Origin of the sequence: Dyella sp. RRB7 (genome assembly GCF_022761115.1) — a bacterium.
Lineage (GTDB): Bacteria > Pseudomonadota > Gammaproteobacteria > Xanthomonadales > Rhodanobacteraceae > Dyella.
This window is the reverse complement of sequence record NZ_JAKWJS010000001.1, coordinates 1,193,914-1,249,634: the sequence shown is the minus strand read 5'-3', so window position 1 is coordinate 1,249,634 and position 55,721 is coordinate 1,193,914. Positions and strand designations below refer to the sequence as shown.

Genomic DNA, 55,721 nt, shown 5'->3' with positions numbered 1-55,721 from the left:
ATCGCCGTACGGGCATCTGGCGCTGAAGCCGTCACCGCGCCGCTGGAAGCCTTTGTCGCCTGCGCCCACCAGATGCTGGATCCCAGCACCCCAGAGCCGGCGCGGCGTGCCATGGAGCCGCGCGTGCTGGCGCTGCTGCCGGCGTTGCGCGCGCTGGGCGTGTTCGAGCTGTTCGAACTGCGCGATCCGGCCCTGCGCGCCTGGCTGGAGGACGAGATGGCGGAGTGAGGAACAGTAACTTTGCTGCAACAAAATAGGCCAGGAATATATTTGCCTTGACAAATATACTTGGGGCAATAGAATGCACGTCCCATGAACCCCGCCGCCCCCTCCTCGCCGGCCCCGCCGGAAAGCCTCGGTGTCCTGATCGGACTGGTTCGCAGCGAGCTGGTCCGCGCCATAGAAGCCGAGCTGCAGGCGTCGGGCGTCGACCTGCGCTTCACCCAGTTCCTGATCCTCAAGCGACTGGCCATGCTCGGGCCGATGTCGGCCAGCGAGCTGGCGCGCGCGGTGGAGCTGGATGGCGGCGCGATGACGCGCCAGCTCGACCAGCTGGAAGGCCGGGGCCTGTTGCGCCGGCATCCGCACGAGCAGGACCGGCGAGCCTTGCGCATCGAGCTGACCGCGGCCGGCGACACGCTGTGGCGCCAGATGACGCCTTGCAACGACCGCGTGCTGGACGCGGCCCAGCGCGCCCTGGATCCGGTCGAACGCCAGCATTTGCACGATTACCTGGAGCGCGTGCTGCAAGCGCTCCGCGACAAGACCTGAACCCGTTTACTTTTTGGAAGCCAAGCCCATGCGTCTGCAACTCCTTGCGGCAGCCACCGGCCTCACTCTTGCGCTGGCAGGATGCGCCACCAGCGGTGGCCTGCATCCGGATGGCTCGCTGATCGACGCGCGCTCCCTCAAGAGCGAGCGCAGCCTGTCCAACCTCAAGGTCTCCCCGGCTGCCTGGCCCAGCAACGACTGGTGGACCGGCCTGGGTGACCCGCAGCTCAGCGCGCTGATCGCCGAAGCGCTGAAGGACAACCCCAATCTCGCCGTGGCTGATGCGCGTGCGCGCCAGGCCCAGGCAGAAGCAGGCACCGCCGATGCCGCACGCGGACCGACGGTGAACGCCGGCGCCAATGCCATCGGCCAGCGCCTGCCCCTCACCGCCGCGCCGCCGGATCTCGGCGGTGGCCACTACACCTGGTTCAAGGACGCCCGCGCCAGCTTCAGCTGGGGCCTGGACCTGTGGGGCGGCAAGCGTGCCGCGTGGGAAGCCGCGCTGGGCCAGCAGCGTGCCGCCGAAGTGGAATCGCAGGCGGCACGCATCGAATTGTCCACCAACGTGGCGCGTGCCTACGTGCAGCTCGGTTATGCCTTTACGCAGCTCGACGTGGCCAAGGCCGAGCGGGATCGCGCCAACGCCGCGCGCCAGCTGACCCAGCAGCGTGTCTCCGCCGGTCTCGACAACCAGCTGCAGCTCAAGCAGAGCGACACCGAAGTGGCCAACGCCGACCAGGAACTGGCGGCGGCCAACCGTGCCATCGACGCGGCCCGTTCGTCGCTGTCGGTGCTGCTGGGCAAGGGGCCCGACCGTGGCCTGGACATCACCCGTCCGCAGTCGCTGGAACCCGCTGCGCTGGCGGTGCCGGCCGACCTGCCGGTGGAGCTGATGGGCCATCGTGCCGACCTGGTCGCCGCGCGCTGGCGCGTCGAGGCGGCCGGCAAGCAGATCAAGGTCGCCAAGACCGAGTTCCTGCCCAACGTCAGCATCAGCGCCTTGGCCGGTTTTGCGGCGGCGGGCGGCACCAACCCGTTCCAGATGCCGGCGCGCTTCTACACCGTCGGCCCGTCGCTGAGCCTGCCGATCTTCGACGGTGGCCGCCTGCGCTCCAACCTGGCTGGCAAGGACGCGCAGTACGACGTCGCCGTGGCGCAGTACAACCAGACCCTGGTCAGCGCCGTGAACGAAGTGGCTGACGACTACGACGCCGTGCAGTCCGCGCAGGAGCAGGTCGCCGCGCAGCAGCGCGCGGTGGATGCCGCCACCCAGGCGTGGCAGTTGTCCGAACAGCGCTACAAGGCCGGCGTCGGCAGCTACCTCGAAGCGCTGATCGTGCGGCAGCAGCTGCTGCAGGCGCAGCAGCACATGGCCGCGCTGAAATCGCAGCAGGTCGACCTGTCGGTGCAACTCATCCAGGCCCTTGGCGGCGGTTTCCGCCCGCAGGCCGGCGCGGCCGACGTGGCCGTCCAATCTTCCTCTGAACATTCGCTCTGAAGGCTACCCCCACCATGTCTAGCCCAACTCCGCTCGCGGCCGACAACACGGCCGCTGTCCAACCCCCGAAGAGCCGCCGCGGTTTCCTGCTGCGCCTGCTCGCGGCCGTGCTGGTGCTCGTCGCCATCGGCTGGGGCCTGTGGTACTTCTTCGAAGGCCGCTGGTACGAAGGCACCGACGACGCCTACGTGAACGGCAACGTGGTGCAGATCACCCCGCAGGTGGCCGGCTCGGTGGTGACCATCGGTGCCGACGACGGCGACCTGGTCCATGCCGGCGACGTGCTGGTGAAGCTGGACCCGGCCGATGCCGAAGTCGCCCTGGCCCAGGCCAAGGCCAACCTCGGCAGCACCGTGCGCAGGGTGCGCGGCCTGTACAGCAACGTAAATGGCGCCCAGGCGGAAGTGGCATCGCGCAAGGTGGCGGTGGACAAGGCCCAGGCCGACTACAACCGCCGTCGCGACCTGGCCAAGTCCGGCGCCATCTCGGCGGAAGAGCTGTCGCATGCGTTGGATGCGCTGACTACCGCGCAGAGCGCGCTGACCACGGCCCAGCAGCAGTACCAGACCAGCAATGTGTTGGTCGACGACACCGTGGTCGCTTCGCATCCGGACGTCCAGACGGCCGCCGCGAAACTGCGTGCCGCCTACCTCGATGACGTGCGCACCTCGATCATTGCCCCGGTGGACGGTTTCGTGGCGAAGCGCTCGGTGCAGCTGGGCCAGCGCGTGGCGCCGGGTGCGCCGCTGATGGCGGTAGTACCGCTGCATGAAGTGTGGATCGACGCCAACTTCAAGGAAACCCAGCTGACCGACATGCGTATCGGCCAGCCGGTCGAGATCCGTTCCGACGTGTACGGCAGTGCCGTGACCTACAAGGGCAAGGTGCAGAGCCTGGGCGTGGGTACCGGCAGCGCGTTCTCGCTGCTGCCGGCGCAGAACGCCACCGGCAACTGGATCAAGATCGTGCAGCGCGTGCCGGTGCGCGTGTTCTTCACCGATCCCAAGCAGCTTGAGGAGCATCCGCTGCGCATCGGCCTGTCGACCACGGTGGAAGTGAACCTGCACGACCAGAGCGGTCTGCTGCTGGCCAAGCAGGCGCCGACCCAGCCGGCCTTCAGCACCGATGTGTATCAGCAGCAGCTGGCCAAGGCCGATGGCCTGATCGCCGAGATCATCCACGCCAACATGGCCAAGGCCGATACGAAGTAAGAACAACTCCCTCCCCTGCCTGCAGGGGAGGGCTGGGGAGGGGGCTCTGGCGCTTGATGCAAAGCCCCCTCCCAGCCTCCCCCTGCTTGCAGGGGAGGAGCCAACATCCAAGTCGCCCGGAAACTGACAGGCCAACATGAGCAACGAATTCCGTCCGCCCAACCTGGCGCTGACCACGGTCGGCCTGTCGTTGGCGACCTTCATGCAGGTGCTCGACACGACCATCGCCAATGTGTCGCTGCCGACGATCGCCGGCAACCTCGGCGTGAGCGTGAATCAAAGCACCTGGGTGATCACCTCCTTCGCGGTCAGCATGGCCATCGCGCTGCCGCTGACCGGCTTCCTCACCCGCCGCTTCGGCGAGGTGAAGCTGTTCATCTGGTCGACGCTGCTGTTCTCCATCGCCTCGTTCCTGTGCGGCATCGCGCAGAGCATGCCGATGCTGATCCTGTTCCGCGCCATCCAGGGTGCGGTGGCCGGCCCGATGTATCCGATCACGCAGAGCCTGCTGATCTCGATCTATCCACCGGCCAAACGCGGCATGGCCCTGGCCCTGCTGGCGATGGTGACGGTGGTGGCGCCGATTGCCGGCCCGATCCTGGGTGGCTGGATCACCGACAACTACTCGTGGCCGTGGATCTTCTTCATCAACGTGCCGATCGGCATCTTCGCCAGCATGGTGGTGGGCAACCAGATGAAGCTGCGCGTGGATACCACCTCGCGCCCGAAGGTGGACTACGTGGGCCTGATCACGCTGATCGTCGGCGTGGGCGCGCTGCAGATCGTGCTGGACAAGGGCAACGACGAGGACTGGTTCAACTCGTCGTTCATCGTGATCACCAGCATCGTCTCGGCCATTGCGCTGGCGATCTTCCTGATCTGGGAACTCACCGACAAGGATCCCATCGTCAACCTGCGCCTGCTGCGCCATCACAACTTCCGCATCGGCACGATTGCGCTGGTGCTGGCCTATGCGGCGTTCTTCGCCATCGGCCTGCTGGTGCCGCAGTGGTTGCAGCGGAATCTGGGCTATACGTCCACGTGGGCCGGTTTCGCCGCAGCGCCGCTGGGCATCCTGCCGGTGATGCTGACCTTCCTGGTCGGCAAGTACGCCGGTCGCACCGACATGCGCCTGCTGGCTTCGTGCGCGTTCCTGGTGATGGGCACCACCTGCTTCATGCGCTCGGATTTCTTCCTGCAGGTGGACTTCATGCACATCGCCGGCGTGCAGCTGTTCCAGGGCCTGGGCGTGGCGCTGTTCTTCATGCCGGTGACCACCATCCTGCTGTCGGACCTGAAGCCCAATGAGATCGCCGCGGGCGGCGGCCTGGCCACCTTCCTGCGTACGCTGGGGGCGAGCTTCTCCGCTTCGCTCACCACCTTCCTGTGGGACCACCGCGCCATCGTGCATCACGCGCACCTGAGCGAGCACATCACGCCGTACGACACTTCCGCGCAGACGGCCTTGCAGTCGGCGGGCGTCAGCACGGCATCCACCAATGCGATGCTGGACCAGATGATTACCCAGCAGGGTTATCAGATCTCGTTCAACGAGGTGTTCCACCTGCTCGGCTGGGTGTTCTTCAGCCTGATCGTGGTGGTGTGGATGGCGCGTCCGCCGTTCTCGGCCAAGGCGGGTCCCGGCGCCGATCACTGATCCTTGAGAGACATCCAACGAAAACGGCCCCGCGAGGGGCCGTTTTCGTTGCTGCCGTTGGCGGTCCGGATCTTAAGGATTGAAGGCCAGGCCCACCAGCGCCATGGTCTCGCCGCGGTTGGAGCCCTTGAAGCCGCCGTTGGAGACGTGGCGAACCTGAAAACTCCAGTGGTTGCCCTGCCAGCCCAACGAATTGACGAATTCGCCGCCGCTGCTCAATGCCAGCGTGCGCCCGGCCTGGGCAGCGACCTGGGTGGTCCAGTACAGGTGGTGGTACCAGTCGCCGGGGCTGCCGTAGTGGAAGCGGGCGCCACCGGCCAGCAACCAGACATCGTCGGATACGGCGTTGCCGTAGCGCTTCAGATTGCGCCCGTCGACGAAACCCAGCGAAGCGTCGGGTGACCAGGTGAAGCGGCTGTTGCCGATAGCGTGCTCGCCGAACACGCCTTCGACCCAGGCAGTACTGGTCCAGTAACCGTCGGAATAGCTGCTGCCACCGTTAATTTCGAGGCGGGTATCGGCCAGCGCGGTACAGGACAGGCCCAACAAGGCAAGCGCAGCGGCGCTGCGCAGAAGGCTGGATCGCATGTGCGTTTCTTCTCTTCTTGGTGAGGGAGATTTATGCACCGCGTAGTTTAATAAGTTATTGGACCATTCGGTACTAGAAATAAGTCGAATTTGCGTAAAAGCGCGTCGGTTGGGTGGTGCCTGCACGTGTCTTCTGCCTGGACGAGACACGCCGAAGAATGGCCGGCGAAGTGTTAACGCCACGCAGAAATCGCAACAAGGACACGCGAATATGCGCTTACATCAGTACGCCATCCACCGGCTGCAGTGGCTCGGGCAGGTCCCGCTCGCCCAGCAGTTCGCCCAGGCTGATCTCGATGGTGCGGCACATGGCGTCCAGCGCCAGGTCATTGGGCAGGCGATCGAACGGGTTCTCGATCTGGTCGCCCAGCGCGTCCAGCCCGAAGAAGGTGTAGGACAGCACGCCTACCATCAGCGGCGTCACCCAGCCCACGCTGCCCACCAGGCAGAACGGCAACAGCAGGCAGTACATGTACACCGTGCGGTGCAGCAGCAGGATGTAGGCGAACGGGATGGGCGTGTTGTGGATGCGCTCGCATCCACCCAGCACATAGGACATGCGCGTGATCTGCGCATCGATGCTGGCGAGCAGGATGCTGTCGAGCTGCCCATGGCGGCGAAGCTGGGCATAGCTTTCGCCGATCAGACCCAGCAGCGCGTTCGGCGGGTTGGGCGATTGCGCCAGCGCGGCGGCCTCGGCGGGCGAAAGCCAGCGTGCCATATCGGCCGCCGGCGCCGAGCCGCGCAGCAGGTGGCGAAGCGCATGCGCGTAGGCGATCAGGCGATGCACCCGCTGCCGTTGTTCCTCGCCCGACAGGCCATCGGGCAGGCTGCAGGTCTGTCGCGCCAGGTTGCGCGACACGATCAACAGCTCGCCCCACAGCGTGCGGGCGTCCCACCAGCGCTGATAGGCCACGCTGTTGCGGAAGCCCAGGAAGATCGCCAGGGTCAGGCCCATCAGGGTCAGCGGCACGGCACCCAGTTCCACCCCCGTATGCGTCAGGTGGTGCTCCAGCACCACCACCAGTACAGCCAGCAGGATCATGCCGAGCACGCGCTTCCAGATGGCGGGCACGATGGACCCGCGCAAGGTGAACAACATCAGCCACAGTGGGCGTTGGTGTGGATGAATGACCATGGCTGGCGCGACGGCGGATTGGGTTCGCACTTTACCGCGTGGTCGGTGGCGGCGCGCGAGGACGGCGTCTGGGCTCCGCTCTTGACGGCGCCAATTTCACCCGGGCAAAATACCGGCCATGCCTATCGACCACAACGCTACCTGTTCGGCCTTCGACGGCCACCGCCTGATCGCTTCCGGCGCGCTGGCCCAGGTCGCCCTGGCCACCAAGCGGGCGATCGACGCCGGTGCGCCTGGCCCGGTGCTGATCTTCGACGACCTCAGCAGCCAGCAACTGGAAATCGATTTCCGTGGCTCCGCCGAGGAGGTGCTGGCACGCTTGCCGGCCGCCGCGCGCGAGCATGAATCGCCGCGTGGCCCGGGGCGGCCGAAACTCGGCGTGGTGGCGCGCGAGGTCACCCTGCTGCCGCGCCATTGGGAGTGGCTCGCCGCCCAGCCGGGCGGCGCGTCGGCCGCATTGCGCCGACTGGTCGAGGAAGCGCGCCGGCACAGTCACGGTCGCGACCTGGCTCGCCAGGCCGGCGAGGCGGTCGATCGCTTCATGCTCGCCATGACCGGCGATCTGCCAGGCCACGAGGAAGCCTCGCGCGCGTTCTGGCGCGGTGAGCGCGAACGCTTCGCGGCGTTGACCGATGCCTGGCCGGCCGACGTGCGCGTGCATTTACGTCGCCTTGCCGCCAAGGCATGGGACGATAGTCGCGTCGCCGATTGACTCTGCCCCACCCGGCTCCATCTCTTACCTGTTCACGTGGAACCCTAACGATGTCACCCATCGCCGGCAGGCAGCCGTTACTCACCGAAGGCCCGATCGCACGCACCTTGCTCATGTTCGCGTTGCCGATCCTGGGCAGCACGGTGCTGCAGTCGCTCAATGGCTCGGTCAACGCCATGTGGATCGGCCATTACCTGGGCGAGGCCGCGCTCACCGCGGTGAGCAACGCCAACCTCATCCTGTTCCTGCTGCTGGGCGCGGTATTCGGCCTGAGCATGGCCTGCACCATTTTGATCGGCCAGAGCCTGGGCGCGCGCAACATGCTCGAGGCCAAGCGCGTGGTTGGCACCGGCGTGACCTTCTTCGTGGCGGTATCGATCTTGGTGGCGCTGGGCGGCTATGCCGGCACGCCGTGGATGCTGCGCCTGCTGGGCACGCCGGCCGATGCGCAGGTGTTCGCCGTGCCGTACCTGCGCATCATCTTCATCGCCGTACCGTCGATGTATTTCTACAACTTCCTGATGATGACCCTGCGTGGCGCCGGCGACTCGCGCACGCCGTTCGTGTTCATGGGCCTGTCGGTGTTGATGGACATCGTGCTCAATCCGCTGCTGATCTTCGGCGTGGGTCCGTTTCCGCGCCTGGGCATCGCCGGTTCGGCCACCTCCACGCTGATCGCGCAGAGCGTGGCGCTGGTGGCGCTGCTGTCGACGCTGTATGCGCGCAAGCACTTCCTGCGCCTCACCCGTGGCGAGCTGCGCTTCCTGCGGCCGGATCTGCCAGTGCTGCGTTCGCTGGTGTTCAAGGGCCTGCCGATGGGCCTGCAGATGATCGTGATCTCCACCTCGGCGATGATCATGATCCATATGGTCAACGGTTACGGCTCCAAGACCACCGCCGCCTACGGCGCGGCCACCCAGTTGTGGACCTACGTGCAGATGCCGGCGATGGCCATCGGCGCGGCGGTGTCCTCGATGGCGGCGCAGAACGTGGGTGCGCGGCTGTGGGATCGTGTCAGCCGCATCACCAAAGTGGGCGTGTTGTACAACTTCCTGCTCAGCGGTGCGCTGATCGCGCTGATCTACGTGTTCAACGGCAGCGCGCTGAACCTGTTCCTGCCCGGTGACAGCGAAGCGCTGGCGCTGGCGCGGCACCTCAACAGCATCGCGGTGTGGTCGTTCATGTTCTTCGGCGTCACCTTCGTGCTGTTCGGCGTGGTGCGCTCCACCGGTGCGGTGGTGCCGCCGCTGGTGATCCTGTTCATCTCGATGTGGCTGATCCGCCCGCCGTTCGCGTTGTCGTTGGCGCCAAGCATCGGCGCCGACTCGATCTGGTGGAGTTTCCCGCTCGGCTCGCTCGCCTCGATGCTGATGGCGATGGGGTACTACACGTGGGGCGGCTGGCGGAAGGCACACATGCTGTCCACGCCGATCGAGGTGCAGCCCGACAAGGCATCGGTGGCGGGCCAGCAGGCGCCCACCACCGGCCAGGGCGTACCAGCTTCGGTGGATTGACCGAGCACCGTTGCCACATAGCTGTCATCCGGCCTGCCTAGGGTGGCCGGATGACGTTCACGCGCCGACGTTTTCTCCAGGGCGCCGCCGGCGTGGTCGGCGGCTACGTCGTTGCCGGGGCGGGTCTGCGGGCCACGCCTCTCGGCGGCATGCCCATGACGATGCCGCAGCTCGCCGCGCCGAAGGTGCCGCTGGTCAATCCGGTGACGCTGGCGCGCTTCGTCGATGCACTGCCGATTCCACCGGTGGCCCGGCCCTTGGAACACCGTGCGCATGCGGCGTATCCCGGCAGGTTGCTGCCGTTCTACCGGATGGAGATGCGCGCCTTCAGCGCACGCCTGCATCGCGATCTGCCGCCGACGCCGCAATGGGGTTATGGCGGCTCGTCGCCCGGCCCCACGCTGGAGGCGATGCGCAACCAGCCGTTGCTGGTGGAGTGGGTGAACGCATTGCCGCAGCGGCACTTCCTGCCGATCGACCACAACATCCACGGCGCCGAGCGCGGCAAGCCGGAGGTGCGCACCGTGGCGCATGTGCACGGCGCCCGCGCGCCCGCGGCCAGCGATGGCTATCCGGAAGACTGGTTCGCGCCCGGGCATTCGGCCGTCTATCACTATCCCAACGGCCAGGACGCGGCCACGCTGTGGTACCACGATCATGCGATGGGCATCACCCGGCTCAACATCTACGCCGGACTGATCGGCGCGTACCTGGTGCGCGATCCGGAAGAACAGGCATTGGGCCTGCCCGCGGGGGAGTGCGACCTGCCGTTGATCCTGTGCGACCGGCTGATCGCCAAGGACGGGCAGCTCTACTACCCGCTATCCGACGACCCCGCGGCGCCATGGGTGTCGGAGTGCAACGGCAACGCCATTCTGTGCAACGGCAAGCTCTATCCGTTCATGCAAGTGGAGCCACGGCGTTACCGGCTACGGCTGGTCAACGCGGCCAATGCGCGCTTCTACGATCTTTCGCTGTCCAGCGGCCAGCCGTTCCAGCAGATAGCCAGCGACCAGGGCCTGCTGGCCGCCCCGCTGCCGCGCCAGCGGGTGGAACTCTACCCGGCCGAGCGCGCCGACGTGGTGGTGGACTTTGCCGGCATGGACGGCAAGACCGTGCAGCTGCGCCAGCAGTCCGAAGCCATTCTCGAATTTCGCGTGCGCGATCGCGGTCGCCGCGACACCTCGGCATGGCCGGCAAGCTTGCGCGCGGTGCCGCGCATCGATCCGGCCAGCGCGGTGCGCGACCGCGTACTGACGCTGGGCGAGCAGGACGATGCCGGCGGCAACCCGATGATGATGATGCTCGGCGGCAAGCACTGGTCGGCGCCGGTCACCGAAAGCCCCGTGCAGGACAGTGTGGAAATCTGGAGCCTGGTGAACCTCACCGGTGACGTGCATCCGGTGCATCTGCACCTGGTGCGTTTCCAGGTGATCGAGCGGCGCCCGTTCGACCTGTTCGCCTGGAACGCGTCGAAAACGCTCAAGTACACCGGCCCCGCCCAACCGCCACCGCCGCACGAGGCCGGCTGGAAGGACACCGTGCGCGCCGACCCCGGCATGGTCACCCGCATCATCGCGCGCTTCGAGGGCGAGCCAGGACGCTATGTGTGGCATTGCCATCTGCTTGAGCATGAAGACAACGAAATGATGCGGCCCTATCAATTGCTGCCGGCGTCGCAAAACGCGAAAGCGCAAGAACCGGCGTGAGCGCACGCTTCACGCGAAGAATTTGCGCCGCGTGCATAGGCGATCGGGCGTGAGGCGCATTCCTGCGGAATGCCTGGCGAAGACGTCATTCCATGATCGTGCGCAAACACTTGCGCCGTCGCACGGTTGTCACGCAAGGCCCCCTGCGCTGTCGCAGTAATGCCAAGGCAGCGTCATCAGGGCGGACCAGACTCGCCGCCGGCCACCCTCCCACCGTTGCGACGGAAGGCGGCCGATATCAGGGGGATCACTCGATTGCAGCCCTTCGACGGGTGCCTGCAGGAGATCGAAGTCATGTCTATGACGCATGTCCGCAAGCGGTTCCTGCCGTTTGTCATCGGCACGCTGGCCGCCGGCCTGGCCGGTGTTGTCAGCGCGCAAAGCAATCCCACCGAACAGAACGACAGCGCCACCAGCCAGCCCGCGACGGCAGGGAGTGTCGCCGTGCTGCATACGCCTGGCGCAGGCGAGGACCGCAGTGATCGCACCACTACGCCGATCAAGCACGTCATCTTGCTGATCGGCGAAAACCGCACCTTCGACCACGTGTTTGCCACTTACACGCCGCCGAAGGGGCAGAGCGTCCACAACCTGCTGTCCGAAGGCATCGTCAACGCCGATGGCACACCGGGCCCGAAGGTTGCGGAGGCCCGCCAGTGGCAGGCCTCCAGCACGGGCGCGTTCTCGGTGGCGCCGCCGCATACCACTGCTTATCCGCAGTTGCCCGCGATGAATACCGGCAGCGCGCCGACCCAGGCGCCGTTCGCCTCGGCGGCACAGGCACAGGCCATCGAGCCAGGCCTTCCCACGGCGGCCTATAGCGAGCTGGCCGCCGGCGGCACCGGCCTGCCCAAGGACGCGCTCGATACGCGCTTCCCGGCCACGCTGGCGAACGCGCCGGTCAACATGCACGCCTCGCTGAGCTACGACGACTACGCCAACAGCCCGGTGCATCGCTTCTTCCAGATGTGGCAGCAGCTCGACTGCGACGTCAGCGCCGCCACCGAGAAGAACCCCAGCGGTTGCCGTGCCGACCTGTTCCCATGGGTGGAAACCACCGTCGGCGCCGGCACCAACGGCAACGCGCAGGCGGCCGGCTTCAACGACGAGAGCACCGGCGAAGGTTCCACCGCCATGCAGTTCCTCAACATGGCCCAGGGCGATGCGCCCTACTTCGCCGAGCTGGCCAAGACCTACACGCTCAGCGACAACTTCCACCAGTCGGTGATGGGCGGCACCGGCGCCAACCACATCATGCTGGGCTATGGCGACCTGATCTACTACGCCGACAGCAACGGCGAGCCCGCCACGCCGCCGTCCAACCAGATCGAAAACCCCAACGCGCAGAGCGGCACCAACAACTGGTACGTGCAGGACGGCTACAGCGGCGGCTCCTACGTCAATTGCGCCGACGATGCCCAGCCGGGGGTCTCCGCGGTGAAGGGTTACCTGAAGTCGCTGCCGTATCGCAGCTTCCACGGCACCGACTGCCGCAAGGATGCCTACTACCTGGTCAACAACTACAACCCGGGCTACCTCGGCGACGGCACGCCGGCACCGCTGGGCGCCAACCAGTTCACCATCCCGCCGACGCGCCAGAACAACATCGCACTGCTGCTGACGCGTCACCATGTCAGCTGGAAGTACTATGGCGAAGGCTTCAGCAACGGCACGGAGGCCGGCGAGGCGGGCACGTTCTGCAACATCTGCGATCCGTTCCTGTACTCCACGCAGGTGATGACCAACCCCACGCTGCGCGCCAACAACCAGGATCTGAGCGACCTGTACAACGACATCCAGAACGACACGCTGCCGGCGGTGTCGATCGCCAAGCCGGACGGCATCCTGGATGGCCACCCGGCCTCGTCCAAGCTCGACCTGTTCGAAGGCTATGTGCAGAAGATCGTGGAGTTGGCCAAGGCCAACCCGAAGGTATGGGCCGACACGGTCATCATGGTCACCTTCGATGAAGGCGGTGGCTATTACGATTCGGGCTATGTCCAGCCGATCGACTTCTTCGGCGATGGCACGCGCATCCCGCTGCTGGTGATCTCGCGCTACTCCGAAGGTGGCCGCGTGGTGCACACGTACTACGACCATGTCTCGTTCGACAAATTCGTCGAGGCCAACTGGGGCCTGCACGAGACCATCTCGGAGCGCAGCCGCGACAACCTGCCCAACCCGGTGTCGCTGCCCAACAACCCCTACGTACCGCTCAATGCGCCGGCCATCGGCAATTTGATGAACATGTTCGACTTCGGCGGCAATGGCCACGGCTACGTGGCGGCAACTGAAACACAGGACTGATGGAATAAGCATGACGCCCTGCCTGCGCCAGCAGGCAGGGCGGTTCCACCGTCCGGCCGGAGTATCCACAGCCATGACCTCTTTCAGCCCACCCGCACAGACCTGCCGCGGTCATGCGATCGCCCGCGCCATCGCGGTGGCCGTGTTGCTGGCGGCGGCGATCGCCGGTGCATCGGGGCGTGCCGACCCGGGCGATTTCCAGGCCATGCCCGGCCTGTGGAAGATCGTCATGCGCAGCTTCGACCATGGTCACGCCGGCCAGCCCACCGTGCAGTGGCATTGCGTGGATGAAGGTGCCGATCCGTGGGCCGAATTCGCCCATCTTCCTGTGCCTGCCTCATGCAAGCGCAGTGGCGAACACCGCAGCAGCACGGCACTGGCGTGGACCCTCGCCTGTCCCGGCGCCGGCCGCGGCCGGGTGGATTTCGATTCGGCCGAGCATTACACCGGCAGCGTGAGCCTGCAGGGACATGACGTGGTGCAGGTGGAAGGCAAGCGCTATGCGGCGTGTACGAGTCCTAGCGATTGATGCCGGCGCACCTTTTGCCGCTTTGTAGGAGCGGCAAGGCGTGATCTAGGCCGTCTGCGCCTTCAAGGCCCGCTTGGCCGCCCGCCGTTCCCGGCGCGCCGCCTTGCGCAGCTTGCGGTCGTAGTTCCACAGATAGATCGCCGGCGTGCTCAGCAGCGTCAGCAGCTGCGAGACCAGCAGGCCGCCGACGATGGCCACGCCCAGCGGCTGGCGCATCTCCGAGCCGACGCCAAAGCCGATCGCCAGCGGCAACGCCGCGCCCATCGCCACCAGGGTGGTCATGGTTATCGGGCGAAAGCGCACCAGGGCGGCCTCGCGGATGGCGTCGGGCGCCGACAGGCCGCGTTCGCGCTGGGCCACCAGGGCGAAGTCCACCATCAGGATCGCGTTTTTCTTCACGATGCCGATCAGCATCAGGATCGCGATGATCGCCATCAACGACAGCGACATGCCGGTGGCCAGCATGGCCAGGAAGGCGCCCGCACCCGCCGCCGGCAGGGTGGAGAGGATGGTCAACGGATGGCCCAGGCTCTCGTACAGGATGCCCAGCACGATGTACATGGCCACGACGGCGCCGATCAGCAGCACCATGCCGTTGGACTTGGCTTGCTGCAGGCGTTCGTTCTGCCCGGTGAACTCCACATGCACGCCCGCCGGCAGGCCCACGCCGATGGCGGCGTTTTCCACCAGCTTCACGCCGACATCCTGGGTCACGCCGGTGGCCAGGTTGTAGTTGATGGTGGAGGCTTCGAGCTGGTTGTGGTGGCGAATGCGCATCGGGCTCATGTTCGGCTCCAGATGCGCCAGCGCCGACAGCGGAATCATCTCGCCGCCAGCGCTGCGCACGCGCACGTTGAGCAGCGACTCGGGACTCAGCGAGGTGGCGGCGCTGGAGGTCAGCACCACCCAGTACTGGTTGATGTCCGAATAGATCACCGACACCTGGCGCTGGCCGAACGAGTTGAACAGCGCGGTATCGACATCGCCCATGCTCACCTTCATGCGGCTGGCGGCCTCGCGGTCCACCTTCAGCAACTGCTGCTTGCCCACCAGGTCGAAATTGCTGCCGACGTCGCGCAGCTCCTTCATCTTGCGCAGCTGCTGCACCATCTTGAGCGTCCACGGCTGCAGGTCTTCGCCATTGGTGCCGATCAGCTGGAACTCGTACTGGCCACCCTTGTCGCCGCTGCCGCCGCCGCCGAGGAACTGCACCAGGCTCAGCGATACCTTGATGTCGGGCAGCACGTCGTACTGCTTGGCCAGGCGGTCCATCACCACCTTGGCGCTGTCGTGGCGGTCGTTGGGCCCTTTGCCCAACGGCTTGAGGTCGACGAACATGCTGCCCGCGTTGCCCACCGCGCCGTTGCCGTCGTTGCTGCCCAGGGTGGTGAGCACATCGAGCACGGCGGGGTCGGCCTTCATGATCGCCGCCGCGCGCTGCGCACGCGCCGCCATCAGCGTGGGCGAGATATTGGCATCGGCGCGGATGTCGCCCTGGATCATGCCGATATCCTCCTCGGGCATGAAGTTGCCGCCGGCGGTCGCCACCACTGCCGCGCCCAGCCCGAACGTCAGCAGCAGCAGGATGATCGGCTGCCAGCGCATCAGGCGGCGATGGCGCATGGCCCAGTCCAGCGCACGCTCGTATGCGCGTTGAAAGCCTTTGTCGAAACGCTCCAGCGCCAGTTCCATGCGGCCGGGCACGTGCTCGCCCGGCGCCTCATGCTTGAGGAACTTGCCGCACAGCGCGGGGGTGAGGGTCAGCGAGACGATGGCGGAGATCACCACCGCCACCGCCAGCGTCACCGAGAACTCGCGCAGCAGCATGATCAGCATGTTGTTGCCGAACAGCAGCGGCGCGAACACCGCCACCAGCGACAGCGTGATCGATACCACCGTGAAGCCGATCTCGCGCACGCCCATCAGCGCGGCCTGCAGCGGCGGCTCGCCATGCTCCATGTGGCGCACGATGTTCTCGATCACCACGATGGCGTCGTCCACCACGAAGCCGATGCACAGCACCAGCGCCACCAGCGACAGCGTGTTGAGCGTGTAGCCCAGCGCCAGCATCGCCACGAAGGCGCCGGCCAGCGACAGCGGCACGCTCAGCGTGGCGATCAGGGTGGGGCGCATCCTGCGCAGGAACACCAGCATCACCAGCACCACCATCACGATGCTGATCAGCAGCGCCACCTGTACCTCGTGCAGCGCCGACTTGGTGGTCTGGGTGAGGTCGAAGATGGGCGTGATCTGCACGTCCGCCGGCATCCACTGGCGGAACTCCGGCAGGCGCCGGCGGATCTCTTCCACGGTGGCCACGGCGTTCGCTTCCGGGCGCTTGCTGATCTGCATCGCCACCGTGGTCTGGTCGTTGAACCAGGCACCCTGGTAGATGTCCTGCTGGCCACTGGTGACCCGGGCCACGTCCGACAGGCGCACCGGCGCGCCATTGCGCACGGCGACCAGCAGCTTGGCGAAATCGGCGGCGTCGCGCAGGCCGTCGTTGGCGGTCACCGTCATCTGCGAACGACCGTCGCTCAGGATGCCCTGCGGCGAGGTGACGTTGGCGGCGATCAGCGCGTTGCTGACGTCGTTCGCGGTCAGGCCCTTGGCGGCCAGCGCGTTGACGTCCAGCTCCACGCGCACCGCATGGGGCGTACCGCCGAAGACCTGTACCTGGGCCACGCCCGGTATCTGCGACACCGCGGGCTTCAGCAGGGTATCGGTGAGGTCGTACAGCTTGTCCGGCGGCAAGCCGGTGGAGGTAAGCGACACCAGCAGGATCGGGATCTGCGAGGTATCGAACTTGAAATACTGCGGCGGGCTGGGCATCGCCGGCAAATCGGCCTGGGCCGCGTTGATGGCGGCCTGCACGTCGCGTGCGGCCTGGTCCGCCGTGCGATCGAAGGTGAAGCGGATCTGGACCGACGCCGAACCCTCGCTGGCATTGCCGTACATGTCGTCGATGCCGGGGATGCGGCCCAGGTGGCGCTCCAGCGGGGCGAGCACGGTCGATGCCATGGTCTGCGCGCTGGCACCCGGCATCGACGCGGTGACGTATACGCCGGGGAATTCCAGCGACGGCAGCGCCGCCACGCCCAACAGGCGGTAGGCAAACAGGCCGGCCAGCAACAACCCCACTGCCAGCAGCGAGGTGCCCACGGGACGGCGGATCAGGGGAGCAAAAATGTTCACTCAGGTTTCCATACCGAAAAAGGGCTGCGCACGCCGCTCGCCATGGTAGCGGCCGGGAGGCGTCAGGGGCGCGCGTTCACGCGCAAGGCGGGCGAAGAGCGCAGTCATGGGCACTTTATGCACGCAGTGAGGTGACAGGCGAATGTGCCTGAAGTCCGTCCGTGCCGAAAGACAGGGGCTCCCAGAGCCCGCCGGCAGGAGCGCGCCCTGTGCGCGACAAGCTGACGGAGCGCTTACGTTGGGGTGCCCTGGAGGGGAACGGCAAGGCGTGATCTAGGCCGTCTGCGCCTTCAAGGCCCGCTTGGCCGCCCGCCGTTCCCGGCGCGCCGCCTTGCGCAGCTTGCGGTCGTAGTTCCACAGATAGATCGCCGGCGTGCTCAGCAGCGTCAGCAGCTGCGAGACCAGCAGGCCGCCGACGATGGCCACGCCCAGCGGCTGGCGCATCTCCGAGCCGACGCCAAAGCCGATCGCCAGCGGCAACGCCGCGCCCATCGCCACCAGGGTGGTCATGGTTATCGGGCGAAAGCGCACCAGGGCGGCCTCGCGGATGGCGTCGGGCGCCGACAGGCCGCGTTCGCGCTGGGCCACCAGGGCGAAGTCCACCATCAGGATCGCGTTTTTCTTCACGATGCCGATCAGCATCAGGATCGCGATGATCGCCATCAACGACAGCGACATGCCGGTGGCCAGCATGGCCAGGAAGGCGCCCGCACCCGCCGCCGGCAGGGTGGAGAGGATGGTCAACGGATGGCCCAGGCTCTCGTACAGGATGCCCAGCACGATATACATGGCCAGGATCGAGCCGATCAGCAGCACGTTGGCGTTGGAGCGGGTTTCCTCCAGGTTCTTGGCGGCGCCCGAATAACCGAGCTGCACGCCGGCCGGCAGCCGTGCATCGGCGACGATCTGCGCGATCAGCGCATTGGCCTTGTCCTGCGGGAAATCATGCTCGGTGTTGTAGTAGATCTGCGTCGCTTCCAGCTGGTTGGTGTGGATCACCAGCGAGGGCGACACCTGCGGCTCGATATGCGCCACCGCCGACAACGGCACCATGCTGCCGCTGTTGCTGCGCACATAGGTGTTGAGCAGGGTGGCCGAGTTCAGCGTGAGCGCGGCGGTCGAGGTCAGCACCACCCAGTACTGGTTGATGTCCGAATAGATGATCGACACCTGGTTCTGGCCGAATGCGTTGTACAGCGCCGAATCGATCAGGCCCATGTTCACCTGCAGGCGACTGGCGGCCGCGCGGTCCACCTTCAGCAGTTGCTGCTTGTCGACGCTGTCGTAGTCGCTGCTGACGTCGCGGAACTCCTTGTGCTGTCGCAGCAGCTGGGTGACTTTAAGCGCCCACGGCTGCAGGTCGACATTGTCGCTGCTGATCAGCTGGAAGCTCTGGCTGCCGCGATTGCTGTCGCTGTTGTCGTTGAAGAAGCCGATGGAATTGAGCGACACGCGCAGCTCGGGCAGTTTCTCGTACGCCTTGTTCAGCCGCGCGATCACGTCCTTGACGGCATCCGGCCGCTGGCCCGGGCCATGCCCGCGCGGCTTGAGATCCACGAACATGGTGGCCTGGTTGCCCACCGCGCCGCCCGCGTTGTCGCTGCCGAGGAAGGTGGTGACATCGAGCACCGCCGGGTCCTGCAGCATGAGAGCGCCGGCGCGCTTGGCGCGCTCGGCCATCAGCGTGGGCGAGATGTTGGCATCGGCGCGCACATCGCCCTGGATCATGCCGATGTCCTCCGGCGGCATGAAGTTGAACCCATACAACTTCACCACCAGCGTGGCCATGCCGAAGGTGAGCGTAAGCAGGATCAGCGGCTGCCAGCGCATCAGGCGGCGATGATGCATGGCCCAGTCCAGCGCGCGTTCGTACACGCGGTGCAGGGATCGATCGAAGCGTTCCAGCGCCCGCTCCAGCCGGTTCGGCTCGCGCCCGCCCGCGTTGGCCAGGGTCAGGTAGCGACCGCATAGCGCGGGCGTCAGCGTGAGCGAAACGATGGCTGAAATCACCACCGCCGAGGCCAGTGTCACCGAGAACTCGCGCAGCAAATTGGTGAACTCATTGTTGCCGAACAGCAGCGGCGCGAACACCGCGATCAGCGACAGCGTGATCGACACCACCGTAAAGCCGATCTCGTTGACGCCCACCAGCGAGGCCTCCAGCGGCGGCGCGCCGTGCTCCATGTGGCGCACGATGTTCTCGATCACCACGATGGCGTCGTCCACCACGAAACCGATGCACAGCACCAGCGCGATCAGCGACAAGGTGTTGAGCGTATAGCCCAGCGACCACATCACGGCGAACGCGCCGGCCAGCGACAGCGGCACGCTCAGCATGGCGATCAGGGTGGGGCCTATGCGGCGCAGGAACACCAGCATCACCACCGCCACCATCACCACGCTCAGCATCAGCGCCACCTGCACTTCATGCAGCGCCGACTTGGTGGTCTGGGTGAGGTCGAAGATGGGCGTGATCTGCAGGTCGGCCGGCAGCCAGGCGCGCATCTGCGGCAGCTTTGCGCGCACCGCATCGGCGGTCGCCACCGCATTGGCCTCGGGACGCTTGCTGATGCGGATGGCCACCGAGCGATGGTTGTTGAACCAGGCCGCCTGAAATTCGTCCTGCTGGCCACTGGTGACCCTGGCCACATCGGAAAGCCGTACCGGCGCGCCATTGCGCATGGCGATCAACAGGTTGGCGAACTCCTGCGGGTCATGCAGCGAGTCGTTGGCGGTCACCGTCATCTGCGAGCTGCCGTCGCTGAGCGTGCCCTGCGGCGAAGTCACGTTGGCGGCGCGCAAGACGTTGGCCACATCGTTGGAAGTAAGTTGCTTGGCGGCGAGCGCGGCGGTGTTGAGCTCCACGCGCACGGCGCGCGGCCGTCCGCCGATCACGCGCACCTGGGCCACGCCGGGAATCTGCGCCAGCGCGGGGTTGATCAGCGTATCGGCCAGGTCGTAGAGCCTGTCCGGCGGTACCGTCTCGGAGGTGAGCGAGAGCAGCAGCACCGGAATATTGGCCGTATTGAATTTGAAGTAGCGCGGCGGCACCGTCATGCTCGACGGCAGGTCTTCCATGCTGGCATTGATCGCCGCCTGCACATCGCGGGACAGCTTGTCGGTGGAATTGCCGAAGTTGAACAGCAACTGGATCGAAGTGGAGCCGTCGTTGCTTTCCGAATGCATCTCCTTGATGCCGGGAATGCGGCCCAGGTGCCGTTCCAGTGGCGCGGCCACGGTCGACGCCATGGTCTGCGCATTGGCGCCGGGCACTTCCACGTACACCACCATGCCGGGGAATTCGAGCGTGGGCAGTGCCGCCACCCCCAGCAGCAGGTAGGCCCACAGGCCGGCCAGGGCGAGGCCCAACGCCAGCAGCGAGGTGCCGATCGGACGGCGTATCAGTGGCGCGAACAGGTTCACGGGTGTCCCGACCCTTGGTGTTGGCGCGCCCCTGTCGCGCCGTCGTTGATGGCGCGCGATGGAGGCGTGCGCCAGCCGCAGTCTTTATGCACGCAAATGGGGGCCGGCGAATGTGCCGTAAGTCGGTGGTGGAAGGTGTCGTCGGGGTGACTGGTGCCCGTTCTCTGGTCGTCATCCTTGCGTTGGCGGCACCCTGGCGATCACGTTGGGTGAATGCAAAAAGCCCCAGCAAACTAAAGAACCAAGACGATCAATCAGTCTGCAACTCAGCCACAAAATCGTAGATATCGCCGCGATACCACGAAGTCGTGAACTCCACCACGCGGCCATCATCGAGAAAACTGCGCCGCTCGATATTGAGCCCCGCGCTACCCACCGGCACGTGCAGCAGACGCGCCTGCTGCGCACCCAGCGATACCGCGCGCAGGCGCTGCAATGCGCGGCGTGGACGACTGCCCAGCTGTTCCAGCACCTCGTACAGCGAATCGTGCACCACCAGCGGGTCGGGCAGGATGCTGGCTGGCACCACGCTGCGTTCGATCGCCAGCGGTTCGTCCTTGGCGTAGCGCACACGGTGCAGGCGGGCAACCAGCACGCCGGGCGAGAGGTTGAGCGCCATCGATTCTTCCGGGGTCACCTCGCCCACGCCACGCTCGAAGAATTCCGAGCGCGGATTGAGGCCGCGCGCGCGCAGGTCCTCGGTAAAGCTGGTGAGCCGCGACATCGGCTTGATGATGCGCTCGGCCACGAAGGTGCCCGCACCATGGCGCTGGTTGAGCAAGCCCTCCTCGACCAGGCCGGCGATGGCCTTGCGCACGGTTACCCGCGACAGCTGCAACAGGCGCGAGAGATCGCGCTCGCTCGGCAGCGCCTGGCCCGGTTCGATATCGCGGTGCTCGACCACGTTGCGGATCGCCCGGCGCAGGCGCAGATAGGCCAATGGCTGGCTGGTGGCCGGGTCGCGGCTGAGCCGGCGGTATTCGTTGACGAGGGCGGTTTCCATACGAGAAAGATACCAATGACCATACCAGTCTGGCAATCGGGCGTTCTGGCGCGATTTTTCGGTGGTACCAATTTCACGCGCCAATCCATGTGCCAGGCGGCTTGCCGAAGAGGCTCCGGGGAACTGGTGTTGTCTGGTATGTCACTGGTACGATCAACAGGCATTGCACGTGGTATGCATGCCACGTGTCACTCCCCGCATCGCCTTGAGGTGACTGAAGTGATTGCTTCTCCCCAGCCGGTCGAGCCCTTCGACCTGGTGATCTTCGGCGGAACCGGCGACCTCGCCGTACGCAAGCTGCTGCCCGCCCTGTACCACCGCTTCATCGACGGACAGATTCCCGAGGCCAGCCGCATCATCGGCATCGCCCGCGAAGGGCTGGATGACGACGGCTACCGCGCCATGTTGCGCAAGGCGTTGCTGGAAGGCGGCGGCGATGCGGCCAGGATCGATGCCTTCCTGCGCCAGGTGGCCTATCGCTCGCTCGACGCGCGCAAGGACGAAGGCTGGGACGAATTCGCCAAGCTGATCGGCGAGCAGCCCGACCACGTCCGCGTGTTCTATCTCTCCACCTCGCCCGAATTGTTCGTCGACATCTGCGATCGCCTCGGCGGGCACGGGCTCAACCAGGGCAAGGCGCGGGTGGTGCTGGAGAAGCCGATCGGCCGCGACCTGGCCAGCGCCAACCGGATCAACGATGCGGTGGGTCGCGTCTTCGACGAATCGCAGACCTTCCGCATCGACCATTACCTCGGCAAGGAAACGGTGCAGAACCTGCTGGCATTGCGCTTCGGCAATGCGCTGTTCGAGCCGCTGTGGAATGCCGAGCATATCGACCACGTGCAGATCACCGTGGCCGAAACGCTGGGCGTGGGCCAGCGCGCGGGCTATTACGACCACGCCGGCGCCCTGCGCGACATGGTGCAGAACCATATCCTGCAGCTGCTGTGCATGGTGGCGATGGAGCCGCCCTCCTCGCTGCAGCCCGATGCGGTGCGCGACGAGAAGCTCAAGGTGCTGCGTTCGCTCAAGCCCATCGACGAAAGCAATGCCGCGCAGATGACCGTGCGCGGCCAGTACCGCGCCGGCGCTGCCGAAGGCCAGAGCGTGCCGGGTTATCTGGAAGAACTCGCCGGCGGCAAGTCCAATACCGAGACCTTCGTGGCCTTGAAGGCCGAGATCGCCAACTGGCGCTGGGCCGGCGTGCCGTTCTACCTGCGCACGGGCAAGCGCCTGCCGGAGCGCGTGTCCGAGATCGCGGTGGTGTTCAAGGCCGTGCCGCATTCCATCTTCGACGCCTCGGCGGGCGTGCTGGCGCAGAACCGCCTGGTGCTGCGCCTGCAGCCGGACGAGGACATCAAGCTGTGGCTCACCATCAAGCACCCGGGCCCTGGCGGCCTGCGCCTGCGCCACGTGCCGCTGGACATGAGTTTCGCCGAAGCGTTCGGCGTGCAGCAGCCCGATGCCTACGAGCGCCTGTTGCTCGACGTGGTGCGCGGCAATCCCACGCTGTTCATGCGCCGCGACGAAGTGGAGGCGGCATGGCGCTGGGCTGATCCCATTCTTGACGCCTGGGCCGCCAGCGGCGAACAGCCGCGTCCCTACACGGCCGGTACCTGGGGTCCGAGTGCGGCGGTGGCGCTGATCGAGCGCGACGGCCGCACCTGGAACGAGGAAAGTGGTGATTAAGCCACGCTGGCAAGCCTTCCACGGCGATGCACGGACGCTTCACCCGTGCATCGCGATGCCTCGCCTACACTGCGCCCTGTCCCCGTCTCCCTTGCCGCGCGTGTGTCCGCCGTGCCGCCTTGTTCCACTCTCATCATGTCGCCCATCTTGAACGTCACGACCCATAGCTTTACCGACTGCCAGGCACTGGCCGTGGCCCTGGCCGAGCGCGTGGCCGAGCGCCTGCGCGAAGGCATCGCCGAACGTGGCGCTGCCCTGCTGGCGGTTTCCGGCGGCAGCACGCCGCGTCATTTCTTCGAACGCCTGTCGCGCGAAGTGCTGGACTGGTCGAAGGTGCAGGTCACCCTGGTCGATGAGCGCTGGGTGCCTGAAACCAACGAACGCTCCAACGCCGGCATGGTGAAGGCGCTGCTGCTGCAGCACGCCGCCTCCGCCGCGCAGTTCGTTCCGCTGTACGCCGATGCGCCCACGCCCGAGGCCGGGCTGGCCGTGGTGCGCGCGCGCATGGCGGCACTGCCGTTGCCGTTCGATGCCGTGGTGCTCGGCATGGGCAACGACGGCCACACCGCTTCGTTCTTCCCCGGGGGCGATCGCCTGTCCGAGGCGCTGGACATCAACGGCACGGTACGCGTGCTGCCCATGCGCGCCGCGGGTGCGGGCGAGCCGCGCATCACCTTCACGCTGTCCGCCCTGCTCGATACGCGGGCGCTGTACCTGCATATCGAGGGCGAGGCCAAGCGCCAGTTGCTGGCCGACGCCCGGCTGGGCCTGGGCGAGGCCGCCAATTTCCCTGTGCGCGCCGTGCTTACCCAGCCGCGCGTGCCGGTGGCCGTGTACTGGTGCCCGTAAGGCATCGGCGCCGCCCCCGTATGGATGGCGCGCCATGTCGCGCGCCGCATGACTTTTCCGGAGTTCGATCATGAGTGTGCTTCACCCCGTTATCGTCGAGGTCACCGAGCGCCTGCGCGAGCGCAGCCGCGATTCGCGCGAGGCCTATCTGCGCCGCATCGACGCCGCGCGTGGCAACGGCGTGCATCGCGAGCGGCTTTCCTGCGGCAACCTCGCCCATGGCTTCGCCGCCTGCGGCCCGCAGGACAAGGAGCGCCTGCGCGAAGGTCATACGCCCAACCTCGGCATCATCAATGCGTATAACGACATGCTCTCGGCGCACCAGCCATACGAGCGGTATCCCGAGCTGATCCGCAATGTGGCGCGCGAGGCCGGCATCACCGCGCAGATGGCCGGTGGCGTGCCGGCGATGTGCGATGGCATCACCCAGGGCCGTGCCGGCATGGAGCTGTCGCTGTTCTCGCGCGACCTCATCGCCATGGCCACCGCCGTGTCGTTGTCGCATGACATGTTCGATGCCGCGCTGTACCTGGGCATCTGCGACAAGATCGTGCCCGGCCTGTTGATCGGCGCGCTGAGCTTTGGCCATCTGCCGGGCGTGTTCGTGCCCAGCGGCCCGATGCCCAGCGGCATCAGCAACGAGCAGAAGTCGAAAGTTCGCCAGGCCTATGCCGAGGGCAAGGCGACCAAGGCCGAGCTGCTGGAAGCCGAGGCGGCGTCCTATCACGCGGCCGGTACCTGCACGTTCTACGGCACCGCCAATTCCAACCAGATGCTGATGGAGATCATGGGCCTGCACCTGCCGGGCGCCAGCTTCGTCGCGCCGGATACGCCGCTGCGCGATGCCCTCACTCGCGAGGCCGTGTTGCGCGTGGCCGAGCTGAGCGCGCCGGGCAGCTCGCACCTGCCGCTGGGCCACATCGTCGACGAGCGCGCCATCGTCAACGGCGTGATCGGCCTGCATGCCACGGGCGGCTCCACCAATCATCTGCTGCATCTGGTCGCCATCGCGCGCGCCGCCGGCATCGAACTGCGCTGGGATGATTTCGATGCGCTGTCGTCGGTGGTTCCGCTGCTGGCGCGCGTGTATCCGAACGGCTACGCCGACGTGAATCAGTTCCACGAAGCCGGCGGCATGGGTTTCCTGATCGACCAGCTGCTCGGCCACGGCTTGCTGCACGGCGACGTGCGCACCGTGTTCGGTACCGGTATGGACGGCTATACGCAGGTGCCGCAGCTGGACGCCGATGGCCGGCTGGTGTGGAAGCCGGTGTCCAAGGAAAGCGGCAATCGCGGCGTGTTGCGTGGGGTGGCCGAGCCGTTCCGCGCCGACGGCGGCCTGCGCATGCTGAGCGGCAACCTGGGCCGCGCGGTGATCAAGGTGTCCTCGGTGCCGGAAGACCGCCTGGTGATCGAAGCGCCCGCCATCGTGTTCCACGACCAGGACGAGGTGCGCAAGGCGTTCGAGCGCGGCGACCTCAACCGCGACTTTGTCGCGGTGGTGCGCTTCCAGGGGCCGCAGGCCATCGGCATGCCGGAACTGCACAAGCTCACGCCCACCCTGGCCGTGTTGCAGGATCGCGGCCATCGCATCGCGCTGCTTACCGATGGGCGCATGTCCGGTGCCTCCGGACGCGTGCCGGCCGCCATCCACGTCACGCCGGAAGCCCAGGCGAACGGCGCCATCACGCGCATCCGCGACGGCGACATGGTGCGCCTCGACGCCGTGCACGGACGCCTGGATGTGCTGGTCGAGCCCGACGAATTTGCCGCGCGCGTGCCGGCCTCCGCGGACCTTTCCGCCCATCAGTTCGGCATGGGCCGCGAACTGTTCGGCTTGTTCCGGCAGAACGCCACCACCGCCGACCTCGGCGCTGGCGTGTTCTGAAACGCCCTACCTCACTGCCATCGAATCCACGGAACGCCATGAGCATCGAACAAAAACAGAAGCTGATCGAATCCACCCTGCGCCTGGCGCCGGTGGTGCCGGTGGTCATCATCGAAGACGCGCGCGCCGCCGTGCCGATGGCGCGCGCGCTGGTGGCCGGCGGCATTCCCGCCATCGAAGTCACCCTGCGTACGCCTGCCGCGCTGGACGCGATTCGCGCCATCGCCGAGGAAGTCGAAGGCGCGGTCGTGGGCGTGGGCACGGTGCTCAGCGCCAAGGACCTGCGCGCCGCGCACAAGGCCGGTGCGCGTTTCGCCGTGTCGCCCGGCGTGTCGCCGGGCCTGCTTGATGCCGCCGACGACAGCGAGCTGCCGCTGCTGCCGGGTGTGGCCACCGCTGGCGAGGCGATGACCCTGCTGGAGCGCGGCTATCACCATTTGAAGTTCTTCCCGGCCGTGCCTGCCGGTGGCCACAAGCTGCTCGGCGCCTGGGCCAGCCCGCTGCCGCAGATCCGCTTCTGCCCCACCGGCGGCATCAGCCTGGCCAGCGCGCCGGATTTCCTCTCGCTGCCCAACGTGGTGTGCGTGGGCGGTTCGTGGCTTACCCCTGCCGACAAGCTGCATGGCGGCGACTGGGCCGGCATCGAGCTGCTGGCACGCGAGGCCGCGGCGTTGCGCGCGGGCGCCTGATGTCCGTGTGAGAGCCCTGCGCCGGGTGGCGCAGGGCCGGTGTGTCAGCCGCCGCCCATGGTGGACTGCGTATCGCCCTTGACGCCCAGCGTGCGCACCTGGATCTGCTTCTGATCCGGCGAGGCTTCGAGCACCTGCAGCGTGCCGCCCACATCGGACGACTTCACCAGCACGGCGGGCGTGCCCTGGTTGTCAGCCACGGCGAACAGCACGTGGCCCTTGGCATCGACCATCATGCCGACACGGTCGGATGCCTGACCCGCAGCGATGTTCGGCGCATCCAGGCCGAACGCAACCCGGCCGTTAGCCATGGTCGCCATGCCGCCGCGCTCATGGCCGGTCGTGTCGTACAAGACCACGCCAGCCGCGCGACTGGCGCGCTGGGTATCCTTCTGGTCTTCTCCGATACGGATGCGGATGGCGCCGGTGTCGTCCACCACGGCGATACGTTTCGTCACGATCTCCCGTTGCGCCACGCCGCCGATGCCATACCAGGCGAGCGCCAGCGCCACCACCAGGATCAACAAGCCAAGTACGCTCCACTGCGTGCGTCGCAGTGAACGTTCAAGCCGGGCGATACGATCTTCATGGACTGCCGGGGACGACGCGTTCATTCGGACTCCTGCCTGGGGGTGGGTGGTCGCAACCTATCAGGGCATGGCGTTGGCAAGCAATGAGCGGTTGCGGAGGGCGTCCAGCCTTCCGTAGCAGTCAGGCTCGACCATGCCGCTCAGGTACGTGCAGCATGCAGAATCACGCGAACGGATCGGGAATGCCGTTGGCAGTTGGGGCTTTGGAGTGTCGCCATGAACCGAACCTTGTTTGTGACCAAAGGCATTCTGCGCCTGGTGATCACGGTGCTTGCCTGCGTGCTGCTGGCAGCGCTTGGCTATGGCGTCATCATCGCGTGGATCGTGCACTTTCCTCCGGGTGCCTTGCGCTGAGCGAGCGTGGAGGATGGCGGACGCACGCGCAGGCATGGCGGCGGGCTTGGTCCTTGTCCCTCCAGCGAATCGGCGCCGCCATCCATGCGGCACTGCAGCAGGTAGTCGCGTCCGCTTGGGGTTACTCTCAGTCAACATACTCATCCGTATCCACGGGAGTCGACCGGTGTTGGGTGAGATGTGCGCGCGATAGCGTGAGTCCGGTAAAGCATCTTGAAGTACCTTGCATCACCGTTGTTTTCCGTCGTCAGAATGGAGAGAAAGCGAACATGAAGCACGACTACAAGCCCCGCATGTCCCGTCATGGCGTCCGCACTGCCATCGCACTGGCCGTGGTATCCGCGTTGACGCTGCCCACGGCCGTTTTCGCGGGATCCTTCCAGTTGCCCACCGACAACGCCGCCGGCTGGGCCCGCGCGAACGCGGGTGGTTCCCTGTTCCCGAACGATCCCACGGCGGCATTCAACAACCCGGCGGCGATGGCGTTCATTGATGGCCCGATGCTGCAGGCCACCGGCACCATGATCCGCCCCCAGGCGCAATTCAGCGGGCAGACCCTGGATGTGGATGGCAATCCGACCAGCGGCAGCAACCCCAATGGCTTTGGCAAGTTCGTGCCGTTTCCCAACCTCGCCTGGGTGGCGCCGGTCAGCAGCCGCTTTGTCCTGGGCGGCAGCCTGGCTGTGCCCTATGGCCTGACAAGCAAGTACAACAATTCGTGGCAGGGCCGCTATTTCGGTACCGAGACCAAGCTGCAAGCGGTGGCGGCGAGTCTGTCGGCGTCGTTCAAGGTCAACGACGAGTTCTCGGTGGGCCTGGGTGTGATGGGCCAGCGCACCAATGCGCAGCTCAATACCGTGCTTGACCCCAATGGTGCCGCCAAGGCGCTGTTTGGCCTGCCGCTGCCGCCGCAGCAGAACGATGTGCGGCTCAACGTCAACGTGAAGAAGAAGTTCGCCTTCGGCTATTTCGGCGGCTTCGTGTTCAAGCCGACCCAGCAGGACACGCTTGGCCTCAGCTACCACTCACGCGTGCAGCAGAACCTGAGCGGTGTCTACGACCTCTACGGCAGCGCGGCCGGCAAATCCCTGCTGGCGCTGGCGCCGGTGCTCGACCCCAGCCTGCCGAGCATCAATCCCGCTGGCGGCGATGCCACCGCCGCGCTCAACACGCCGGCCTATGCCAGCGTGGACTGGCTGCATGTGTTCTCCGATCGCCTTTCGATCGCGGCCTCCGCCAAATGGACCAACTGGTCCAGCTTCAAGAACCTGATCCTGGTCTCCAATGGTCAGCAGCTGGTGGCGTTGCCGGAGGACTATAAGGACAGCTTTCTGTACGCCATCGGCGGCGACTACAAGTTGACCGATCGATGGACGCTGCACGGCGGCATCGGTTATGACGAGACGCCCTCCAACATCATCAGCCGCGATCCGCGAGTGCCCGACGGCGCCCGCAAATTGCTGGGCGTCGGCTTTGGCTACAAGGCCTCCGACCATCTCAGTTTCGACCTGGGCTACCAGCACCAGTTCGTCGGCCATACGTCGATCAATCTGACCAACTCGCCGATCCTTGGCGCGGGCACGATGAACGGCTACTTCGACGATTCGGGCGATGTGGTCAGCGTCACCGGCACCTATCACTTCTGATCGCGGCCGAACCGGAAGGACCGCAGCATCCGCTATCCCACCGATAGCGGATGCTGTTTCAGCGATGGAGGTCCGGAAGGTTTGCAGCCGGAGCCGCAAGCTCAGGTTGCTGCCCGCACACCCGGCTTGCGGCCCCCAGCTGCAAGCCTTCCGAACCTCCTTGGGGTTTCATCGAGCCGCGCTGCGCGGACGCGGTCGTCCGGAATGGTCAGTCGATAAGTTGGCGATGCCGTAGCGATCTGACGGCCCGTCGCGATGCCGGCGTGAATAGCCGTCGCTGGGTAAGGCAGAAACCGGCGTATATCGAGCTCAGTGCCAGGCCGCGCCAGACGCTCACATGATCGTTGCCGCCAACGACAAGCTCCGATACCGAGACCAGGAAGAGCAAAGCCATTGCAATCAGCCAGATGTTCCGCACGCGCTACTCCCAAGACAGGCGTCTGGTAAACGTCCTCACCGGGTCATTGTGCGGTGCCGTTCCATAAAGAAGCGATATGGCGGGAGCGGCCGGCCATATAGAACGCGTAAAGAATCCACGGCAAGGATGTCCGCCAAATGATGCAGGCACTCGCCCGCTCAACGGATTGGGATTCAAAGTTCGATGCGGTGGCCGTGGCCATAACCGCGGCGCGTTCCCGCGCTGCGCCGAATCATCGGCTACCCGTCTTCGATACCGGGCCGGTTTCCCAAGCGGCGCCGTGTCAAACGACGTAACCTGGTGCGGCTTCCGGAGTAAAAGGGAGCTGACTTTAACCATCATGAGGGAAGCGACATGAGCAAGGGTATGGATTCAAAGAAAAGCGAAAAGAAAAAGCCGGCCAAAACCATGAAAGAAAAAAAGGCCGCGAAGCAGGAAAAGAAGAACGCGAAGTAGTCGAGCGACCCTGGCGTTGCTCGCCTTGCTCCACCATGGCATCCGCGGCCAATGCCGGCATGGCGCTGGGCGAGCCGGAAGCCGGTTTGCCAAGCGTTTTCAAGGAGAGCGTCGCCGCCATGGCGCGATAGTAGTTTCGATAATGCCTAGCCCGTGCTGGTGGGCCAGAATGACATTGCGGTCCCGATGACGCACGCCCTCGAAGCCTCGCTCAGGCATCCCCATACCGTCGGCGACGATTGACCTTCATGAGGCGGAAGGGATGCCGCATCCCTGCTTCCAGCGTCGTCGCTGTAGAGTTCCCTGGTAGATGGATGTGGCGTTGAGGATGGTGGGGTAGCGTGATCCCGATGTGGCCAGCTTTGCAGATGGAGCCCCTGGCGGAGGATGCCTTGCTGCTGCGGTTCGGCGAGGCGATGGAGCTGTCGATCAATGCGCGGGTACATGCCGCGGCAGCGCGCCTGCAGGAGCGGCTGGCAGGCATCGAGTGTGTGCCGGCCTATGCCAGTTTGCTGCTGCGCTTCGATCTGGCGCAGTGGAGCGATGGCGACCCGCTGTCGTCCCATCGGCGTCTGCACGAGGCGGTACTGGCAGCCTTGCAGGATGGGCCGGAGACGGTGCACGGCACGCGCGAGGTGGATATCCCGGTGCTATATGGCGGCGTCGCGGGGCCCGATCTCGATGACGTCGCCGCGCATACGGGGTTGTCCGTGGCGCAAGTGATAGCTCGCCACAGCGCCGCGCGCTATCGCGTGGCGATGCTGGGCTTTGCGCCGGGCTTCCCCTATCTGCTGGGCCTCGATCCGGCGCTGGCGGTGCCGCGCAGGGGCGATCCGCGCCTCAGCGTGCCGGCAGGCAGCGTGGCGATCGGTGGCATCCAGACGGGCATCTATCCGCAGGCGCTGCCCGGCGGCTGGCAGTTGATCGGTCGCACGCCACGGGTGTTGTTCGATCTCGCTGCGGCGTCGCCGTCGTTGCTGCGGCCGGGCGATGGCGTGCGATTCCGCGCGATCGACCCGGACGAATACCAGCGGCTGGCAGCGGCGGAGTCACGCCGATGAGCCTCACGGTGTTGAAGCCCGGCCTGCTGACCACGTTGCAGGATGGTGGCCGCCCCGGTCACGCGGCGTTGGGCGTGGGGCGCGCGGGGGTGATGGACTGGCCCGCGTGGCGACTGGCCAATGCCCTGGTGGGCAATGGGCCGGATGAAGCGGCGCTGGAGTTCACGCTGGTCGGACCGACGCTGCGCTTCGAGCGGACCACGATGATCGCGCTGACGGGTGCAATCACCGACGCGCGCGTCGGCCAGCAAGCCCTGCCCGGCTGGACCGGTTGCATCGTGCCCGCCGGCAGCGTGCTGCAACTGGGCGGCATGCGTGACGGTTGCCGGGGATATCTCGCCGTGCGGGGCGGGTTTGCCTTGGCGCCCGTGCTCGGCAGCCGCAGCACCGACCTGCACGCGCGCATGGGCCCCTTCGGTGGCCGGGCCTTGCAGGCGGGCGACCGTCTTGCGATCGGCGATGGCGCACCCTTGCCGGGCTTGGCGACCATCGAGGTGCCGCAACTGCTGCGCTGGGGGCTCGATCCGCAACCCTGGTTCGACTACGGGCGCGCGCCGCTGGCGTTGCTGCGCGGCCACCATTTCCATCAGCTGGATGATGCATCGCAACGCGCCTTGTTCGAAAACACTTTCGCCATCAGCAAGGACAGCAATCGCACCGCCAGCCGGCTGGATGGCCATCGCTTGAACTTGCGCCGGCCGCTTGAACTGGTTTCCGAAGCGACCGTGCCGGGAACCTTGCAGCTGCCGCCCGCGGGCCAGCCGATCCTGCTGCAGGCGGAGGCGCCGGTGACCGGTGGCTATCCCCGCATCGGCCAGCTTGCCGCGGTGGATCTGGCGCGACTGGCGCAGCGACGGCCCGGCGATACCATAAGCTTCCGCGAAACCACGCTGGCGGAGGCGACGCAACGGCTGGCGCGTCGTCGCCTGCGCCTGCAGCGACTGCTGGACCGCATTGAACGACGACTGGAATCCGCATGACGTCCGACGTTTCCAAGACCATCGATCTCAACAGCGACCTGGGCGAGTCCTTTGGCGCGTGGCGCATGGGCGACGATGCCGCGCTGCTCGCCGTGGTCAGTTCGGCCAATATCGCCTGCGGCTTCCATGCCGGCGATCCGGACATCATGCGTCGCACGGTGGCCCTGGCGGTGGCGCATGGGGTGGCCATCGGCGCCCATGTATCGCTGCCCGACCTGCAGGGGTTCGGTCGTCGCGAGATGGCGGTGACGCCCAACGAAGCCTACGCGATGACGCTGTACCAGATCGGTGCGCTGCACGCTTTCGCCCACGCAGCGGGGTCGCGCGTGCGGCACGTGAAGCCGCACGGCGCGCTGTACAACATGGCGGCGCGTGATGGCCGGCTTGCCGAGGCGATTGCCAGCGCCGTCCGCGATTTCGATCCGCTCCTGCGCCTGGTGGGGCTGGCCGGTTCCGCACTGGTGGATGCGGGTCGCGCTGCCGGTCTGCCCGTGGCAGCCGAGGCGTTTGCGGATCGGCGCTATCGCAGTGACGGCTCGCTGCAGCCGCGTCGCGAACCAGACGCGGTGATTACCGAGAACGATGAGGCCATTGCGCAGGCGATGGCGATGGTGCGTGAGGGCCGGGTGCGCGCGGTGGATGGCGATATCGTGGAACTTCAGGCCGATACCTTGTGCGTGCATGGCGATGGCGCCCACGCGGTGGCCTTCGCGCGTAATCTGCGCGCCGCACTCAACGCTGCCGGCATTGTCGTCGCCGCCTCGCCTACTACCGGTGTCAGCGCATGAACTATTGGCCCTTGCTCGGCGTCGCGGTGATCGTGGTGGGCTTTGCCTTGCGTTTCAATCCGGTGCCGGTGGTGGTGTGTGCCGCCCTGGTCAGTGGGTTGCTGGCGGGGCTGCCCGTACCAGCCTTGCTTGCACTGTTGGGCAAGAGTTTCGTCTCCAGCCGCATGCTGCTGATGTTCGTGCTTACCTTGCCCGCCATTGGTCTGCTCGAACATGCGGGGTTGCGAGAACACGCGCAGCGCTGGATGACTCAATTGCACGGCATGACGCTGGCCCGCCTGCTGGTGGGCTATCTGCTGGTGCGTCAGGTGCTGGCGATGTTCGGCCTCACCGGCGTCGCCGGTGCGCCGCAGACGGTGCGCCCGTTGCTGGCGCCGATGGGCGAAGCTGCGGTGGAGCGAATTCTGCCGACGATGGATGACGCTGATCGCGATGAACTGCGCGCCGTGGCGGCCGCCACCGATAACGTGGGGCGTTTCTTCGGTGAAGACGTGTTTATCGCGCTGGGTGCGGTGCTGCTGATCCAGAGCTTCTATGCGCAGCACGGCATCGATCTCACGCCGTTGTCGATTGCACTGTGGGCGCTGCCGACCGCGATTGCCGCTTTCGTGATCCAGTCGCTGCGTATCTGGCTTTATCAGCGGCGGCTTCAGCGGCGCGCCGCGCGCTTGCGGGTGGGCTGAGCATGTTGCGCATCCAGTACGGCTATTGGCTGATCGCCGCATTTCTGGTGTACACCGGCGGGCGCAATCTGCGCGAAGGCCAGGTTTGGCGGGGAGCGTTCTGGCTGTTGCTCGGCGCCTTGTTCGGTGGTGGCGATTACGTGCTGGCGCAACAGGCGGCGGGTAACGTGCTGCCGGCGCAGGTGGCCGGAGGCGCGGTGATCGCGCTGGCCCTGCTCGCGCCTCGCCTGCACCGTCACCCGCAGGCCGAAACCGGCGATACCGAGCGGCGCCTGCAATCGGCGACACGGCTGGGCCACAAATTGTTCGTGCCGGCATTGATGATTCCCTTGGTCACCTTGCTGGTGGCTTTGTTTGGCGCGCACTTGTCCATTGCGGGTCATGCCGTATTTGCCACGCCACAGATGACCTTGACCGGGCTGGTGGTGGCTTGCGTCGTCGCGCTGTTTGCCGCCTCGCGCGTCGCCCGCGTGCCCGTGCATCAGGGCCTGGGCGAGGGGCGGCGCCTGCTCGATGCCATCGGCTGGGCGGCTTTGCTGCCCCTGCTGCTCGCGGCGCTGGGCGAGGTGTTTACGCAAAGTGGCGTGGGCGCGGCCATTGCGGCCCTGGCCAATGCCATCCTGCCCAGCGGCAGCGCCCTCGCCTGCCTGCTGGTGTTCGCGTTGGGCATGGTGTTGTTCACCGTGATCATGGGCAACGCGTTCGCGGCGTTCCCGGTGATGATGGCCGGCATCGGCCTGCCGCTGCTGGTCAAGCAGTACGGTGCCAACCCGGCGATTCTCGGCTCCATGGGCATGTTGTGCGGCTATTGCGGCACCCTGGTGACGCCGATGGCCGCCGACTACAACCTGGTGCCCGCTGCCCTGCTGGAGCTGCGCAATCCCTATGGGGTGATCCGCGCGCAGTGGTGGAGCGCGGTGGGTATTTTCAGCGTGACCGTAGTGATGATGTGGTTGCTGGTATTTCGTTGAACAAGGCATGGTCATGAGCAAGACGCCGCGCATCCTGTTGACGGGCTTCACCCCGTTCGGCAATGAAGACATCAACCCCTCATGGGAAGCCGTGCACGAGTTGCATGGCAGGAGCATCGCCGGGCATCAGGTCGTTGCGCATCTGTTGCCCACGGCGTTCGACGATTCACGCCGCGCGCTGGAGCAAGCGGTGCGTGAGGTCGAGCCGACGATCATGCTCGGCGTGGGCCAGGCCGGTGGCCGTAGCCGGCTATCGATCGAGCGGGTGGCGATCAATGTGCAGGACGCGCGCATTCCCGATAACGCCGGTGCGCAGCCCATCGATGAGGCGGTGATCGCCGGTGGTCCGGCCGCGTACTTCAGCACCTTGCCGATCAAGGCCATGTTCTCCGCGCTGCAGGCCGATGGGTTGCCGGTGGAAGTGTCCAACACCGCCGGCACCTTTGTATGCAATCACATCGCCTACCTGATGCTGCACCTGGCGGTGCAGCGCCAAGGCGTGCGCGCCGGCTTTATCCATATCCCCTATTTGCCGGTTCAGGCCGTGCGCTTCGCGCAGGCGCCGAGCATGGCGCAGGGCGATGTGGTGCGTGGGTTGGCGCTGGCCATGCAGGCGGCAGCAAGCCATCTGGTGGATGACAAACTGGGCGCTGGCACGCTGGACTGAAGGGCGGCCGCGATGCGGCCACCCTCCGTTGAAACGGTTTGGCGTCGGCGGCGGGATCAACCCGCCGGCGTGGCATCCATGCAGCTCTCGACATGGTCGAAGTACCAGGTGTCGTCCGTGCTGAACTGCGAGTAATAGGTGGCCACGGTCTTGGCGCCCACGGGCTTGATATCGACCAGGGCGACGACGGGGCCGCCCTCGGTTTCGCGCAGTTCGATGGTGGTGCCGGAGTAGAGCACGATCGTCGAAAGGTGCACGGGCTTGCTCGACCAGGCGGCATTGACGCAGGTGGCGACATCCTCGGCCGTGCCCCCGCCTTCGTAGACGGCAGTCGGCTTGGAGTCGCGCAGGGTCTGCGTGCTGGTGCAACCGGCCAGGAGGGCCGTGAGGGCCGCAAAGGCCACATATCGCTTCATCGCATTGCTTCCGTGGGTTCAAGGTGCCGGGTTGGCGCGTGACGCCGATTGTAGGCGCGCCGGGCCAATACGAGGGAACGCGCAGGCTCCGGCCGCGCTGACGCAGCCGTGACGAAGCTGGGTGTTGAATGCGCGGACCTGACGGAGGGAAGCACATGAACAAGCGCATCAGTGGTACCACCATTGCCTGTCTGGCCGCGGTTCTTGGCCTCGCCTGTGGCACGGCGGGCGCGCAGGACCTGGGCAAGCTCGGCGGTATGATCCCCGGCGGCGGCTCCATGTCGTCCGGCAGTATGGGCAATGTGGCCGGGCTGCTGGACTATTGCGTAAAGAACAACTACCTCGGCGGCGACTCGGGTGCTTCAGGCATCAAGGATCAGTTGCTGGGCAAGATGGGCAGCTCGTCCACCAGCAGCGCCGACCATGGCTCGGGCGGCAGCGACATGCTGGGTGAGCTGACCGGCAAGAAGAAGTCCGGCGGCGGCGGTGATCCCACCAGCGATTCGGGCTACCTCAGTGGCGCGAAGGGCATCCTGCAGGGCAGCGACGGCAAGAGCATGGATCTGTCCAGCGTCGGTGGCGGTTCCAGCGACATGAAATCGCAGATCACCACCAAGGTCTGCGGCACGGTGCTGAAGCAGGGCAAGTCGTTCCTGTCCAGGTAGCGGCCAGCCCCCAACCCCATGCGCTCCTACCGACGCCTTCGGGCCTGTTGGCGCAACCGGTACTCGTCACGCCCCACGTAGACCGCCGCTGCCAGCACCATCAACGCCAACAGATACCAGGTGATCAGGTAGCTGAGGTGATTGTTGGGGAAGGCGATCACGGTCAGCCCACCCTGCGGCCAGGCGGGGTGGGCGGCATCCGGCGTGCCGGGGGCGGCGTCCTCGTCGACGAAGTAGGGAGCGACATCGCGCAGTCCCCGCGCACTGGCGATGGCCGGCACATCGCGCGTGTACCAGCTGTTGCGTGCGGGATCGTTGCGACGGAAAACGCCGGCCGGCTCGCTGATGCGCAGCAGGCCCGTCACCGTGACCTCGCCGTCCGGGCCCGCCGCGCACTGGCCCTTCAGGCCGCACCAGTCGGTGGGCGCGAAGCCGCGATTGACCAGCACGATGGAGCCGTCCGCCTGCCGCAGCGGGGTCAGCACCCAGTAGCCGCTGCCGAAATCCGTGGCCGCCCACACCGGGGTCTGGCGGTCGTACAGAAAGTGTCCCTGCAAGCGTACATGCCGATACTCGGACGATGCAGCCGTCACGCTGGCCCACGCCGCCGGCCCGGGCGCGGCGACCGGCGCGGCATGCACGCGCTGGTCCACGCGTGCGATCAGCTCGCGCTTCCACGCCAGGCGATACACCTGCCAGGTACCCAGCGCGATGAAGCCGGAAAACAGCACCAGACCCAGCAGGGCGAACAGGGCCAGTGCCACGGGGCCGCGCGGCGGGCGGCCCGGTTCTTCGATAAAACTCATGGATGACTCGCGTCGATGGAAGTACGCGTCAAGGCAGGTTCGCCGGATCCATCATCGACGGCATCATGTTGCTGTTGAGGTGATACATGATCCAGATCGATCCGCTGAGCGTGATGACAACCAGCACGATGGTAAACACCAGCGCCAGCATGTTCCAGCCGCCTTCGGATTTCGCGTTCATGTGCAGGAAGTAGATCATGTGCACCACGATCTGCACCGCGGCAAGCGCCAGGATCACCACCGCCGCCGTGCTGGACTTGGCAATCACGTGCCCCATCACCAGCCAGAACGGGATCACCGTCAGCACCACCGCCAGCACGAAGCCGGTCATGTAGCCACCGAAGGTGGCATGGATGCCCAGGTCGTCGTGACCGTGGCCATCGTCGTGGGCGTGCTGCAGTTCGTCGTGCGCGCTCATGGCAGCACTCCCATCAGATAGACAAAGCTGAAGACACCCACCCACACCACGTCCAGGAAGTGCCAGAACATCGACAGGCACATCAGCCGGCGCTTGTTGGCGGGAATCAGGCCCTTCTTCGCCACCTGCGTCATCAGCACGATCAGCCAGATGATGCCGCAGGTCACGTGCAGGCCGTGCGTGCCCACCAGGGTGAAGAACGAGGACAGGAAGGCGCTGCGCTGCGGCCCGGCGCCGATCGAGATCAGGTGGGCGAACTCGCGCAGTTCCAGCGTGATGAAGCCCGCGCCCAGCAAACCGGTGATGGTGAGCCACAGCATCATCGGGCGCTGGCGGTCGCGCTGCATCTCCAGCACGGCGAAGCCGTAGGTGATGGAGGAAAGCAGCAGCAGCGAGGTGTTCACCGCCACCGCGGGCAGCTCCAGCACCTGCGCACCGGTGGGGCCGCCGGCATACTCGCGCCCCAGCACGCCGTACACCGCGAACAGGCACGCGAAGATGAGGCAGTCGCTCATCAGGTACACCCAGAAGCCCAGCAGGGTGCCGTTGGGCGGGTGGCTCTCCGCGGTGTCGTAGAAGGTCAGCGGCGGCGCGGAGGCGTTGCCCGGGAGGACGGTGGAGGATAAGTCAGACATGGCTCGCCAGCAGCTCCGTACGGGATGCCTCGACACGGCGCACTTCGTCCGCCGACAGGTAGTAATCGCGGTGATAGTTGAAGGTGTGCGCTATCGCCACCACCAGGATGCCGGCGAAGGACACGATGGCCAGCGGCCACATGTACCAGATCATGGCGAAGCCGAACACGAAACTCAGGCCCGCCAGGATGATGCCCGCGCCGGTATTCATCGGCATGTGGATGGGCACGAAGCCGTCCAGCGGACGCCGGTAGTGGTACTTCTTCATCATCCACCACGCGTCATGGTCGTGCACCAGCGGGGTGAAGGCGAAGTTGTACTTCGGCGGCGGCGACGAGGTGGACCATTCCAGCGTGCGCCCGTTCCATGGGTCGCCGGTGACATCGCGCAGCGCCTCGCGGCGGCGGATGCTCACCGCGAACTGGATGATCATGCAGGCGATGCCCAGCAGGATCAGCAGCGCGCCGAACGCGGCCAGCTGGAACCAGATCTGCAGCGCCGGGTCGGTGAAATGGCTCAGGCGTCGCGTCACCCCCATCAGGCCCAGCAGGTACAGCGGCATGAAGGCGAAATAGAAACCCACCACCCAGAACCAGAACGCGCACTTGCCCCAGAACGGATCGAGCTTGAAGCCGAACGCCTTGGGGAACCAGTAGGTGATGCCGGCGAACAGGCCAAACAGCACGCCGCCGATGATCACGTTGTGGAAGTGCGCAATCAGGAACAGGCTGTTGTGCAGCGAGAAGTCCGCCGGCGGCACCGCCAGCAGCACGCCGGTCATGCCGCCGATCACGAAGGTGACCATGAAGGCCACCGTCCACATCATCGGCACCTCGAACTCCACCCGGCCGCGATACATGGTGAACAGCCAGTTGAAGATCTTCGCGCCGGTGGGGATCGAGATGATCATGGTGGTGATGCCGAAGAACGAATTGACGCTGGCGCCCGAGCCCATGGTGAAGAAGTGGTGCAGCCACACCAGGTACGACAGCACGGTGATCACCACCGTGGCGTACACCATCGAGGTATAGCCGAACAGCGGCTTGCGGCTGAAGGTGGCGGTGACCTCGGAGAAGATGCCGAATACCGGCAGCACCAGGATGTACACCTCCGGGTGGCCCCAGATCCAGATCAGGTTCACGTACATCATGGCGTTGCCGCCAAGCTCGGTGGTGAAGAAGTTGGTGCCCGCGTAGCGGTCCAGCGCCAGCAGGGCCAGCACCGCGGTCAGCACCGGGAAGGCCGCCACGATCAGCACATTGGTGCACAGCGCCGTCCAGGTGAACACCGGCATCTTCATCAGCGTCATGCCGGGCGCGCGCATCTTCACGATGGTGACCAGCAGGTTGATACCCGACAGGAGCGTCCCCACGCCCGCTATCTGCAGCGCCCAGATGTAGTAGTCCACGCCCGCGTCGGGGCTGGAGGCGATATCGGACAACGGCGGATAGGCCAGCCAGCCGGTGCGCGCGAACTCGCCGATGAACAGCGAGGCCATCACCAGCATGGCGCCGGCCACGGTCATCCAGAAACTGAAGTTGTTGAGGAACGGAAACGCCACGTCGCGCGCGCCGATCTGCAGCGGCATCACGAAGTTCATCATGCCCGTCACCATCGGCATGGCGACGAAGAAAATCATGATCACGCCGTGCGCGGTGAAAATCTGGTCATAGTGCTCGGGCGGCAGGTAGCCCGCGTTGTCGCCGAAGGAGATGGCCTGCTGGGCGCGCATCATGATGGCGTCGGCGAAGCCGCGCAGCAGCATCACGAAGCCCAGGATCATGTACATGATGCCGATCTTCTTGTGGTCGATGCTGGTGAACCACTCGCGCCACAGATAGCCCCACAGCTTGAAGTAGGTAATGGCGCCCAGCAGCACTAGGCCGCCGAGGGCCACCACGGCGAAGGTGCCCAGCACGATGGGCACGTGCAAGGGCAGCGCGTCCAGGGTGAGGCGGCCGAAGATCAGCTTGGTAAGGTCGGGATGGGCAAGCATCGTGGACACCGGGGCGCAAGGGGATCAATCGGACGAGGGGCGGGCCGCACGCATGTCGGCCATGCCCGCGGCAGCGTTACCGGAATGCATGGCGCCAGCGTTGTCATCGCCTGGCGCCTTCATCTGGGTCATGCATGAAGGACTGTCCGGTTGCACGCAATGGGTGAGGATGGCCTGGTAAAGGCCCGGCTCCACCGTGGCGTAGTAGCGCACCGGATCGTTCTCGCTGGGCAGCGCCAGCTTCACATAGGCCTCACGGCTGAGGTCGCCGCCGCTGGCCTTGGCCTGCGCCACCCATTGCTTGAACGCATCCTCGTGCATGCCGTGGAACACGAAGTGCATGCCCGAGAAACCCTGGCCGCTGTAGTTGGCCGAGAAGCCCTGGAAGTCGCCCGGCTGGTTGATCACCGCCTGCAGCGTGGTCTGCATGCCGGGCATGGCGTAGATCTGGCCGGCCAGCGCGGGGATGAAGAACGAGTTCATCACCGAGGTGGCCGTAATCTGGAAGCGGATCGGCCGGTCGACCGGCGCGGCCAGCTCGTTCACGGTGGCAATGCCTTGCTCGGGGTATATGAACAGCCACTTCCAGTCGAGCGCGACCACGTTGACGGTCAGCGGCTTGGCATCGGCAGGCACCGGATGGCCCGCCGAGAGGCGATCGAGTGGACGGTAGGGGTCGAGCTTGTGCGTGCTGACCCAGGTGACCGCGCCGAGTGCGATGATGATCAGCAGCGGCGCCGACCAGATCAGCAGCTCCAGCACGGTGGAGTGGTCCCACTCGGGATCGTAGGCGGCTTTCTTGTTCGAAGCGCGAAAATGCCAGGCAAACACTAGCGTCAGCACGATCACCGGTACGATGATGAGCAGCATGAGCAGCGTTGAGGTGATGATCAAATTGCGCTGCTGCAGCGCCAGGTCGCCCGATGGCGACATGAGCACGGTCTGGCAACCCGAGAGCAGGGTGGCGGCAGCTAACAGCAGTCCACGGAAAGCCTTCATAGACATGTCCGACGACGCAACCCACAAGCGGGATGGTGAAAACGGTACGCCAAACGGCGCTCCACAGGAACAGGTAAATTTTTCCCATGACGCGAGAGGCGTGGCGGTGCCAGACTGCGGCCGCGCCATCCTCCCTCTTTCCGAGTAACGACTATGTCAAGCACGTACCAGGAACACGGCAGGCCGGACGGCACCACGGTAGAGGACATCGGGCGGTTGCAGAGCCATGCGAAGGTGGCGCCCGGCGAGATCGCCATCGGCGTCATCATCGGCCGCACCTCCGAACACTTCGACTTCTTCGTGTTCGGTATTTCCTGCGTGCTGGTGTTTCCCGCCGTGCTGTTTCCGTTCGCCAGCCAGCTCGATGGGATGCTGCTGGCTTTCACGATCTTTTCACTGGCCTTCATCGCGCGCCCGTTGGGCACCGCGTTGTTCGTGGGTTTCCAGCGACGCTGGAGCCGCGGCACCAAGCTCACCATCGCGCTGTTCCTGCTGGGCAGCGCCACTGCCGGCATGGCCTTCCTGCCGAGCTACAAGGTCATCGGTGCCTGGTCGATCGCGTTGCTGATCCTGTTCCGAATACTGCAGGGCCTTGCGCTTGGCGGTTCCTGGGATGGCCTGCCCTCGTTGCTGGCGCTCAACACGCCGCCGGCGAAACGCGGCTGGTATGCCATGCTGGGCCAGCTCAGCGCGCCGATCGGCTTCATGGTGGCCGGCGCCCTGTTCCTGTTCCTGCACGCCAGCCTCAGCCAGGAGGACTTCATCGACTGGGGCTGGCGCTATCCGTTCTTCGTCGCCTTTGCCATCAACGTGGTGGCGCTGTTCGCGCGCCTGCGCCTGGTGGTGACCGAGGAATACACCGTGGCCATGGAAGAGCGCGAGCTGGAACCCATCGGCATCGTCGAGCTGCTGCGCACGCAGGGCTACAACATCTTCATCGGTGCTTTCGCGGCACTGGCCAGCTATGCGCTGTTCCACCTGGTAACCATCTTCCCGCTGTCGTGGATCGTGCTGGGCTCCACCCAATCGGTGAATGCGGTGCTGGTGGCTGAAATCATCGGCGCGTTCGCCTGCATCCTGGGCATGATCGTGTCGGGCCTGCTGGCGGACCGCATCGGCCGGCGCACCACGCTGGGCACCATGGCCGCGCTGATCGCCATTTTCGCGTTGATCACGCCGTGGCTGCTGGGCGGCGGAACGCTGGGGCAGGACGCCTTCATCATCCTGGGCTTCGGCGGTCTGGGCCTGTCCTACGGCCAGGCCGCGGGCAGCGTCACCTCCAATTTCGAAAGCCGCTTTCGCTACGCGGGCGCCGCACTCACCACCGACTTCGCGTGGCTGATCGGCGCTGCCTTCGCCCCGCTGGTGGCGCTGGGCCTGTCCGCGCGCTTCGGGCTGGTGGCGGTCAGCGTCTACCTGCTCTCGGGCGTGGCGTGCACGCTGCTGGCGTTGCGGGTGAACCAGACGCTGGCGGCGAGGGAGTGAGCCGGCGGTTTAACCCCATGAGGGGAAATCCGGCGAATATGGAGGTAACACCCTAGGGACTGGGCTCCATGCGCTGTGCTCCAACAATGTCGGTTGATGTGTCCGAGGCGTTCGCCAACGCCCTGGCTTTTCTCCAGCAGCAAACAGCCTGGCAGGGACAACCACAGGTCGATGCCGCTGCGCTATCGCCCCTGAGCACGTTGCCCGACGAAGACTGCATGGGGCGCTACCAGCAAGGCGATGCCGCGGCTTTCCGCGTGCTCTACCTGCGTTACCGCGACAAGCTGCATCGCTACGCGTTGCGCCTGGCCAACAGCCCCAGTGAAGCGGAAGAGGTATTCCAGGAGGCGTGGATCTCGGTGATCCGCAGCAAGGATGGCTATCGTCCCGGCCATGCCTTTGCCGCCTGGTTGTTTTCGATGGCCCACCGGCGTGCGGCTGACCGCTGGCGGGCATTGACCCGGCATGCACCCGATGGGCAGCACGCGGTGGACAGCGATGAGCCGGAGGTGTTGGAACGGCATGGCCATGCCGTGCACCACACGCCCGAGTGCCATCTGCACAACGACGCTTTGCGCGACGCCTTGCAGGCCGCCGTACAGCAACTGCCGTTGCCGCAAAGGGAGGCGTTCCTGCTGAGGGCGGAGGCCGGACTCGGTCTTGAAGACATTGCCTCCGTCACAGGCGTGTCCCGCGAAACCGTCAAAAGCCGTCTGCGTTACGCCCAGCGTCGTCTGCGCGAAGCGTTGGAGGGCTGGCGATGAATGACGAGTCGCTGGATGACCTCGTCGCGCTCTATCGGCAGGGTGCGCGGGAGCGCACGACGCCGCGTGTCGACGGCCTTGTCCTGGCGCTGGCCGAACGCGCCGCAAGGCGTCGACGGGTGACGGCCTGGAGCGTCCGGCTGGTCACTGCCACCGCGGCGGCAGTCGTGCTTTCCCTCGCGCTGTATGCCATGCGTGCCCGCCCGGTGACTGTCGCGGAGGGTGAATCGCCGGTGCCAGGGCTTAGGGACGTATCAACGCGTGCCTATCTGCAACGCATGGATGTCACGCCGGGTGCATCCACCACCCAGCAATACCTGATGGTCGACACCTCGCCGACCGATGGAAGACTGTAACCCACAGGAGATGTGCCTCATGAAGAAAGGTCTCGCATTTATAGCGTTGCTTGGTTGCCTGGCCATGGGTGTCGCGCACGCCGCGGCTCCCAAGGGCTGGTTCATCAATGGGCCGGCACAGGACAGCTATGCCATCGGTTCACAGCCGAGCACGCGCCAGCCTGGCGGCAATGCCGCATTCATTCGATCGATCAAGGACAACAACGGCTTCGGCTCGCTGATGCAGACCATCAAGGCGGACGCCTATCGCGGCAAGCGGGTGCGGCTCTCCGGTTTCCTCCGCAGCAAGGACGCCTACAAGACCGGCCTGTGGATGCGCGTGGATGGCCCGGATCGCCGCATCCTCGGCTTCGACAACATGGAGCTTCGCGCCCTGCACGGCGACAACGACTGGAAGGATTACAGCATCGTGCTGGACGTTCCGGCCGATGCCACCGACATCGCGTTCGGTTTCCTGCTCGAGAAAAAAGGCGAAGTGCAGGCCGAGGATTTCAGGCTCGAGACGGTGGGCAAGGACGTTCCCACCACCGACCTGCCTCGCCCCGAGCTGCCTGCCGCACCGGTCAACATGAGCTTTGCCCAGTAAACGGATACCCCGCTGGCACCAGAGGGCCAGCGGTTGGCCAAGGATGGCCTTTGCGAACAACTATCGCCGGCATTGCCTCACAGGCCGCTGACGCTCAACCGGTAACACGCCCGCCCGTCGCCCTTCGCGCGGTACAGCGCCTCATCGGCTCGTTGCATCATGGCATCGACCGAGCCGATGTCCCGGCACAGGGCCGCGCCCACGCTCAGCGTCACCGGCAGGTCCCGGTCGCCCAGGGCGATGGGTTCCTCCATGGCGGCGGTGATCTTCTGCGCCATGGCTTCGGCGACATCGATCGAGTCGATGTCGTCGCACAGGATGACGAACTCATCGCCGCCGAGGCGCGCGAGCAGGTCGGACTTGCGGATGGCGGCCTTGAGTCGTGTCGCGATCTCGCGCAGCACGGTATCGCCCGCGCCGTGGCCATAGCTGTCGTTGATCTGCTTGAAGTGATCGACATCGACCAGCATCACCAGCAAGGGCGACTGGGTGATGGAGGCATGTTGCATGGCCCGGCGGATGCCGTCGTTGAAGTGGCGCCGGTTGGCAATGCCGGTAAGCATGTCGTTGTGGGCGAGATAGGCCAGCTGCTGTTCGGCCAGCTTGATGCGGGTGATTTCGGTGGTCAGCGCGTAGAAGCCGTTCTGTTCGCCGGTGGCGGTGGTGGCCGGCAGGTAGGTGGTCTGGAAATAGTGGTGGTGCCCCCCGTAGTCGGCTTCGTACTCGAAGGTCGAAGACTTGCCCGCAAGGGCGCGGTCGATATGTGGTTTCAGCACGGGGTACAGCACATGCCCGCGCACTTCCTGCACGCTTTTCCCGACCATGTCGTCCGGTTCCTGGCCGGTAATCTCCCGCACATAGCCGTTGACGAAGCTGTAGCGCTCCTGGGCGTCGATATGGGCGATCACCGCCGGTACGTTGTCGGTGATCGTGCGCAGGCGCTTCTCGCTGTCCGCCAATGCCTGTTCGGCGAGGATGCTCTCGGTCACGTCACGGCCGGTATAGATCAGCTCCATTTCGTCGGGCCGATCGGGACTGGGGGCGATGCGAACCAGGGCCTCGATCCAGATGTAGTCGCCTGCGCGGCGCTGCAGGCGATAGTGGGTGAGCGAGGGCTTGCCGGTGGCCCACAAGGTCTCCACCGCCGCCGCCACGCGCTCGCGGTCGTCGGGGTGGATCAGGTCGGGCCGGGGCGTCATGAATTCGCTGACTTCCCAGCCCAGCAGGTCGCGGACGGAGGGCGACACATAGCGCCGCGTGCCGTCACGCGCGATGCGCATCACCAGGTCGCTCGCGTACTCGGCCAGCAGGCGATAACGGTTCTTGCTGTCATGCACCTGCCGCACCAGCCGACGACGGTCGGCCAGCGCCAGCGCTACAGGCAACACCGAAGCGCAGACGACGCCAAGGTAGATCTGCGCCAGCAGCGCGCGCTCGCCGGTTGTGGCATGGGCAATCAGCTCAAACGGGCCATCGCCCATGGCGGTGGCCACGGTGGTGATCAGCGCCACCACCGACATGCCGATGACCAGCCCGGGAAAGCGATGGTGGAAGACCACGTAGAGCAACGGCGCGAACACGAGGAACAGCAGCGGATAGCGCGACTGCGCGAATACGCCGAGCGTGACGGCCACGAGCAGCGTGACATCGCGCAGCAAAAGCAGTCGTCGGCCGGGTACGCCCAGCATGCGACTGCGCTGGGTCAGTGCGACCAGCGTCAACGTGGCCACGATCACCATGCCCAGCAGATGCGAGCGCAACCATAAGTCCACCGTCGTCCAGAAGGCCGTGCCCATGGCCAGCGACAACAAGGTGCCGGCCAGCAGGGCGGACAGCACGCAGGCGACCAGCGTGGCGCCCATGGCGATGCGGCCCAGCATGAGAAAACTCGTATCGTTGGCGAACCGCGGAAAGGCACGGCGGACGGTGCCGGCCACGACCAGAATCTCCACGCCATTGATCAGGCCAAGCGCCGGGCGCGCGGGCAGCCACCTGGCCAGCCCGCCGCCCCCGGTCAGATATTGGCCAAGCAGGTAAGCGGCGAAAGCCGTCAGCAGGTAACGCGGCCATTTCTTGCCCGAAACGCTCAGCAGCGTGCCCACGACGATGCCGTTGGGCAGCCAGATGGTGGCGATATTGCCCGTGTGCCGCGTCAGCAGCAGCGAATAGCTGACGCTGGCGAGCACCACCGCGAAGAGCACGGCCGTTTCGCCCCACCATGCCAGCCGGCTGTTGTTCCGCCCATCTCGCTCGTACATCGCCGTGTTCTATGGATAGTTGTCCGGAGCAAGCACGTGCCGTGCCATCTTTAAGCCTGCGTGCGTCAAGAAATCGTCGCCGGGGCTGGGCGTGCGGGCATCAGCGCGGTGCAGGGGAACGGTGTTTCAGCTGGGCGACCAGCACAGCGTGGGCGGCCAGATCCACCGGGTTGTGAGTCACCTTGGTGGTGGCCGGATGGTTGGCCAGGGGATTGCCATGCTTCCAGTCATGCGCTGGGCGAACCGGGCGCGGTGCGAAGCCGCCGCCGCAATGAGGGCAGACGTTGTGCAACAGCGCCACGCAGTCCCGGCAGAACGTGCATTCGAAGGAACAGATCATGGCCTCGGTCGAGGCCGGCGGCAGCGATGTGTTGCAGTGTTCGCAGGTGGGACGCAGTTCCAGCATGAGGCCTCCCGAAAAATATGCGCATCTTCGCATGGGGCGTGTTTGCCCGGCGCGTCAGTCGCCTTCTCGAAGCCGGAAGCTGTAACGGCGCTTGGCCATCTCCGTCGCGCCTAGCCGCCGATAGAAGCGCGCGGCATCGATGTTCCACGCCGGCGTCTGCCACTGGATCGCGCGACAGCCAAGGTCGAGTGCGTGGGTACGCGCCCGCTCCCACAAGGCCGCGCCGATCGAGCGATTGCGCCAGTCGTCCGCCACGTAGAGGCAATCCAGGTGGAGGTAACTGGCGCGATCGAGCGTGGAAAAATCCAGCGTGGCGCTGGCGTAACCCACCGCTTGTTCCGCGGCGAAGGCTATCCATGCGTACAGTGGCGGCGGTTCGCCCTGCAGTGCGCGGGCAAGCGCATCGAGGCGCTGTTCGCCGGCCTGCGGCAGGCGCTCATAAGCCGCGTGCGCCGCGCACAGGGGCAGCAACGTCGGTACATCCGCCGCCCCTGCGCGGCGGATCAACACCGGCACGGCATCAGCCGCGTTCAAGACCGAAGCCTTCGTCGAGCCAGCCGGTAAGCCCGCCGATCATCTCCTTCACCGGGCGACCGAGTTGGGCGAGTTTCACGGCGGCCTTGTTCGCCCCATTGCAGTGCGGCCCCGCGCAGTAAACGACGAACAGCGTGTCCGGCCGATAGTCGGCAAGACGCTGGTCGCTGATGGTGCGCGTGGGCATGTTGATGGCGCCGGGCACGTGGCCGACGGCGTAGAGCGCGGGTGTGCGGACGTCGAGCAGCACGAAATCCGCGGTCTCGTGCTGCGTCGCGTAATACACGTCGGCACAGTCGGTCTCGAAGCCGAGGCGCGCCTGGAAATGGGCCAGCGCATCATGGCTGGCGGCGGCGGGAAAGCGTTGGACGACACTGCTCATGCGTGGCTCCTGGGGGGTGGTCGGCCCCAGTATCGGCACTGGCGTCCGCTGCCGACATTGGCAAGAATGACAGCCATCATGAAAAAACCGCCAAAGCGTTTCAGACGTCCATCCGCTCCGCCAAACCGGAACGTGGCGGTGCTGGTTTATGACGGGCTGTGCACGTTCGAATTCGGCATAGCGGTGGAAATGTTTGGCCTGCCGCGTCCAGAATGGCGGGACTGGTACCGCTTCGGCCTGTGCGCCGTGGACCGGGGGGAGATGCGCGCGGCAGGTGGCATGCGGGTGCTGGCGGATGCCGGCCTGGAAAAGCTCGCCGTGGCCGGCACGGTGATCGTGCCGGGCTGGCGTGGCGTTGATGCCGTGCCGCCACCGGCGCTGCTCGATGCCTTGCGCAAGGCGCATGCGCGCGGCGCGCGCTTGCTGTCATTCTGCTCGGGCGTGTTCGTGCTCGCCGCCACCGGCTTGCTGGACGGACACCGCGCCACCACCCACTGGCGCTACGTCGATGCGTTGGCAGAACGGTTTCCCCGCATCCGTATCGAGCCCGACGTGCTCTACGTCGACGAAGGCAGTCTGCTGACCTCGGCCGGTTCCGCCGCCGCGCTCGATCTGTCGCTGCACCTGATCCGTCGCGACTACGGGCCGGAAGTCGCCAACACCGTTGCGCGCCGTGCCGTGGTGCCGGCGCATCGCGACGGTGGGCAGGCGCAGTTCATCCAGTCGCCCTTGCCGGAACAGGGCGCCACGCTGGGCAAGTTGCTCGAATGGATGCGTCGCCATCTCGACCAGCCCCTGCCGTTGGCCGAGCTGGCCGAGCGCGCACGCATGAGCGAACGCACCCTGCTGCGCCGCTTCGATGAGGCCACCGGGTGCTCGCCCAAGCAATGGCTCACCCGCGAGCGCCTGAACCGCGCGCGCGAACTGCTGGAGGGCAGCGATCTGCCGGTGGAGCGGATCGCGGATGTCTGCGGGTTTGGCACGGCCGATACACTGCGCCACCATTTCCGCCATCATCTCAAGCTGAGTCCGGCGCGCTATCGCGAGCGTTTCACACACGCCCGCTAGCCTCCGCGCCCATACGACCGCACCCTGCCGCCCCTGAAGGACTTTGCATGATCTATGTATGGATGAGCGTTGCCTGCAGCGTGCTGGTGTCGGTGCTGCTCAAGCTGGCCCGCCGCCTACAGGTCGATGTAGGACAGGCCATCGCATGGAACTACGTGGCCACCAGCGCGCTGACCGCGGTGGTGTTTCACCCCTCGCTCGAGGGGCTGCGCAGTGCGCAGGCGCCGTGGCTGGGTTTCGTCGGCCTGGGGCTGCTGCTGCCGTTGATCTTCCTGGCGCTAGCGGCCTCCGTGCGCAGCGCGGGCATCGTGCGCACGGATGCATCGCAGCGGCTGTCCTTGCTGATCTCCCTGCTCGCCGCCTTCCTGCTATTCGGCGAGCGGCTCAATGCCGGCAAAGGGGCCGGCATCGTGCTGGGTCTGCTGGCCTTGCTGTGCATGGTGTGGCGCAAGGAAGGCCGCAGCGCGGACGGCGACCAGGGTGGCTGGTTGTGGCCGCTGGTGGTGTTCGTCGGCTTTGGCGCCATCGACATCCTGCTCAAGCGCGTAGCCCAGGCCGGCACCCCGTTCGCGGCCTCGCTGCAGGCGATGTTTGCCTTGGCGCTGCTGGTCTCGGTGGTGTTGCTGCTTTGGCGACGCTGGCATGACCGTACCTTCTTCACCCTGCGCGATGCGGTCGCCGGGCTGCTGCTGGGCTTGGCCAACTTCGGCAACATCGTGTTCTACGTGCGCGGCCACCAGGCGCTGCCCGATCATCCGTCGCTGGTGTTCGCCAGCATGAACCTTGGGGTGGTGGCACTGGGTGCCCTGGTGGGTACGCTGGCCTTCCGCGAGCGGTTGAGCCGGGTCAATGTACTGGGCCTGTTGCTGGCATTGCTGGCGATCGGGCTGATCGCGCGGGGCTGAGCAATGACTTCTGGCGCATATAAAGCGCCCCGGGCTGCTGCCTAAGCTGGGCCTTTCGCGCGCCTCGCGCTTCCCAGAGGTTTCACCCATGCGCAAGCTCTCCCTCGCCGCCGCCCTTGCCGCGTTGATGCTCAGTGCGGGCGTCTATGCCGCCGACAAGAACGACACGGATGCCAAGCCCGACGACAAGCCCAATGCCGAGCTGCTCAAGCCGCAGTCTTCGGAGACCTCGGGCACGGTCAAGGTCGAGGGCAAGAGCATCGACTACAAGGCGGTGGCTGGCACCCTGGTGCTGCATGGCAGCGGCGACAAGGAGTCCGAGGCGCAGGTCAGCATGTTCTACACCGCCTATTTCAGGAAGGGCGCCGAACCGGGCAAGCGACCCATCACCTTCATCTACAACGGCGGCCCGGGTTCGGCCACGGTATGGCTGCATATGGGCGCCTTCGGCCCACGGCGCGTGGTCACCAGCGATGATTCGCATACCCCCGCCGCGCCCTATGGCCTGGTCAACAACGACTACAGCCTGCTGGATGCGTCCGACCTGGTGTTCATCGACGCGCCCGGCGCGGGCTTCAGCCGACTGATCGCCGACGAGCCCGACAAGGGCAAGCGCGATGGGCTGATGAAGGAACGCAGGAAGCAGGTCTTCGGCGTCGACGGCGACGGCCATGCCTTCGCGCAGTTCATCACCCAGTTCCTGTCCAAGTACAACCGCTGGAATTCGCCCAAGTACCTGTTCGGCGAAAGCTACGGCACCACCCGTTCGGCGGTGGTGGCCAACATCCTGGAGAACGAGGACAGCGTCGATCTCAATGGCGTGATCCTGCTCTCGCAGATTCTCAGCTTCGATACCTACATTGGCGGTGCAAGCGCCAACCCGGGCGTTGACCTGCCCTATGTGCTGGCGCTTCCCACCTATGCCGCCACGGCCTATTACCACCACAAGCTGCCGCAGCAGCCCGGCGCGCTGGAGCCGTTCCTGCGCGAAGTCGAGCAATACGCCACGACGGAATACGCCACCGCCCTGATGGCCGGCACGCGGCTGGACGAGGCGCGCCGACAGGCCGTCGCACAGAAGCTGCATCAGTACACCGGCTTGCCCGTGGCCTATCTGCTCAAGGCCAATCTGCGCGTGGACGGCGGTATGTTCGAGCACGAACTGCAGGCCGACGACGGCATGACCACCGGACGGCTGGACAGCCGCTTCTCCGGCCCCTCGCTGGATCCGTTGAGCAAGTCGGCCGAGTACGACCCGCAAGGCTCGGCGATCAGCTCGGCCTATGTGGCGGCGTTCAACGACTATGTGCGCCGCCAGCTGAAATTCGGCGAAGGACAGAGCTATCGCCTGTTCGCCGATCTCGATGGCTGGGAATTCAAGCACGGCGTGCCCGGCTCCGACGAAGCGCTGCAGCAGAGCACCAACGTATTGCCTGATCTGGCCAAGGCGATGAAGACCAACCCCCATCTGCGCGTGTCGCTGCACGGCGGCTACTACGACCTGGCCACGCCTTATTACGCAGCCGACTACGAGATGCATCACATGCCGATTCCCGACAGCCTGCAGAAGAACATCTCCTACGCATGGTATCCGTCAGGCCACATGGTCTACGCCCACGAGGATTCGTTGAAGCAGCTGCACGACAACGTAGCGCGCTTCATCGACGAGACGGACAACATCGGCAAGCATTGACGGCGTCGGCGCGGTGGCGGCGACGCGCCTTCACATCCGGCTGTGACGGGCGGCGCTACGCTCGGTCGTCCTGTCAGCCGGAGATGCACCATGAGTACCGAATCCGTCGCCAAGCGGCTGGTGGCCATGTGCCGTCATGGCCAGTTCGAGGAAGCACAGCACGAGTTGTATGCCAAGGATGCGGTGAGCATCGAGCCCGAGGCCGCGGCGAATGGCCCGCTGGGCACGGTGAAGGGCCTGGATGCGATCCTGGAAAAAGGCAGGCGCTTCCAGGCCAGCGTCTCGGAGATTCATCGTATCGAGGTCAGCGAGCCGCTCATCGCCGGCCACTGGTTCAGCATCGTGATGACGCTGGACGTGACCATGAAGGAGCCGGGCCGCGTCACCATGACCGAAGTCTGTGTGTATCACGTGAAGAACGACCAGATCGTGCTGGAACAGTTTTTCTACGACATGGGTTGAGCCGCCCCACGTGCAGGAGCGCACAACAAAAAGCCCCGCTTGCGCGGGGCTTTTCGTCACTTGCACCAGCGTGGTACTCAGTCGATGTCGAGGAACGAGCGCAGCTGCTCCGAGCGGCTCGGGTGACGCAGCTTGCGCAGCGCCTTGGCCTCGATCTGCCGGATGCGCTCACGCGTGACGTCGAACTGCTTGCCGACTTCTTCCAGCGTGTGATCCGTGTTCATGTCGATGCCGAAGCGCATGCGCAGCACCTTCGCTTCCCGCGGGGTGAGGCCGGCCAGCACGTCGCGCACGGTTTCCATCAGGCCCGTCTCGGTGGCCGACTCGATCGGCGACGAAGCGTTGGTGTCCTCGATGAAGTCGCCCAGATGCGAATCCTCGTCGTCGCCGATGGGGGTCTCCATCGAGATCGGTTCCTTCGCGATCTTCAGCACCTTGCGGATCTTGTCCTCGGGCATCTCCATTTCCTTGGCCAGCTCCTCCGGCGTCGGCTCGCGGCCGAACTGCTGCAGCATCTGGCGGGAAATGCGGTTCAATTTGTTGATCGTCTCGATCATGTGCACCGGGATGCGGATGGTGCGCGCCTGGTCGGCGATCGAGCGGGTGATGGCCTGGCGGATCCACCACGTGGCGTAGGTGGAGAACTTGTAGCCACGGCGGTATTCGAACTTGTCCACCGCCTTCATCAGGCCGATGTTGCCTTCCTGGATGAGGTCGAGGAACTGCAGGCCGCGGTTGGTGTACTTCTTGGCGATGGAGATCACCAGGCGCAGGTTGGCCTCCACCATTTCCTTCTTGGCGCGGCGGGCCTTGGCCTCGCCGATCGACATCGTGCGGTTGATTTCCTTGATGTCGGTCAGCGGCAGGAACAGCTGGCGCTCGATGGCGGCGAGCTTTTCCTGCTCGGCATCGATCGCTTCCTTGTGCGTCTTGATGTTGGGCGACCACTTCTGGCGCTTGCGACCCAGTTCGTTGGCCCATTCGAGGTTGCCCTCGTTGCTCGGGAACGCCTTGAGGAACTCGGCCTTGGGCATCTTCACGTGCTTGACGAAGATGTCCATCAGCACGCGCTCGTGGTGACGGATGTCGTTAACCACTTCGCGCAGCTTGCGCACGAAACCGTCGATCAGCGCGGACGGCAGCTTGAGCTTGAGGAACTCCTCGGCCATCTGGTCGCGCAGCTTGACGATCTTCTTGTCGGTGATGTCGGTGGCCTTGGGGGCCGCCTTCTGGAACTTGCTGTAGTAGTCGCGCAGCAGTTCCATGCGGCGCTTGACCTCTTCCGGGTCCGGACCGGTCGGGCCGGCTTCTTCGTCCTCGGCAGCGCCTTCCTCTTCGTCGTCGACTTCCTCGTCGACGGCTTCCAGCTCGGCCTCGGCCGCGGCGGCCTGCGCCGCGTCGGCGGCTTCCTCCAGGTCGGCGAAGCCGGCCAGGATCTCGCTCAGGCGACGCTTGCCGTCCAGATGCTGGTCATATTCCTCAAGCAGCAGCTCGATGGTCAGCGGGAAGCTGGCCAGCGCGGTCTGCACCTGGCCCAGGCCTTCCTCGATGCGCTTGGCGATGGCGATTTCGCCCTCGCGGGTGAGCAGCTCGACCGTGCCCATCTCGCGCATGTACATGCGCACCGGGTCGGTGGTGCGGCCCACTTCGGAGTCGACCGCCGACAGCAGCGCGACCGCTTCCTCGGCGGCGGCTTCGTCGTCGGTGGACGCGCCCGGAGCGTTGTCCGAGAGCGGGTCCGAATCGGGCGCAGCGTCGTGCACCTCGATGCCGACGCCCTTGAGCACCGCCATGATGTCTTCGATCTGCTCCGGATCGACGATGTCATCGGGCAGGTGATCGTTGATCTCGGCGTAGGTCAGGTAGCCCTGCTCCAGACCCTTGGAGATGAGCGCCTTGATTTCCGATTGTTGCTCGGGAGCTTTGCTATTCATACCTACCGCCGCGTATGCAGGAACCGATCAGTATACCCATGTGATGCTTTTTTGACCAGTTTTCAAGTGAGAAGATCGGGATGGCCGACACGCAAAAATCGCGCCAAATAGGCATCTTCCGGTGATTTTGTAAGTGTTGGGCGAGACATGCCGTGGTGATATCGGTCATGGCGTCTCCAGCCAGAACGTCACTGGTCCGTCGTTGACCAGGTGCACATGCATATGGGCGCCGAAGCGCCCGATTTCCACCCTGGGATGCACCGCGCGGGCCAGTTCGACCAGCCGATCGAACCAGCGGCGCCCTTCGTCGGGCGAGGCGGCGCGGGTGAAGCTGGGGCGCATGCCCGAGCGCGTATCGGCAGCGAGGGTGAACTGGCTGACCAGCAGCAATTCGCCTGCCGTGTCGGTGAGCGAGCGGTTCATGCGGCCGTGCTCGTCGGCAAACACGCGGTAGCCGAGCAGTCGCTCGAGCATGCGACGGGTGCGCGGTTCGTCATCGCCGGGTTGCACGGCCACCAGGGCGAGCAACCCGGGCCCGATCGAGCCCACGGTCTCCTGCACGCCATCAGGTTGTTCGACATCGACACGGGCGGACAGGACGCGCTGGATCAGGGCGATCATGAGTGGGGTGACGGCTGGCGATGCCACGAAGCTTAGGGCCTGAGTCTCGCGGGCGGTAGCCTCTGGCATCGGGAACGCCGGGCCCGGCGGGTGGTTGACCCGCGTGCTGCCGGCCGGGCGCGGGTACACTGCGCCGCTCATGCGAATCGACATTGCCCTCCTCTACCTGCTGTTGCGCCTGCTCGGCAAGCTTCCGCTGCGCACGCTGCATGGCATCGGCGCCGGCATCGGCCGGCTTTCCCTTTGGCGCCACAGCCGTACCGCGCACAACACGGCGGTGAACCTGCGGATCGCGCGGCCCGCCCTGGACGACGCGGCACAGGCCGCGCTGTTGCGCGCGGTGATGGTCGAGAGCGGCAAGTCGGCCACCGAGATCGCCAAGATCTGGGGCAACGATGCCGAGCGGGCGCTGGACCTGGTGCGCGAGGTGCGTGGCGAGGCGCTGTTCGATGCGGCGCTGGCGGCCGGCAAGGGCGTGATCATCGCCGCGCCGCACCTGGGCTGCTGGGAGCTGCTCAACTACTGGCTCTGCCGCAAGACGCCGATGGCGATCCTCTATCGGCCGCCGCGCATCGCCGCGGTCGAGGGCCTGCTGCGCAAGGTGCGCGGCGCGCTGGCGCCGGAGCAGGTGCGGGCGGAGGGCGCGGGCGTGCGCACGCTGTACAAGCGGCTCGCTGCCGGCGGCACGGTGGGCATCCTGCCGGACCAGAAGCCGCGCGCCGGCGAAGGCGAGTTTGCGCCGTTCTTCGGCCGCGATGCGCTGACCATGGTGTTGTTGCCGCGCCTTGCCGCGCGCACCGGGGCCACCGTGCTGTTCGCCTTCGCCGAACGCCTGCCGGCCGGTGCCGGCTATCGCATCCATCTGTTGCCCGCGCCGGAGGGCCTAGCCGATGCGGACATGGCCGTGGCCTGCCGCGCGCTCAACCGTGGCGTGGAAAACTGCGTGGAGCTGGCCTTCGCGCAGTACCAGTGGCACTACAAGCGCTATTCGGCCGATGACCGGCCCAGCCCGTACGACACCCAGAACCACTGAGCGTCAGCGCGCGGGTGGCTCCAGCCGGCGCAGGAATACCGTCATTTCCTTCTCGGCCTGCTTGTCGCCGCGCGCCTGCGCTACGGCAATGCCTTGCCGCCACGCCTCGGCGGCGCGCGGCTTGTCGTCCTGCGCCAGGCAGGCCTTGCCGAGCAGCTTCCAGGCGGCCGAATAATTGGGGTCGAATGCCACGGCTTGACGCAGTTCCTCCGCGGCGCCGGCCGCGTCACCGGCGGTCAGCAGGGCATTGCCCAGCGAGAACCGCAGCAGTGCGCCATCACGCGGGCCGCCGCGCTGCGCCCGCAGGTTGGCGAT

The 55,721-nt window shown here is 65.9% G+C and carries 52 protein-coding genes (2 of these 52 only partly in view); 32 read left to right on the top strand and 20 right to left on the bottom strand.

Annotation, left to right across the window (positions count from 1 at the left end):
* From MJ606_RS05630 to MJ606_RS05610, 5 genes are all read left to right on the top strand, one after another.
* Positions 1-228, top strand: the 3' portion of a protein-coding gene (locus MJ606_RS05630; RefSeq protein WP_243048407.1) for a hypothetical protein. It extends 9 nt beyond the left edge of the window; only the last 228 of its 237 coding nucleotides appear in the window; the start codon falls outside the window, past its left edge; the stop codon is at positions 226-228.
* A gap of 84 nt (positions 229-312) precedes the next feature.
* Complete coding sequence (locus tag MJ606_RS05625) at positions 313-771, top strand: MarR family transcriptional regulator (RefSeq protein ID WP_243048406.1); 459 nt, start codon at positions 313-315, stop codon at positions 769-771.
* Positions 772-799: 28 nt separating this feature from the next.
* Positions 800-2,269, top strand: coding sequence for an efflux transporter outer membrane subunit (locus tag MJ606_RS05620; RefSeq protein ID WP_243048405.1), 1,470 nt, complete (start codon positions 800-802; stop codon positions 2,267-2,269).
* Positions 2,270-2,283: 14 nt separating this feature from the next.
* A complete protein-coding gene (locus tag MJ606_RS05615) occupies positions 2,284-3,480 on the top strand; it encodes an HlyD family efflux transporter periplasmic adaptor subunit (RefSeq protein WP_243048404.1) in 1,197 nt (398 codons plus the stop codon).
* Positions 3,481-3,616: 136 nt separating this feature from the next.
* The gene (locus MJ606_RS05610) at positions 3,617-5,137 is read left to right on the top strand and encodes a DHA2 family efflux MFS transporter permease subunit (protein ID WP_243048403.1); all 1,521 of its coding nucleotides are present in this window, start codon (positions 3,617-3,619) and stop codon (positions 5,135-5,137) included.
* Positions 5,138-5,209: 72 nt separating this feature from the next.
* Here MJ606_RS05610 and MJ606_RS05605 read toward each other — a convergent pair whose 3' ends face one another.
* Together MJ606_RS05605 and MJ606_RS05600 are read right to left on the bottom strand one after the other, a co-directional pair.
* Positions 5,210-5,725, bottom strand: a complete 516-nt coding sequence (locus MJ606_RS05605; protein ID WP_243048402.1) for a lipid A 3-O-deacylase — start codon at positions 5,723-5,725, stop codon at positions 5,210-5,212.
* Positions 5,726-5,942: 217 nt separating this feature from the next.
* On the bottom strand, positions 5,943-6,863 hold the full coding sequence (locus MJ606_RS05600) for a bestrophin family ion channel (RefSeq protein ID WP_243048401.1): 921 nt from the start codon (positions 6,861-6,863) through the stop codon (positions 5,943-5,945).
* Between the two features lie 118 nt (positions 6,864-6,981).
* Between MJ606_RS05600 and MJ606_RS05595 the strand changes: the two genes are divergently transcribed.
* The 5 genes from MJ606_RS05595 (at position 6,982) to MJ606_RS05575 (ending at position 13,634) form a co-directional block, all read left to right on the top strand.
* Positions 6,982-7,575 (top strand): DUF2239 family protein, encoded by a 594-nt coding sequence (locus tag MJ606_RS05595; RefSeq protein WP_243048400.1) that lies wholly within the window; start codon positions 6,982-6,984, stop codon positions 7,573-7,575.
* A 50-nt stretch (positions 7,576-7,625) separates the two neighbouring features.
* Positions 7,626-9,089: an MATE family efflux transporter gene (locus tag MJ606_RS05590; RefSeq protein ID WP_243048399.1), complete on the top strand. Its 1,464-nt coding sequence runs from the start codon at positions 7,626-7,628 to the stop codon at positions 9,087-9,089.
* 50 nt (positions 9,090-9,139) lie between these two features.
* Positions 9,140-10,798 carry a multicopper oxidase domain-containing protein gene (locus MJ606_RS05585; RefSeq protein WP_243048398.1) on the top strand — a complete coding sequence of 553 codons (1,659 nt, stop codon included), beginning with the start codon at positions 9,140-9,142 and terminating at the stop codon, positions 10,796-10,798.
* 294 nt (positions 10,799-11,092) lie between these two features.
* Positions 11,093-13,105, top strand: coding sequence for an alkaline phosphatase family protein (locus tag MJ606_RS05580; RefSeq protein WP_243048397.1), 2,013 nt, complete (start codon positions 11,093-11,095; stop codon positions 13,103-13,105).
* A gap of 73 nt (positions 13,106-13,178) precedes the next feature.
* The gene (locus tag MJ606_RS05575; protein ID WP_243048396.1) at positions 13,179-13,634 is read left to right on the top strand and encodes a hypothetical protein; all 456 of its coding nucleotides are present in this window, start codon (positions 13,179-13,181) and stop codon (positions 13,632-13,634) included.
* A gap of 45 nt (positions 13,635-13,679) precedes the next feature.
* Here the strand turns inward: MJ606_RS05575 and MJ606_RS05570 are convergent, their stop codons facing one another.
* The 3 genes from MJ606_RS05570 to MJ606_RS05560 form a co-directional block, all read right to left on the bottom strand.
* Positions 13,680-16,829, bottom strand: coding sequence for an efflux RND transporter permease subunit (locus MJ606_RS05570; protein WP_243048395.1), 3,150 nt, complete (start codon positions 16,827-16,829; stop codon positions 13,680-13,682).
* A gap of 273 nt (positions 16,830-17,102) precedes the next feature.
* Entirely contained in the window at positions 17,103-20,252 is a 3,150-nt protein-coding gene (locus MJ606_RS05565) for an efflux RND transporter permease subunit (RefSeq protein WP_243048394.1), read from the bottom strand.
* A gap of 250 nt (positions 20,253-20,502) precedes the next feature.
* Positions 20,503-21,255, bottom strand: a complete 753-nt coding sequence (locus tag MJ606_RS05560) for a GntR family transcriptional regulator (RefSeq protein ID WP_243048393.1) — start codon at positions 21,253-21,255, stop codon at positions 20,503-20,505.
* 219 nt (positions 21,256-21,474) lie between these two features.
* On the opposite strand from MJ606_RS05560, the gene zwf reads away from it, so the two are divergent.
* From zwf to eda, 4 genes are all read left to right on the top strand, one after another.
* Positions 21,475-22,944, top strand: a complete 1,470-nt coding sequence (gene zwf, locus MJ606_RS05555) for a glucose-6-phosphate dehydrogenase (RefSeq protein WP_243048392.1) — start codon at positions 21,475-21,477, stop codon at positions 22,942-22,944.
* Between the two features lie 135 nt (positions 22,945-23,079).
* Positions 23,080-23,793 (top strand): 6-phosphogluconolactonase, encoded by a 714-nt coding sequence (pgl, locus tag MJ606_RS05550; RefSeq protein WP_243048391.1) that lies wholly within the window; start codon positions 23,080-23,082, stop codon positions 23,791-23,793.
* A gap of 70 nt (positions 23,794-23,863) precedes the next feature.
* Positions 23,864-25,681 carry a phosphogluconate dehydratase gene (gene edd / locus MJ606_RS05545; RefSeq protein ID WP_243048390.1) on the top strand — a complete coding sequence of 606 codons (1,818 nt, stop codon included), beginning with the start codon at positions 23,864-23,866 and terminating at the stop codon, positions 25,679-25,681.
* A gap of 38 nt (positions 25,682-25,719) precedes the next feature.
* Complete coding sequence (eda, locus tag MJ606_RS05540) at positions 25,720-26,370, top strand: bifunctional 4-hydroxy-2-oxoglutarate aldolase/2-dehydro-3-deoxy-phosphogluconate aldolase (protein WP_243048389.1); 651 nt, start codon at positions 25,720-25,722, stop codon at positions 26,368-26,370.
* Positions 26,371-26,414: 44 nt separating this feature from the next.
* On the opposite strand, the gene MJ606_RS05535 is transcribed toward eda, so the two are convergent.
* The gene (locus MJ606_RS05535; RefSeq protein ID WP_243048388.1) at positions 26,415-26,984 is read right to left on the bottom strand and encodes a hypothetical protein; all 570 of its coding nucleotides are present in this window, start codon (positions 26,982-26,984) and stop codon (positions 26,415-26,417) included.
* Between the two features lie 192 nt (positions 26,985-27,176).
* On the opposite strand from MJ606_RS05535, the gene MJ606_RS05530 reads away from it, so the two are divergent.
* The 8 genes from MJ606_RS05530 to pcp all read left to right on the top strand — a co-directional run bounded on the left by MJ606_RS05530 (position 27,177) and on the right by pcp (position 34,984).
* Positions 27,177-27,314: a hypothetical protein gene (locus MJ606_RS05530; RefSeq protein ID WP_243048387.1), complete on the top strand. Its 138-nt coding sequence runs from the start codon at positions 27,177-27,179 to the stop codon at positions 27,312-27,314.
* A 269-nt stretch (positions 27,315-27,583) separates the two neighbouring features.
* Positions 27,584-28,960 (top strand): outer membrane protein transport protein, encoded by a 1,377-nt coding sequence (locus MJ606_RS05525; protein ID WP_243048386.1) that lies wholly within the window; start codon positions 27,584-27,586, stop codon positions 28,958-28,960.
* 1,224 nt (positions 28,961-30,184) lie between these two features.
* The gene (gene pxpB / locus MJ606_RS05520; protein WP_243048385.1) at positions 30,185-30,895 is read left to right on the top strand and encodes a 5-oxoprolinase subunit PxpB; all 711 of its coding nucleotides are present in this window, start codon (positions 30,185-30,187) and stop codon (positions 30,893-30,895) included.
* Positions 30,892-31,875 (top strand): biotin-dependent carboxyltransferase family protein, encoded by a 984-nt coding sequence (locus tag MJ606_RS05515; RefSeq protein ID WP_243048384.1) that lies wholly within the window; start codon positions 30,892-30,894, stop codon positions 31,873-31,875. The genes pxpB and MJ606_RS05515 overlap by 4 nt, the downstream gene beginning before the upstream one ends.
* A complete protein-coding gene (locus MJ606_RS05510) occupies positions 31,872-32,663 on the top strand; it encodes a 5-oxoprolinase subunit PxpA (RefSeq protein WP_243048383.1) in 792 nt (263 codons plus the stop codon). The genes MJ606_RS05515 and MJ606_RS05510 overlap by 4 nt, the downstream gene beginning before the upstream one ends.
* A complete protein-coding gene (locus tag MJ606_RS05505) occupies positions 32,660-33,346 on the top strand; it encodes a DUF969 domain-containing protein (RefSeq protein WP_243048382.1) in 687 nt (228 codons plus the stop codon). Before MJ606_RS05510 ends, MJ606_RS05505 begins: the two co-directional genes overlap by 4 nt.
* A 2-nt stretch (positions 33,347-33,348) precedes the next feature.
* On the top strand, positions 33,349-34,317 hold the full coding sequence (locus tag MJ606_RS05500; RefSeq protein ID WP_243048381.1) for a DUF979 family protein: 969 nt from the start codon (positions 33,349-33,351) through the stop codon (positions 34,315-34,317).
* A gap of 13 nt (positions 34,318-34,330) precedes the next feature.
* Positions 34,331-34,984, top strand: a complete 654-nt coding sequence (gene pcp, locus MJ606_RS05495; protein ID WP_243048380.1) for a pyroglutamyl-peptidase I — start codon at positions 34,331-34,333, stop codon at positions 34,982-34,984.
* 56 nt (positions 34,985-35,040) lie between these two features.
* Here the strand turns inward: pcp and MJ606_RS05490 are convergent, their stop codons facing one another.
* Positions 35,041-35,400 (bottom strand): hypothetical protein, encoded by a 360-nt coding sequence (locus tag MJ606_RS05490; protein WP_243048379.1) that lies wholly within the window; start codon positions 35,398-35,400, stop codon positions 35,041-35,043.
* A 155-nt stretch (positions 35,401-35,555) separates the two neighbouring features.
* Between MJ606_RS05490 and MJ606_RS05485 the strand changes: the two genes are divergently transcribed.
* Entirely contained in the window at positions 35,556-36,065 is a 510-nt protein-coding gene (locus MJ606_RS05485) for a DUF2501 domain-containing protein (RefSeq protein ID WP_243048378.1), read from the top strand.
* Positions 36,066-36,091: 26 nt separating this feature from the next.
* Here MJ606_RS05485 and MJ606_RS05480 read toward each other — a convergent pair whose 3' ends face one another.
* The 5 genes from MJ606_RS05480 to cyoA are packed head-to-tail and all read right to left on the bottom strand — an operon-like array spanning position 36,092 to position 40,919.
* Entirely contained in the window at positions 36,092-36,871 is a 780-nt protein-coding gene (locus MJ606_RS05480; protein WP_243048377.1) for an SURF1 family protein, read from the bottom strand.
* 28 nt (positions 36,872-36,899) lie between these two features.
* Entirely contained in the window at positions 36,900-37,289 is a 390-nt protein-coding gene (cyoD, locus tag MJ606_RS05475; RefSeq protein WP_279236624.1) for a cytochrome o ubiquinol oxidase subunit IV, read from the bottom strand.
* Positions 37,286-37,924 (bottom strand): cytochrome o ubiquinol oxidase subunit III, encoded by a 639-nt coding sequence (cyoC, locus tag MJ606_RS05470; RefSeq protein ID WP_243048376.1) that lies wholly within the window; start codon positions 37,922-37,924, stop codon positions 37,286-37,288. Before cyoC ends, cyoD begins: the two co-directional genes overlap by 4 nt.
* Positions 37,917-39,890 carry a cytochrome o ubiquinol oxidase subunit I gene (gene cyoB, locus MJ606_RS05465; RefSeq protein WP_243048599.1) on the bottom strand — a complete coding sequence of 658 codons (1,974 nt, stop codon included), beginning with the start codon at positions 39,888-39,890 and terminating at the stop codon, positions 37,917-37,919. The genes cyoC and cyoB overlap by 8 nt, the downstream gene beginning before the upstream one ends.
* A 54-nt stretch (positions 39,891-39,944) precedes the next feature.
* On the bottom strand, positions 39,945-40,919 hold the full coding sequence (gene cyoA, locus MJ606_RS05460; RefSeq protein WP_243048375.1) for a ubiquinol oxidase subunit II: 975 nt from the start codon (positions 40,917-40,919) through the stop codon (positions 39,945-39,947).
* A 153-nt stretch (positions 40,920-41,072) separates the two neighbouring features.
* Between cyoA and MJ606_RS05455 the strand changes: the two genes are divergently transcribed.
* From MJ606_RS05455 to MJ606_RS05440, 4 genes are all read left to right on the top strand, one after another.
* On the top strand, positions 41,073-42,404 hold the full coding sequence (locus MJ606_RS05455) for an MFS transporter (protein WP_243048374.1): 1,332 nt from the start codon (positions 41,073-41,075) through the stop codon (positions 42,402-42,404).
* An 86-nt stretch (positions 42,405-42,490) separates the two neighbouring features.
* Positions 42,491-43,168: a sigma-70 family RNA polymerase sigma factor gene (locus MJ606_RS05450; protein ID WP_243048373.1), complete on the top strand. Its 678-nt coding sequence runs from the start codon at positions 42,491-42,493 to the stop codon at positions 43,166-43,168.
* The gene (locus MJ606_RS05445; protein ID WP_243048372.1) at positions 43,165-43,524 is read left to right on the top strand and encodes a hypothetical protein; all 360 of its coding nucleotides are present in this window, start codon (positions 43,165-43,167) and stop codon (positions 43,522-43,524) included. Before MJ606_RS05450 ends, MJ606_RS05445 begins: the two co-directional genes overlap by 4 nt.
* Before the next feature lie 19 nt (positions 43,525-43,543).
* Positions 43,544-44,110 carry a hypothetical protein gene (locus tag MJ606_RS05440; protein WP_243048371.1) on the top strand — a complete coding sequence of 189 codons (567 nt, stop codon included), beginning with the start codon at positions 43,544-43,546 and terminating at the stop codon, positions 44,108-44,110.
* A gap of 77 nt (positions 44,111-44,187) precedes the next feature.
* Here MJ606_RS05440 and MJ606_RS05435 read toward each other — a convergent pair whose 3' ends face one another.
* From MJ606_RS05435 to MJ606_RS05420, 4 genes are all read right to left on the bottom strand, one after another.
* The gene (locus MJ606_RS05435; RefSeq protein WP_243048370.1) at positions 44,188-46,368 is read right to left on the bottom strand and encodes a sensor domain-containing diguanylate cyclase; all 2,181 of its coding nucleotides are present in this window, start codon (positions 46,366-46,368) and stop codon (positions 44,188-44,190) included.
* Between the two features lie 100 nt (positions 46,369-46,468).
* Positions 46,469-46,774 (bottom strand): DUF1272 domain-containing protein, encoded by a 306-nt coding sequence (locus MJ606_RS05430; RefSeq protein ID WP_243048369.1) that lies wholly within the window; start codon positions 46,772-46,774, stop codon positions 46,469-46,471.
* Between the two features lie 54 nt (positions 46,775-46,828).
* Entirely contained in the window at positions 46,829-47,308 is a 480-nt protein-coding gene (locus tag MJ606_RS05425; protein WP_243048368.1) for a GNAT family N-acetyltransferase, read from the bottom strand.
* Positions 47,295-47,690 (bottom strand): rhodanese-like domain-containing protein, encoded by a 396-nt coding sequence (locus MJ606_RS05420; protein WP_243048367.1) that lies wholly within the window; start codon positions 47,688-47,690, stop codon positions 47,295-47,297. Before MJ606_RS05420 ends, MJ606_RS05425 begins: the two co-directional genes overlap by 14 nt.
* Positions 47,691-47,822: 132 nt before the next feature.
* Here MJ606_RS05420 and ftrA point away from each other — a divergent pair, with 132 nt between their 5' ends.
* From ftrA to MJ606_RS05400, 4 genes are all read left to right on the top strand, one after another.
* Positions 47,823-48,758 (top strand): transcriptional regulator FtrA, encoded by a 936-nt coding sequence (gene ftrA / locus MJ606_RS05415; protein WP_243048598.1) that lies wholly within the window; start codon positions 47,823-47,825, stop codon positions 48,756-48,758.
* Between the two features lie 47 nt (positions 48,759-48,805).
* Positions 48,806-49,663, top strand: a complete 858-nt coding sequence (locus MJ606_RS05410) for an EamA family transporter (protein WP_243048366.1) — start codon at positions 48,806-48,808, stop codon at positions 49,661-49,663.
* Between the two features lie 88 nt (positions 49,664-49,751).
* Positions 49,752-51,356 (top strand): peptidase S10, encoded by a 1,605-nt coding sequence (locus MJ606_RS05405; protein WP_243048365.1) that lies wholly within the window; start codon positions 49,752-49,754, stop codon positions 51,354-51,356.
* 90 nt (positions 51,357-51,446) lie between these two features.
* Entirely contained in the window at positions 51,447-51,818 is a 372-nt protein-coding gene (locus tag MJ606_RS05400) for a nuclear transport factor 2 family protein (protein WP_243048364.1), read from the top strand.
* A 77-nt stretch (positions 51,819-51,895) separates the two neighbouring features.
* On the opposite strand, the gene rpoD is transcribed toward MJ606_RS05400, so the two are convergent.
* Genes rpoD through dtd form a run of 3 tightly spaced genes read right to left on the bottom strand, consistent with a single transcriptional unit; the run spans position 51,896 to position 54,373 of the window.
* Positions 51,896-53,752, bottom strand: a complete 1,857-nt coding sequence (gene rpoD, locus MJ606_RS05395; RefSeq protein ID WP_243048363.1) for an RNA polymerase sigma factor RpoD — start codon at positions 53,750-53,752, stop codon at positions 51,896-51,898.
* Complete coding sequence (locus tag MJ606_RS05390) at positions 53,745-53,921, bottom strand: hypothetical protein (protein ID WP_243048362.1); 177 nt, start codon at positions 53,919-53,921, stop codon at positions 53,745-53,747. The genes rpoD and MJ606_RS05390 overlap by 8 nt, the downstream gene beginning before the upstream one ends.
* The gene (gene dtd / locus MJ606_RS05385; protein ID WP_243048597.1) at positions 53,918-54,373 is read right to left on the bottom strand and encodes a D-aminoacyl-tRNA deacylase; all 456 of its coding nucleotides are present in this window, start codon (positions 54,371-54,373) and stop codon (positions 53,918-53,920) included. The genes MJ606_RS05390 and dtd overlap by 4 nt, the downstream gene beginning before the upstream one ends.
* 139 nt (positions 54,374-54,512) lie before the next feature.
* On the opposite strand from dtd, the gene MJ606_RS05380 reads away from it, so the two are divergent.
* Positions 54,513-55,406 (top strand): lipid A biosynthesis acyltransferase, encoded by an 894-nt coding sequence (locus MJ606_RS05380; protein WP_243048361.1) that lies wholly within the window; start codon positions 54,513-54,515, stop codon positions 55,404-55,406.
* A 3-nt stretch (positions 55,407-55,409) separates the two neighbouring features.
* On the opposite strand, the gene MJ606_RS05375 is transcribed toward MJ606_RS05380, so the two are convergent.
* Positions 55,410-55,721, bottom strand: the 3' portion of a protein-coding gene (locus MJ606_RS05375; RefSeq protein ID WP_243048360.1) for a tetratricopeptide repeat protein. 15 nt of this gene lie beyond the right edge of the window; 312 of the gene's 327 nt are visible here — the last part of the coding sequence; its start codon lies beyond the right edge, outside the window; it ends in the stop codon at positions 55,410-55,412.

Excerpts from the sequence above, each read along its gene's own strand:
- MJ606_RS05610 (WP_243048403.1), top strand. The coding sequence starts at position 3,617 with ATGAGCAACGAATTCCGTCCGCCCAACCTGGCGCTGACCACGGTCGGC.
- MJ606_RS05560 (WP_243048393.1), bottom strand. The coding sequence starts at position 21,255 with ATGGAAACCGCCCTCGTCAACGAATACCGCCGGCTCAGCCGCGACCCG.
- MJ606_RS05500 (WP_243048381.1), top strand. The coding sequence starts at position 33,349 with ATGTTGCGCATCCAGTACGGCTATTGGCTGATCGCCGCATTTCTGGTG.
- cyoD (WP_279236624.1), bottom strand. The coding sequence starts at position 37,289 with ATGAGCGCGCACGACGAACTGCAGCACGCCCACGACGATGGCCACGGT.
- edd (WP_243048390.1), top strand. The coding sequence starts at position 23,864 with ATGAGTGTGCTTCACCCCGTTATCGTCGAGGTCACCGAGCGCCTGCGC.
- MJ606_RS05400 (WP_243048364.1), top strand. The coding sequence starts at position 51,447 with ATGAGTACCGAATCCGTCGCCAAGCGGCTGGTGGCCATGTGCCGTCAT.
- MJ606_RS05580 (WP_243048397.1), top strand. The coding sequence starts at position 11,093 with ATGTCTATGACGCATGTCCGCAAGCGGTTCCTGCCGTTTGTCATCGGC.
- MJ606_RS05390 (WP_243048362.1), bottom strand. The coding sequence starts at position 53,921 with ATGACCGATATCACCACGGCATGTCTCGCCCAACACTTACAAAATCAC.
- MJ606_RS05510 (WP_243048383.1), top strand. The coding sequence starts at position 31,872 with ATGACGTCCGACGTTTCCAAGACCATCGATCTCAACAGCGACCTGGGC.
- cyoC (WP_243048376.1), bottom strand. The coding sequence starts at position 37,924 with ATGTCTGACTTATCCTCCACCGTCCTCCCGGGCAACGCCTCCGCGCCG.
- MJ606_RS05595 (WP_243048400.1), top strand. The coding sequence starts at position 6,982 with ATGCCTATCGACCACAACGCTACCTGTTCGGCCTTCGACGGCCACCGC.
- pgl (WP_243048391.1), top strand. The coding sequence starts at position 23,080 with ATGTCGCCCATCTTGAACGTCACGACCCATAGCTTTACCGACTGCCAG.
- eda (WP_243048389.1), top strand. The coding sequence starts at position 25,720 with ATGAGCATCGAACAAAAACAGAAGCTGATCGAATCCACCCTGCGCCTG.
- MJ606_RS05505 (WP_243048382.1), top strand. The coding sequence starts at position 32,660 with ATGAACTATTGGCCCTTGCTCGGCGTCGCGGTGATCGTGGTGGGCTTT.
- MJ606_RS05620 (WP_243048405.1), top strand. The coding sequence starts at position 800 with ATGCGTCTGCAACTCCTTGCGGCAGCCACCGGCCTCACTCTTGCGCTG.
- MJ606_RS05485 (WP_243048378.1), top strand. The coding sequence starts at position 35,556 with ATGAACAAGCGCATCAGTGGTACCACCATTGCCTGTCTGGCCGCGGTT.
- MJ606_RS05590 (WP_243048399.1), top strand. The coding sequence starts at position 7,626 with ATGTCACCCATCGCCGGCAGGCAGCCGTTACTCACCGAAGGCCCGATC.
- MJ606_RS05450 (WP_243048373.1), top strand. The coding sequence starts at position 42,491 with ATGTCGGTTGATGTGTCCGAGGCGTTCGCCAACGCCCTGGCTTTTCTC.
- MJ606_RS05600 (WP_243048401.1), bottom strand. The coding sequence starts at position 6,863 with ATGGTCATTCATCCACACCAACGCCCACTGTGGCTGATGTTGTTCACC.
- cyoA (WP_243048375.1), bottom strand. The coding sequence starts at position 40,919 with ATGAAGGCTTTCCGTGGACTGCTGTTAGCTGCCGCCACCCTGCTCTCG.
- rpoD (WP_243048363.1), bottom strand. The coding sequence starts at position 53,752 with ATGAATAGCAAAGCTCCCGAGCAACAATCGGAAATCAAGGCGCTCATC.
- MJ606_RS05435 (WP_243048370.1), bottom strand. The coding sequence starts at position 46,368 with ATGTACGAGCGAGATGGGCGGAACAACAGCCGGCTGGCATGGTGGGGC.
- MJ606_RS05525 (WP_243048386.1), top strand. The coding sequence starts at position 27,584 with ATGAAGCACGACTACAAGCCCCGCATGTCCCGTCATGGCGTCCGCACT.
- MJ606_RS05515 (WP_243048384.1), top strand. The coding sequence starts at position 30,892 with ATGAGCCTCACGGTGTTGAAGCCCGGCCTGCTGACCACGTTGCAGGAT.
- MJ606_RS05535 (WP_243048388.1), bottom strand. The coding sequence starts at position 26,984 with ATGAACGCGTCGTCCCCGGCAGTCCATGAAGATCGTATCGCCCGGCTT.
- MJ606_RS05605 (WP_243048402.1), bottom strand. The coding sequence starts at position 5,725 with ATGCGATCCAGCCTTCTGCGCAGCGCCGCTGCGCTTGCCTTGTTGGGC.
- MJ606_RS05575 (WP_243048396.1), top strand. The coding sequence starts at position 13,179 with ATGACCTCTTTCAGCCCACCCGCACAGACCTGCCGCGGTCATGCGATC.
- pcp (WP_243048380.1), top strand. The coding sequence starts at position 34,331 with ATGAGCAAGACGCCGCGCATCCTGTTGACGGGCTTCACCCCGTTCGGC.
- MJ606_RS05405 (WP_243048365.1), top strand. The coding sequence starts at position 49,752 with ATGCGCAAGCTCTCCCTCGCCGCCGCCCTTGCCGCGTTGATGCTCAGT.
- MJ606_RS05490 (WP_243048379.1), bottom strand. The coding sequence starts at position 35,400 with ATGAAGCGATATGTGGCCTTTGCGGCCCTCACGGCCCTCCTGGCCGGT.
- MJ606_RS05615 (WP_243048404.1), top strand. The coding sequence starts at position 2,284 with ATGTCTAGCCCAACTCCGCTCGCGGCCGACAACACGGCCGCTGTCCAA.
- pxpB (WP_243048385.1), top strand. The coding sequence starts at position 30,185 with ATGTGGCCAGCTTTGCAGATGGAGCCCCTGGCGGAGGATGCCTTGCTG.
- MJ606_RS05380 (WP_243048361.1), top strand. The coding sequence starts at position 54,513 with ATGCGAATCGACATTGCCCTCCTCTACCTGCTGTTGCGCCTGCTCGGC.
- MJ606_RS05530 (WP_243048387.1), top strand. The coding sequence starts at position 27,177 with ATGAACCGAACCTTGTTTGTGACCAAAGGCATTCTGCGCCTGGTGATC.
- MJ606_RS05480 (WP_243048377.1), bottom strand. The coding sequence starts at position 36,871 with ATGAGTTTTATCGAAGAACCGGGCCGCCCGCCGCGCGGCCCCGTGGCA.
- MJ606_RS05410 (WP_243048366.1), top strand. The coding sequence starts at position 48,806 with ATGATCTATGTATGGATGAGCGTTGCCTGCAGCGTGCTGGTGTCGGTG.
- MJ606_RS05440 (WP_243048371.1), top strand. The coding sequence starts at position 43,544 with ATGAAGAAAGGTCTCGCATTTATAGCGTTGCTTGGTTGCCTGGCCATG.
- MJ606_RS05430 (WP_243048369.1), bottom strand. The coding sequence starts at position 46,774 with ATGCTGGAACTGCGTCCCACCTGCGAACACTGCAACACATCGCTGCCG.
- MJ606_RS05455 (WP_243048374.1), top strand. The coding sequence starts at position 41,073 with ATGTCAAGCACGTACCAGGAACACGGCAGGCCGGACGGCACCACGGTA.
- MJ606_RS05420 (WP_243048367.1), bottom strand. The coding sequence starts at position 47,690 with ATGAGCAGTGTCGTCCAACGCTTTCCCGCCGCCGCCAGCCATGATGCG.
- dtd (WP_243048597.1), bottom strand. The coding sequence starts at position 54,373 with ATGATCGCCCTGATCCAGCGCGTCCTGTCCGCCCGTGTCGATGTCGAA.
- MJ606_RS05625 (WP_243048406.1), top strand. The coding sequence starts at position 313 with ATGAACCCCGCCGCCCCCTCCTCGCCGGCCCCGCCGGAAAGCCTCGGT.
- MJ606_RS05445 (WP_243048372.1), top strand. The coding sequence starts at position 43,165 with ATGAATGACGAGTCGCTGGATGACCTCGTCGCGCTCTATCGGCAGGGT.
- MJ606_RS05585 (WP_243048398.1), top strand. The coding sequence starts at position 9,140 with ATGACGTTCACGCGCCGACGTTTTCTCCAGGGCGCCGCCGGCGTGGTC.